The sequence below is a fragment of the Haliscomenobacter sp. genome (assembly GCF_041740695.1).
Lineage (GTDB): Bacteria > Bacteroidota > Bacteroidia > Chitinophagales > Saprospiraceae > Haliscomenobacter.
The window spans coordinates 57,672-115,342 of sequence record NZ_JBGSLK010000018.1 but is presented as its reverse complement, the minus strand read 5'-3'; the positions used below and the strand labels follow the sequence as shown (position 1 = coordinate 115,342).

General features: G+C 48.7%; 35 protein-coding genes (1 of these 35 only partly in view). 14 read left to right on the top strand and 21 right to left on the bottom strand.

What is annotated here, in order from left to right:
• On the top strand, window positions 1-5,673 hold the 3' portion of the coding sequence (gene sprA / locus ACEW9O_RS03420) for a cell surface protein SprA (RefSeq protein WP_373548720.1). The gene continues 1,701 nt to the left of window position 1, outside the view; only the last 5,673 of its 7,374 coding nucleotides appear in the window; the start codon falls outside the window, past its left edge; it ends in the stop codon at window positions 5,671-5,673.
• A 132-nt stretch (window positions 5,674-5,805) separates the two neighbouring features.
• Here the strand turns inward: sprA and cysM are convergent, their stop codons facing one another.
• On the bottom strand, window positions 5,806-6,690 hold the full coding sequence (gene cysM / locus ACEW9O_RS03415) for a cysteine synthase CysM (RefSeq protein ID WP_373548719.1): 885 nt from the start codon (window positions 6,688-6,690) through the stop codon (window positions 5,806-5,808).
• 2 nt (window positions 6,691-6,692) lie between these two features.
• Window positions 6,693-7,502, bottom strand: coding sequence for a serine O-acetyltransferase EpsC (gene epsC / locus ACEW9O_RS03410; RefSeq protein WP_373548718.1), 810 nt, complete (start codon window positions 7,500-7,502; stop codon window positions 6,693-6,695).
• A gap of 169 nt (window positions 7,503-7,671) precedes the next feature.
• Here epsC and ACEW9O_RS03405 point away from each other — a divergent pair, with 169 nt between their 5' ends.
• The 6 genes from ACEW9O_RS03405 to ACEW9O_RS03380 all read left to right on the top strand — a co-directional run bounded on the left by ACEW9O_RS03405 (window position 7,672) and on the right by ACEW9O_RS03380 (window position 13,017).
• Window positions 7,672-8,448 (top strand): enoyl-CoA hydratase-related protein, encoded by a 777-nt coding sequence (locus ACEW9O_RS03405; protein ID WP_373548717.1) that lies wholly within the window; start codon window positions 7,672-7,674, stop codon window positions 8,446-8,448.
• A gap of 10 nt (window positions 8,449-8,458) precedes the next feature.
• Complete coding sequence (gene meaB / locus ACEW9O_RS03400) at window positions 8,459-9,541, top strand: methylmalonyl Co-A mutase-associated GTPase MeaB (protein WP_373548716.1); 1,083 nt, start codon at window positions 8,459-8,461, stop codon at window positions 9,539-9,541.
• A gap of 138 nt (window positions 9,542-9,679) precedes the next feature.
• Window positions 9,680-10,270 carry a LemA family protein gene (locus ACEW9O_RS03395; RefSeq protein WP_373548715.1) on the top strand — a complete coding sequence of 197 codons (591 nt, stop codon included), beginning with the start codon at window positions 9,680-9,682 and terminating at the stop codon, window positions 10,268-10,270.
• 123 nt (window positions 10,271-10,393) lie between these two features.
• Entirely contained in the window at window positions 10,394-10,834 is a 441-nt protein-coding gene (locus ACEW9O_RS03390; RefSeq protein ID WP_373548714.1) for a TPM domain-containing protein, read from the top strand.
• A 37-nt stretch (window positions 10,835-10,871) separates the two neighbouring features.
• Window positions 10,872-11,675, top strand: a complete 804-nt coding sequence (locus tag ACEW9O_RS03385; protein ID WP_373548713.1) for a YgcG family protein — start codon at window positions 10,872-10,874, stop codon at window positions 11,673-11,675.
• Between the two features lie 103 nt (window positions 11,676-11,778).
• Entirely contained in the window at window positions 11,779-13,017 is a 1,239-nt protein-coding gene (locus tag ACEW9O_RS03380) for a M43 family zinc metalloprotease (RefSeq protein WP_373548712.1), read from the top strand.
• 185 nt (window positions 13,018-13,202) lie between these two features.
• On the opposite strand, the gene ACEW9O_RS03375 is transcribed toward ACEW9O_RS03380, so the two are convergent.
• The 11 genes from ACEW9O_RS03375 to ACEW9O_RS03325 form a co-directional block, all read right to left on the bottom strand.
• A complete protein-coding gene (locus ACEW9O_RS03375; protein ID WP_373548711.1) occupies window positions 13,203-14,108 on the bottom strand; it encodes a DUF5777 family beta-barrel protein in 906 nt (301 codons plus the stop codon).
• 5 nt (window positions 14,109-14,113) lie between these two features.
• Window positions 14,114-14,689, bottom strand: a complete 576-nt coding sequence (locus tag ACEW9O_RS03370) for a YceI family protein (protein WP_373548710.1) — start codon at window positions 14,687-14,689, stop codon at window positions 14,114-14,116.
• Window positions 14,690-14,890: 201 nt separating this feature from the next.
• Window positions 14,891-15,553, bottom strand: a complete 663-nt coding sequence (locus tag ACEW9O_RS03365) for a hypothetical protein (RefSeq protein ID WP_373548709.1) — start codon at window positions 15,551-15,553, stop codon at window positions 14,891-14,893.
• A gap of 232 nt (window positions 15,554-15,785) precedes the next feature.
• On the bottom strand, window positions 15,786-16,289 hold the full coding sequence (locus ACEW9O_RS03360; protein WP_373548708.1) for a heme-binding domain-containing protein: 504 nt from the start codon (window positions 16,287-16,289) through the stop codon (window positions 15,786-15,788).
• Between the two features lie 58 nt (window positions 16,290-16,347).
• A complete protein-coding gene (locus tag ACEW9O_RS03355; RefSeq protein WP_373548707.1) occupies window positions 16,348-17,532 on the bottom strand; it encodes an efflux RND transporter periplasmic adaptor subunit in 1,185 nt (394 codons plus the stop codon).
• A 27-nt stretch (window positions 17,533-17,559) separates the two neighbouring features.
• Complete coding sequence (locus ACEW9O_RS03350) at window positions 17,560-21,903, bottom strand: CusA/CzcA family heavy metal efflux RND transporter (RefSeq protein ID WP_373548706.1); 4,344 nt, start codon at window positions 21,901-21,903, stop codon at window positions 17,560-17,562.
• Window positions 21,904-21,995: 92 nt separating this feature from the next.
• Entirely contained in the window at window positions 21,996-22,403 is a 408-nt protein-coding gene (locus tag ACEW9O_RS03345; RefSeq protein WP_373548705.1) for a hypothetical protein, read from the bottom strand.
• A gap of 119 nt (window positions 22,404-22,522) precedes the next feature.
• Window positions 22,523-23,170, bottom strand: a complete 648-nt coding sequence (locus ACEW9O_RS03340; RefSeq protein ID WP_373548704.1) for a DUF2202 domain-containing protein — start codon at window positions 23,168-23,170, stop codon at window positions 22,523-22,525.
• A 102-nt stretch (window positions 23,171-23,272) separates the two neighbouring features.
• Window positions 23,273-23,764 (bottom strand): DUF6702 family protein, encoded by a 492-nt coding sequence (locus ACEW9O_RS03335; protein WP_373548703.1) that lies wholly within the window; start codon window positions 23,762-23,764, stop codon window positions 23,273-23,275.
• Window positions 23,765-23,913: 149 nt separating this feature from the next.
• Entirely contained in the window at window positions 23,914-24,516 is a 603-nt protein-coding gene (locus ACEW9O_RS03330) for a glutathione peroxidase (RefSeq protein ID WP_373548702.1), read from the bottom strand.
• 141 nt (window positions 24,517-24,657) lie between these two features.
• Window positions 24,658-26,784: an elongation factor G gene (locus ACEW9O_RS03325; RefSeq protein WP_373548701.1), complete on the bottom strand. Its 2,127-nt coding sequence runs from the start codon at window positions 26,782-26,784 to the stop codon at window positions 24,658-24,660.
• Between the two features lie 271 nt (window positions 26,785-27,055).
• Here ACEW9O_RS03325 and ACEW9O_RS03320 point away from each other — a divergent pair, with 271 nt between their 5' ends.
• Entirely contained in the window at window positions 27,056-27,907 is an 852-nt protein-coding gene (locus tag ACEW9O_RS03320) for an aminotransferase class IV (protein ID WP_373548700.1), read from the top strand.
• A 1-nt stretch (window position 27,908) separates the two neighbouring features.
• On the opposite strand, the gene ACEW9O_RS03315 is transcribed toward ACEW9O_RS03320, so the two are convergent.
• The 5 genes from ACEW9O_RS03315 to ACEW9O_RS03295 all read right to left on the bottom strand — a co-directional run bounded on the left by ACEW9O_RS03315 (window position 27,909) and on the right by ACEW9O_RS03295 (window position 32,413).
• On the bottom strand, window positions 27,909-28,298 hold the full coding sequence (locus tag ACEW9O_RS03315) for a type II toxin-antitoxin system VapC family toxin (protein WP_373548699.1): 390 nt from the start codon (window positions 28,296-28,298) through the stop codon (window positions 27,909-27,911).
• Window positions 28,288-28,512 carry a hypothetical protein gene (locus ACEW9O_RS03310; RefSeq protein ID WP_373548698.1) on the bottom strand — a complete coding sequence of 75 codons (225 nt, stop codon included), beginning with the start codon at window positions 28,510-28,512 and terminating at the stop codon, window positions 28,288-28,290. The genes ACEW9O_RS03315 and ACEW9O_RS03310 overlap by 11 nt, the downstream gene beginning before the upstream one ends.
• Window positions 28,513-28,621: 109 nt before the next feature.
• Entirely contained in the window at window positions 28,622-29,338 is a 717-nt protein-coding gene (locus ACEW9O_RS03305) for a hypothetical protein (RefSeq protein ID WP_373548697.1), read from the bottom strand.
• 160 nt (window positions 29,339-29,498) lie between these two features.
• Window positions 29,499-31,373, bottom strand: coding sequence for a CocE/NonD family hydrolase (locus tag ACEW9O_RS03300; RefSeq protein ID WP_373548725.1), 1,875 nt, complete (start codon window positions 31,371-31,373; stop codon window positions 29,499-29,501).
• A 224-nt stretch (window positions 31,374-31,597) separates the two neighbouring features.
• Window positions 31,598-32,413, bottom strand: a complete 816-nt coding sequence (locus tag ACEW9O_RS03295) for a hypothetical protein (protein WP_373548696.1) — start codon at window positions 32,411-32,413, stop codon at window positions 31,598-31,600.
• Window positions 32,414-32,560: 147 nt separating this feature from the next.
• On the opposite strand from ACEW9O_RS03295, the gene ACEW9O_RS03290 reads away from it, so the two are divergent.
• Window positions 32,561-33,883: a polysaccharide deacetylase family protein gene (locus ACEW9O_RS03290; RefSeq protein WP_373548695.1), complete on the top strand. Its 1,323-nt coding sequence runs from the start codon at window positions 32,561-32,563 to the stop codon at window positions 33,881-33,883.
• Window positions 33,884-34,013: 130 nt separating this feature from the next.
• On the opposite strand, the gene ACEW9O_RS03285 is transcribed toward ACEW9O_RS03290, so the two are convergent.
• The 3 genes from ACEW9O_RS03285 to ACEW9O_RS03275 form a co-directional block, all read right to left on the bottom strand.
• Complete coding sequence (locus ACEW9O_RS03285) at window positions 34,014-34,343, bottom strand: L-rhamnose mutarotase (protein WP_373548694.1); 330 nt, start codon at window positions 34,341-34,343, stop codon at window positions 34,014-34,016.
• A 13-nt stretch (window positions 34,344-34,356) separates the two neighbouring features.
• Entirely contained in the window at window positions 34,357-37,086 is a 2,730-nt protein-coding gene (locus tag ACEW9O_RS03280) for a glycosyl hydrolase (RefSeq protein WP_373548693.1), read from the bottom strand.
• Window positions 37,087-37,319: 233 nt separating this feature from the next.
• Entirely contained in the window at window positions 37,320-38,732 is a 1,413-nt protein-coding gene (locus ACEW9O_RS03275) for a Gfo/Idh/MocA family oxidoreductase (RefSeq protein ID WP_373548692.1), read from the bottom strand.
• A 438-nt stretch (window positions 38,733-39,170) separates the two neighbouring features.
• On the opposite strand from ACEW9O_RS03275, the gene ACEW9O_RS03270 reads away from it, so the two are divergent.
• The 5 genes from ACEW9O_RS03270 (at window position 39,171) to ACEW9O_RS03250 (ending at window position 57,516) form a co-directional block, all read left to right on the top strand.
• Window positions 39,171-41,429 carry a TonB-dependent receptor domain-containing protein gene (locus ACEW9O_RS03270; protein WP_373548691.1) on the top strand — a complete coding sequence of 753 codons (2,259 nt, stop codon included), beginning with the start codon at window positions 39,171-39,173 and terminating at the stop codon, window positions 41,427-41,429.
• 54 nt (window positions 41,430-41,483) lie between these two features.
• Complete coding sequence (locus ACEW9O_RS03265) at window positions 41,484-43,076, top strand: amidohydrolase family protein (protein ID WP_373548690.1); 1,593 nt, start codon at window positions 41,484-41,486, stop codon at window positions 43,074-43,076.
• A gap of 80 nt (window positions 43,077-43,156) precedes the next feature.
• The gene (locus tag ACEW9O_RS03260) at window positions 43,157-45,136 is read left to right on the top strand and encodes an OmpA family protein (RefSeq protein ID WP_373548689.1); all 1,980 of its coding nucleotides are present in this window, start codon (window positions 43,157-43,159) and stop codon (window positions 45,134-45,136) included.
• Window positions 45,137-45,262: 126 nt separating this feature from the next.
• Entirely contained in the window at window positions 45,263-48,064 is a 2,802-nt protein-coding gene (locus ACEW9O_RS03255) for a M16 family metallopeptidase (protein WP_373548688.1), read from the top strand.
• 548 nt (window positions 48,065-48,612) lie between these two features.
• A complete protein-coding gene (locus ACEW9O_RS03250; RefSeq protein WP_373548687.1) occupies window positions 48,613-57,516 on the top strand; it encodes a hypothetical protein in 8,904 nt (2,967 codons plus the stop codon).
• The last annotated feature ends 155 nt before the right edge of the window (window positions 57,517-57,671 follow it).

Below are 57,671 nucleotides of genomic sequence, written 5' to 3'. Positions count from 1 at the left end.
CTGCAAGGTGTGCCGCTTTTGCGCGTGTTCAACGTGGATGTGCTGAACATTCAAGGCGACCCGCAGCCCGATGGGGTCTTTGACTTTGTGCCCGATCTGACCATTAATACCAATACCGGACGGATCATGTTCCCAGTTTTGGAACCCTTTGGGTCATCCCTGCTCAAAAAAATCAAGGACACCCCAACGGATATTGCCAATAAGTACATCTATCAGGAATTGTATGACTCGACTTTGTTCCGGGCGCAGGAATTCCAGGAGAAAAACCGCTACGTGATAAAAGGGACCTATAAATCGAGTGTTTCCTCTGAGATTTCCTTGGGTGCATTTAACATTCCCCAAGGCTCGGTCAAAGTGAGTGGTGGTGGACAACAATTGATTGAGGGCCGCGACTACGAAATCGACTATAACCTGGGCCGTTTGCGCATCCTCAATGACGCCATCCTGGCTTCGGGTGCCCAAATCAACGTTTCCCTGGAAGACAATACCCTCTTTGGTTTCCAAAACCGCAGCATGATGGGTTTGCGTGCCGATTACGAAATCGACAAAAACTTCAACATCGGGGCAACCCTCATGAAGCTCTGGGAGCGGCCCTTTACCCAAAAAGTAAACATTGGGGAAGATCCCATCAACAACAACGTGTATGGCCTCGATGTCAACTTCAAACGGGAAGCACCCTGGTTGACCAAAGCCCTGGATGCCATCCCCGGCCTATCGACAAAAGCACCTTCCAGCATCAGCTTTACGGGGGAATTGGCCGCGATCCGCCCTGGTCACGCCAAAGCCATCAACCAAAACCGCAAGGACAAAGGTGGGGTGGTATACGTAGACGACTTTGAAGGAGCCAACAATACCTTCGATTTGCGCCAGCCGGTGATCAACTGGTATCTGGCCAGTGCACCAGCTGATCAAAACTCCGGCAACCCCGCCGCACGCCCGGAGGCCCTTTTCCGCGACGATGTGACCTATGGTTACAACCGCGCCAAATTGAGCTGGTACCGCATCGACAACTTTGGCATCCGTACCGGTCAGCAGGACAACGTGAACCCCTATACCCGGGTTATTCCCCAAAACGAAGTATTCCCCAACCGCCAATTGCAGTTGACGGAATTGCCCAATATTCAGACCCTCGACATCGTCTTCAACCCTCGGGAACGGGGACCCTACAACTTTGAACAACCCAACGGTAGTGCATTTTCCAAGGGTTTGGAGTTTGTGGGTGGAGAAACTTTTTTACGCGATCCCAAGTCTCGTTGGGGTGGTATGATGCGGGCACTGACCACCAATGACTTTCAAACAGCCAACATTGAGTTCCTTGAATTCTGGATGCTCAGCCCCTTCCTCAACGAAGATGGAAGTGGTAGTGCCTCACCGGATGCCGATAAAAAACAGGGTTATTTGACCTTCCAATTGGGGAACATTTCCGAGGACATTCTCAAAGATGGTTTGCGCTTCTTTGAAAATGGTCTACCCAGTAGTTTCAACAAAGACCGTCGAACCAGAGAGACTTCCTGGTCAAAAGTACCCCTCACCCAGCAGGTTACTGCTGCTTTTGACAACGATACCACTTCGCGGCGTTTGCAGGACGTTGGTTTGGATGGTCTAAGTGATGCTGGTGAACGGACAAAATTTGCACCCTGGTTGAACGCCATCCGCGCCGTGAACACCAATGCTGCGGCACGTTTGGAGCAAGACCCTTCGGGTGACAACTTCCGCTTTTGGAACGACCCCAGCTTCCCAGACAACGTTGATGTAGTCACCCGTTACCGCGACTTCAACAACCCTGAAGGCAACTCAGAGACGAACACCAGCCGCCAAAGCCAAAGTTCTTCCACCAACAACCCCGATGCGGAAGACTTAAACTTCGACAATACCCTCAACGAAACGGAAGCCTACTTTCAATACCGCATTCCGATTTTTCACGATAAAAATGGAGAAATCAATCTCGATTCGGCCAGATTGCGCGATGGTGGGGTGAAACTCGTCACCGACCGCATTGAAAAAGATGGCCGCATCTGGTACCGTTTCCGCATGCCATTGAGCCAGTTCGATCGGGCAGTAGGTGGGATTCGCGACTTCCGGTCTATTCGTTTTATGCGTATCTTAATGGATGGTTTTGAAAAACAGGTCAACTTCCGTTTTGCTACCATGGAATTTGTACGCAACCAATGGCGAAAATACACCCAGGATTTGTCGCCGGATGTGAACACCCCCTGTACCATTGACGCACCAACAGTATTTGAAGTGGACGCGGTGAACATCGAAGAAAACACCGATCCCAGTGAAGCACGTCCATTTGGTTATGTATTGCCCATTGGCATTCAACGGGAACAATCCATCGGAGGGGTCATCAATACGCTGCAAAACGAACAGTCGCTTTCTCTGACCCTGCAAGAACTTTGTGATGGGGATGAAAGAGCGGTTTTTAAAAACATTGGTTTGGACATGCGGGTATACGAGCGGTTTAAGATGTTTGTACACGCCGAAGATTTTGACCAAACCATTGCCCCTCGGGACACTTCCGGCTTGCGCATCTTTGTGCGTTTGGGTAGTGACTTCAAAAACAACTACTACGAATACGAAATGCCGCTGAGGCTGTCACGGATCGATCGTTTGCCGGATACTCAAACACCCAGTACTTCACCGGCGTATAAAGAAGAAGTATGGAAACTGGAAAATGAGTTTGACTTCCCCTTGGCTTTGCTGCGCGAAGTTAAAGAAGAGCGAAATGCTACCAGCGGTGCCAATCTGGATCAGGAATTCGTCAGACAAATTTCGGTGACGCTGGAAAACGAACAAACCGTAACCCGCTGGGTCAAAGTACGAGGCAACCCCAACCTGGGTAATGCCAAAATTGTGATGATTGGTATTCGTAACCCTCTAGGAGGAGAAACCTCTACTGCTGGTGCGGTAGTTTGGGCCAATGAAATGCGCCTCACTGGCCTTGACGAGCGGGGTGGGGTAGCTGGGATCGCCCGGATGGACATCCAAATGGCCGACTTGGGCAACGTGACCATCGCTGGTAATTTTGGCAGCATTGGTTATGGTGCCATCGACCAAAAAGTGCAACAACGCAGTCGTTTTGACAATTCCGGATTCGACATTGCAGGCAATCTTGAATTGAACAAGTTTTTGCCCCAAGACTGGAACTTGCGCCTGCCTTTTTACGCCCAATACTCTCGTAATGTTGAAACGCCTGAATTCGATCCTTACGACTTGGACATCATTTTGAAGGAAAAAATCCGCAAAACGGACAATGCCACCGTGCGTGACTCCATCGAACGGACTACCCGTGAAATCAGCACTGTAAAAAGTTACAACTTCACCAATGTGCGCAAGGAACGTAGTGGCCAAAACCAGAGCAAACCCATGCCTTGGGATATTTCCAACTTCTCAGTAAGTTATGGCTATACGGCTACCGAACGCAGTGACCCCTTTATCGAAAGCGATCAGATTGAGAAATACAATGGTGGGATCAATTACCAGTTCAGTACCCAAGCCAAGTACATTCAGCCTTTGAAAAAACTCAAGGGCAGTGCGCTCAAACTGATTTCAGAACTGAATTTTAACCCGATCCCCAGCTCTTTCACCTTTAGTTCCTTGATGGATCGGCAGTTCCAGACCACCAAATACCGCTTTACCGACCTGGATCCCAAGTTCAGCACCTTCTTCAACAAACGATTCCTCTGGGCGCGTGACTACAACCTCCAATGGGATTTCACCAAAGGGCTGAAATTCAACTTTAACGCAGCCAATGATGCGGTGATCGATGAACCCGATGAAGCAGAATTGCGTGAACGGGGTTTGCCATTGGGGGAGCAAAACCGTTACCGCCGGGATAGCATCTGGAGCAACATCAAAAACCTCGGGCGGACCAAAAACTATCAACACGAGTTCACCCTCAACTATACCGTACCTACCAAGCTGATTCCCTACATGGAGTGGGTAGGCATCAAAGGCCAATACCGGGGCAACTACGGCTGGACCGCAGCTGCCTTGAACACCGACTCCCTGGGCAATGTGCTCCAAAACGGTCAGAACATCCAGGCCAACGCCGACTTCAACTTTGACCAGTTGTACAATAAAATCCCCTTCCTACGCAAAATTGAACAAGTGTCGCGTCAAGGAGGGTCCAATCAGGAAAACCGCCGGAGTAGCCAGGGCGATGACAAGGACAAGGAGAAAAAAGCCAGCGCCGAATTGTCGCCTGCTTTGAAATTGATCTTGCGGCCCCTGTTGTCTCTCCGCAAAGCACGTTTTAACTACTCCGAACAACACAATACCGTAGTGCCAGGTTATACGCCTGCTTCTCGCTTATTGGGGATGAACCAGTTCAATTCCCCGGGTTGGGACTTTGTAGCGGGGATTCAGCCGCGCATCAGCAAATTGCGCGAGGATGAATACGGTACAAGTAAGGACTGGTTGGCCCAGTCGGCGAATCAGGGCTGGATGTCGAGCAGCGTATTCCAAAACCGCGAAGTGACCCAGTTGTCAACCCAAAACTGGGATGCCCGCGTCACCATCGAACCTTTCCGCGACATGCGCCTCGACCTGGACATCAGCCGTAGTTATACCCAAAACCATTCGCAGTACTTCAAGGATACCCTGCTGGACAACAATGCGCGCTTTGTACACGCCATTCCGCAGGATGTGGGTACTTTGACCATGTCATACTCGGCGCTCAAAACCTTGTTCAGAGGGGATACCGCCGATTTGCGCACCCTTTTCAAAACTTTTGAGGACAACCGGGTGATCATTTCCCAACGCTTGGGCAATGGGGAGCACGTGGATACCACGCTGGCGCAACAAGGCTATACCTTTGGTTACGGGCGTACCCAGCAAGAGGTATTGATTCCGGCGTTTTTGGCAGCGTACACTGGTCAGGACCCCCGGGGTATCAACTTGAACCTGTTTGAATTGTTGCCACAAGTCAACTGGCGCTTTACCTACAATGGTTTGAGCCGTTTGCCTTTCTTTAAGGAGTATTTCCAGAGTTTCAGTTTGACGCATGGTTACAAATCTGCTTTGACCATCAATACCTTCAACACGGGGCTGGACTTCCTGCGCACTCGCGATCAGGGCTTCCTCAACGAGTTGAACAACAACTTTTACCCACGTCTGGAAGTACCTGAACTGGTAATCCAGGAAGGATTCAACCCGCTGATCGCAGTGAGTGCTGCCATGAAAAATGGCATGACCTTCAACTTCGACTACAAGTTGACCCGCAACCTGGCCATGAGCTTTGTGAGCAACCAGTTGGCGGAAACGCGGCGCAAGGAGATCGTCTTTGGGTTTGGCCACAAAATCAATGATTTTGACATCAGCTCCCTTTTCGGCGGGACCAAAAAGAAGAAACGTCCAGCTCCGAAACCAAGTACTACCCCGGGTTCAACGCCTGGTAGCACCGCCATTGCCCCCCGAGGTCTGGATTTACAGTTCAACTTCTCACTCAGCGATGACGTGACCTTCAACCACTTGCTCGATCAAGGGGTACGGGAACCAACACGTGGTAGTTATAACCTGAGCATTTCTCCTTCGGCTGAATACAAATTGAACCAGCGCCTGTCGCTGCGCTTCTTTGTGGATTATCGTCGGAGTGAACCGAAGACCTCAGCGGGGTATCCAAGAACGGATTCTTCGGGTGGGGTAATAGTGAGATTTGCGTTGCAATAATTTTTTTTAGTGAAAAGCGAAAAGTGAAAAGCAGGTACACCAGCAGCCTTTCAACTTTTTTGTGTAATTTTTTGCATAAAAATTTGGAATGAAGTGGGAAGTGCATTTTTTTCACTTTTCACTTTTCACTTTTCACTTTTGAAACACCCCGGACGACAAATACCGATCCCCCCGATCACAAATGATACACACGATCACCGCCTCGTCCAACTCCTCTGCCAATTTTGCGGCAGCAGCCACCGCACCTCCACTACTTACTCCGCCAAAAATGGCATCCTCCTGGGCCAGTCGGCGCATCATGATGATTGCTTCATCCTGAGATACATCAATGATGCGATCCACCCGTTCGGCTTCGTAGATTTCAGGCAAAAACTCCTTAGACCAACGGCGGATTCCCGGGATGTTCGATCCATCCGTAGGTTGCACCCCCACTATTTGTACTGCTTCACTTTGTTCTTTCAGGTAGCGCGAAGTTCCCATGATGGTGCCCGTGGTACCCATTGAAGAGACAAAATGGGTGACTTTGCCCGCAGTATCGCGCCAGATTTCGGGGCCAGTGCTGCGGTAGTGCGCGCCCCAGTTGTCAGGGTTGGCAAATTGATTGAGCATGAGGTAACCACCTTGAGCCACCATTTCTTCGGCCAATTCGCGGGAGTACTCGATGGTGCGCTCAGCTGGAGTCAACAATACCTCGGCACCGAATGCTTCCATGGTTTGTACCCGCTCTGCGGTGGAGTTGTCGGGCATGATCAAGGTAATCTCTACATCAAACAAACGGGCAATCATGGCCAGTGCGATGCCGGTGTTGCCACTGGTCGCTTCGACCAGTCGGATGCCGGGTTTGAGCTCACCCCGATCCAGGGCACCTTTGATCATGCCGTAGGCGGCGCGGTCTTTGACACTGCCACCTGGATTTTGACCTTCCAATTTTGCGTATACCTTGATGCCAGGTTTCTGGATGACATGGCGTATCTCTACCAAAGGAGTATTCCCGATCAAATCTGCTACTGAAGCCATAATTAAACGTTGGATTTTTGCTGGTGACTGTCGTTGGAGCTGTAATACACCCGACTGAAGGGCGGCACACTTTTGGTGACCCATACGTTGCCGCCGATGACGCTGCTGTGGCCAATCACAGTTTCGCCTCCCAAAATGGTAGCACCGGAATAAATCACCACATTGTCTTCAATGGTCGGATGCCGTTTGACGGCCGCCAGTTCTTTTTTGACACTTAAGGCACCGAGCGTAACGCCCTGGTAAATTTTTACATTGTTGCCAATGTTTGAGGTGCCCCCGATGACGATTCCCGTACCGTGGTCGATGCAGAAGTTTTCCCCAATCTCTGCGGAGGGGTGAATGTCTACTCCGGTACGACTGTGCGCATATTCGGTCAAAATCCGGGGAATGAGTGGAATCCGCATTTCGTACAACTCGTGCGACAGGCGATAGACTGCTATGGCATAAAAGCCAGGGTAGGTGCGGATCACTTCGGGTAGATCGGTTGCGGCAGGGTCACCCTTGAGGATGGCTTCGGCATCTTTGATCAGCAAATCGCGTACCTTGGGTAAGCAGGACATAAATTCGCCCTCTAATTCTGGCGCTTTGGTATGCAAGGAACCATCGGCAGTATCCAGGATTTTGTTCAATTCCAACTTGAGCATATGGAAATGTTGCTCAAATTCGCGTGGATTGGCAAAGCGATGGTCCGAAAATTCAGGAAACAAAAGCCCCAAAATACCATTGACCCAAGTAGAAATGGTGGAAGGGGAAGGCATTTGTTGGGCTTGCCGATGTGACTCGTAGAGTTTTTGAATAAACTGCTTCTCCATGGGAAGAATTTTGTAGCATTAGTCAAGAGCATGTTTCGAAGGTACAGATAGAACAAGATAAAGCGGTAGAAAGTGAAATGAGAAATTCATTTTTTTTCAAAAAATCCTTTTTCCTATAGTACATTTGAAAGGAGCCTTTTTGGAAACCATCGTAAACCAATAAAAGCAAATGGAAAGTATTCTTTTTGAAAAAATTGGCCAGGTTGCTCGAGTGACCATGAATCGACCTGCTGTGTACAATAGTTTGAATCGACCTATGGGCAAAGCCCTTCAGGAAGCGTTAAATAGTTGTGCAAGTGACGATGACATTCGGGCTGTTTACCTCAGTGGTACGGGCAAAGCTTTTTGTGCTGGACAAGATCTCAATGAACTACAGGAACCGAATCCACCAACTTTTGATGAATTGTTGGGGGAATATTACCACCCCATCATTTTACAAATCAATAATTTACCCAAACCTGTAGTAGCGGCGGTAAATGGTGTTGCAGCGGGGGCCGGGGCCAATTTGGCCTTGATTTGTGACCTAGTGGTAGCCACTCAATCGGCCAGCTTTATTCAGGCTTTCAGCAAAATAGGGCTGGTGCCGGACAGTGGCGGTACCTTCACCTTGCCACGTTTGGTTGGCAAACAACGGGCAACTGCCTTAATGATGTTAGGCGAAAAAATCAGCGCTACTGAGGCGCGAAATATGGGGATGATTTACGAAGTTTATGCCGATGTAGATTTTGCAACTGCTTCCTGGGCACTAGCTGAAAAATTGTCCGCCATGCCCACTTACGCATTGGGTTTGATCAAACAAGCCATTCGGCAATCGGATGGGCATTCCCTGGCGCAACAATTGCAACTGGAAATGGACTTGCAAGGCCAGGCAGGGGCAAGTGCTGATTTTGCTGAAGGCGTGCAGGCTTTTTTGGAAAAAAGGCAGCCACAATTTAAAGGTAAGTAGAAACAAATTCATGGCAGACCCAAAAGACGATACGACTCCTTCTGTTCAAAAAGGCATTCCACAACCTGCTTCGCTGAATCCCGACTGGACACCCAAAACCAGGCGCAAACGCAGTCAGGCGGGCGAATACATTGCGGGTATTTTGGGGGGTGATCGGGTCTTGTTGAGTCAAGCCATTACTCTAATTGAAAGCAAACAGGTCAAGCATCAGATCCTAGCCCATGAGATCATCGAAGCCTGTTTGCCCTACAGTGGAAACTCCATTCGCATCGGCATTACTGGAGTGCCTGGGGTAGGGAAAAGTACATTTATCGAAGCCTTGGGGCAAAACTTGAGCGCGAGTGGGCGCAAGTTAGCCGTGTTGGCCATCGATCCCAGCAGCCAAATCAGCAAAGGCAGCATCCTGGGCGATAAAACGCGGATGGCCAAACTCTCAGCTGACCCAAGTGTATACATCCGTCCTTCGGCGGCTGGAGAATCCCTCGGTGGGGTGGCCCGCAAAACGCGGGAAACGCTGATTTTGTGCGAAGCCGCCGGGTTTGACACCCTCATCATCGAAACCGTAGGCGTCGGGCAATCTGAGGTAGCGGTGCACTCTATGGTCGATTTTTTTCTTTTATTGCTACTTCCTGGCGCAGGTGATGAACTTCAGGGCATCAAAAGAGGTATAGTAGAAATGGCAGATCTGATTGCGGTGAATAAAGCCGATGGCGACAATCAGCCAAAAGCCAAACGCGCGGCCGCAGATTACCGCAATGCCCTCCACCTATTTCCACCCAAAGTCAGCCATTGGACTGTACAGGTGCTGACTTGCTCCGCTTTGAGTGGAATCGGGATAGCCGAGATCTGGGGGGTGATACAGGAATTTCGGAATTTTATCGAGTCGAATGGGTTTTTTCAACACCAACGCCAGTCCCAGTCCCGCTATTGGCTACATGAAACCATCCAGCAGTCTCTACGGGAGCAGTTTTATCATCATCCGCAGGTGGCGGCATTGCTGAACGAAAAGGAAGCTGAGGTGTTGATTCAGAAACAATCGCCCTTTCATGCGGCAGAAGATTTGGTTCGATTGTTTTTGGACTCAAATAAGTAAAACTTTTATTACCTTGGTCAAGCCAAAAAAGACCCAATTCGCCGAAAATTTGTAGCAATTGGGAGGAAATTTTTCGGAGACAGTTCTTTTCAGTCCAATATTGTTCCAGATTTTGAAAATTTCTAAAAAACCAATACAATGAAGAATTTAGTTAGTGCAGTAGTACTTATCCTCGTGGGGCTAATTGCACTCTTGGGAGGTTGCAGCACCTACAACGGAATGGTCAATGCAGATGAAGATGTAGACAATGCATGGTCCAAAGTCCAATCTGCCTATCAGCGGCGGGCTGATCTAATCCCCAATTTGGTCAATACCGTAAAAGGGGTGGCTAATTTTGAAAAAAGCACATTGACAGCAGTGATAGAAGCCCGTTCGAAAGCAACCAGTATCACCATTGATCCTGCCAATGCTACACCTGAACAATTGGCTGCTTTTCAACAAGCTCAAGGGGGGATTTCCCAGTCCTTGGGTCGCCTGATGGTGATTGCGGAGCAATATCCAGAGCTAAAAGCCAATCAATCGTTTTTGGAGCTCCAATCACAGTTGGAAGGCACTGAAAACCGCATCAAAGTGGCCCGGGACAATTACAACGATGTGTCCACAGCGTACAATAAAAAAGTCCGCCGTTTCCCGGCCAGTCTCGTTGCAGGTATGGCAGGCTTCAAACAAAAATCACAATTCCAGGCTGAGGAGAACGCTCAGGATGCTCCGGATGTAAAATTTGACTAAAGTTTAGGAGGTTGAGTGAAGTTGAGAAGGTTTAGGCTGCCGCGAGCGACACAAATGCTCACATCTAATTTAGCCGCTCAACCTTCTCAACCTTCTCAACCTTCCTCAACCCAACTCGCCATTATGATCAAATTTCTGTCATCCGACGAAGAAAAGCGTGTCATCGACTGCATCAAAGAAGCAGAAGTGGCAACGACTGGTGAAATTCGGATACATCTACAAGGCAAAGTACACAAAACGGCCTGGGAAGATGCCCTGGAGGTATTTGACCACCTCAAAATGGCCAATACCCAGGAACGGAATGGGGTACTGATTTTTATTGTACCCAAAGACCATCAGTTGGTCATTATTGGCGACAAAGGAATTCACGACCAAGTGATGAACGGTTTTTGGGTCAACGTCCGCGATGAAATGTTGAAGCATTTCCGCGACAAGGATTTTGCCGAAGGCCTCTGCGCTGGAGTGCGCCTCATTGGTGCCAAACTCCACAAATATTTTCCTGCTCTGGATGGAGGCGAAGAAAATCCGAACGAACTGCCAGATGATATTTCCTACGACATGTAGGTCTTGTGTTTAGAACCTGTTCTTAAACCATTAGTCGATGAAAATGAAATCCCTGCTGTTGTTGTTGAGTTCACTGTGGCTACTGAATGGGGTTTTTGCCAAAGAAATTCCCGCACGCCCACAAACGATGGTGAACGATTACGCGGGTGTATTGAGTCCGGCACAAGCCAATGCGCTGGAGCAAAAATTGCGGGCTTACGAAGATTCAACTTCTACTCAAATTGCGATAGTTATTGACCGATCCCTGGAAGGTGAAGATGCTTTTGAATATTCCTTCCGCTTGGCCCAAGCCTGGGGCATTGGCCAAAAAGACAAAGACAATGGGGTGCTGATTTATGTGGCGCAAGCCGAGCGCAAAATCCGCATCGTCACCAACGTAGGTGTACAGGGCTTCTTGACAGATGCCCTCTCGAAACGCATCATCGAAAACACCATCACACCAGCGTTTAAAAAAGGTGACTTTTATGCAGGCCTGGATGGGGCTGTAAATGACATCATCAAGGTTGCTGCGGGTGAATACAAAGCTGATAAGAGCAAAGATACAGGAAAAGGTGGGGCCATGTCTTTCTTTATCTTACTGCTCATCATTTTCTCCGTCATCACCATGTTCCGCTATCTTTCCCGGCGTTCTGCCCAGGCTGGCGGGGGATATTACGGCGGTGGGCGCTACAATGACCGTGGCAATGGCCCAGGTGGCGGCTGGATAATTTTCCCCGGCGGTGGCTTTGGTGGTGGTGGCTCGGATCGCAATAGCGACTGGGGCGGCAGTGGAGGCGACGACTGGGGAGGCTTTGGCGGTAGCGATGGCTTTGACGGTGGTGGTGCTGGTGGAGACTGGTAAATTGAGTTGTGAAAAGATTAGGAGTTCAGAAGTTGAGAGACTTTTATTCCTTCAATTATTTGTGATACTGATTCTGACAGTCTGTATATCTAAATCGTGAAATATGCATTGGGCAAAGGGATTTTTGGGGTTATGTATCTTCATCCTCCCTTTGCCCGTGCTGGCACAAAAATGGCTGCCCGCCAAAAAAATCATCCGGCGAGAAGCTAGTGCGAGCCCGGACCAACGCCCGCGCCGCCTCAACATCATTTACCGCAATCCAGAGCATTATGTGCCCGATACTGCGTACCTCAACCATAGCCCCATTCGCTACCTGCGCTTGAATGTGCATTTTATGAACACCCGCAGCCGTGCCTACAATTACGAAGGAGAAGAAGCCATCCGTTTGGCCAAAGACTTGATCTATTACGCCAATCTGGACCTCCAAAAGAACCACAAACTGTGGCAACCCTACCGCAATAACTTGCCGGTCATTCAGCCTCGGTATCAGTACGAGTTGACTGCTTCCTCCCCCGGAGCACCGGATCAGGGCGTCTATTTTCATTACGATGATACGCTGAGTTTTTACATCCATAAAGGCCCTGCTGCCAATTTGGATCGGATGGAAGTGATTAAAAAATACCGGGTACAAGGGGATTCGGTGCTCAATATTTTCATCATGCCTCACCATCCCGAACATCAGGGCGGTGGAGTAGGGGTGATGCTGGGCAATGCAATCAAAATGGCGGGCATGTTCGAGAGCAAACAACCCGCCTGGGTATATCGGGGCATCCTGAACCACGAAGTGGGGCACTTCCTGGGCCTGGCTCATGCCTTTTACAACGATGGTTGCGACGATACGCCAGCACATGGCAACCCCTGTTGGAATCAGACCCCCGACCCACCCTGCGATACCGCTGCCTCCAACAATATGATGGATTACAATGCGCTACAAAATGCCCTTTCGCCTTGCCAAATCGGCACCATGCAAGCCCGGATGGCCGATACCAGCAGTTTTGAACGCCGTTTTTTAATCCCCTACTGGTGCAAACGCTTGCCTGATTATGATTTGACAATTACAGATACAGTAGTTTGGAAGGGAGATAAAGACTTGTACGGGAACCTCACAATTGTTGCCGGGGCAGTGCTGCGCATTCAATCCCGAGTGTCTTTACCTGAAAATACCCGCATTACGATCGAACCGGGTGGACGTTTAGAATTGGGTAGTGGCGCGCTTTTGCACAATGCTTGTGGACTGAGCTGGGAGGGAATTGATGCCCCGCGTCGGTTTTTAGGGGCAAGAGGAAAAGTGGTAGCCGAGGATGGAGCGAGGATTCGAGGGGCGAAGATGATTAGTTTGTAGCAAAAAGAGGTGCTCCCAATACTTCAGGACCACCTCTTAAGGGCGATAAAAAAATAAGTGCTCATTTTGCCAAAGGATTAGATGAGTAAACGCTTAATTTCAAGTGTCTTATCTAATCCTTTGGCTCAAGAAAAATGAGCACTTATTTTTGCCCCACTACTTAGGATATAAAACGCATTGCTCTATTAAGACTTCTTATTCTTCTCCTTCAACTGGAACACCCGTGAAAGATTGAAACCAAATTGAATTTCGCCATTCAACCAACTGCCGTTGGCATCGGTCAGGAAGGCGCGCTCGTTCATACCCACTGCATTGGAAAAATGCAATTGAAAAACGTGGCCACCCGTATCGATGTCAAAACCAATGGAGGTAGGATTGTAAGTTGGATCATCTGGAAAACGATTGAAGGCATAGTAATAATCGACTACCAGTGCTACCCGTTTGACAAACTTGTAACGCAAGCCCATGCCTAGCGCAACCATGTCATTGGATTCCAATTCATTCTCCACAATGTTGCGGTGCAACCAGGTGGGAACCAACTGTGCTGAAAATTTTTCGCTGAACTTGCGCCCGACGATGGCCTGAGTGTAATAGGCCGTCCGGCGGGCAAAATTTGGCTCAATCTCCAGACTGGCAAAGGGCTCTTTTAAGCCATTGTGGGTAAGCCCTCCGACCAAAACCACCGAAACTGGAACACTTTTACTGCCCCTGCTTTGCCACAACAAGCGGTATTTCAAAAAACCATCCAGCTCTTTGCGGGAAGTACTGCGACCAATCCCAACCGTAAGATTGGGCGTGAGGCCATAATCAAAACCCATCCGCATGGAGGCATTGTCCAGACCAAACATGTCGTAGAAGCCTTGATTGATTTTGCCAAAACGGTGCAAAATCCGAAAATCAAGTGCACCTGCATCCAGCATTTCCATGCTGTGGGCATTAATGACCCGAGGTGACTTAAAGGCGTTGACCACTTTGTCGCCGGTTTCTTCTTCGCCTAGTAAACCCAGCAGGCTATCATCTTGAGCGAAGAGATTGCCGCTAATGTTGAGTAAAAGCGCCAATAGCGCTAATCGGTGCCAGAGTTTTTTCATCGTACTTATTTACCGTTTAGGATTTCCAGGGCTGCGCTTACGCTGACTTTGGCACTGTTCGCAATTTTAATAAATACCACAGTAGGAATATCAATTTTATAGTCCTTGAGTAGAATATCAAAACCCGAATTTACCAGAATTTTACCTTTTTCGACAGTGACGACTCCTTTGACGTCCACTTCTTTGGTAACGCCATGCAAGTTCATGGTTCCAATGACCCCTATTGGATAGGTTCCGTCTTTGTCAAAGTTGACTTTGCTGATGTCGTTGATTTTGCCTTTGAAGGTTGCTTTGGGGTATTTTTCACTTTCAACATAGTTTTCGTTGAAGTGTTTCTGCATCAGGGAGTTGGAAAAAGCAAATTTGCTCATGGTCACAGCCCATTCCATTTGCCCGGTAGCGGCGTCCAATACACAGGTAGCTGTAGTATTTTTGGCTTTGATTTCTTCGATGTCGTCCAGTTTGCCCTCGGCATCAAAGATGACGGTTCCGGTACGGGTAAAGTACTTGGATTGGGCATTTGTAGTTGTAGTGATGCTGGCAAGCAGCATCAGCAGAAAGAAAAAGCGGGTCGCGTTCATAGAATTAAAGTTTTTTTCTTTTTTCTCTTCGAGAATCCCACGAATAAATTCGTGGGTTGGTTTTTATGGTTGCCTCCCACGGATAAATCCGTGGGTTGGCGGGTATTTTTCGGGAATGGAAAGCCAACACACCCACACTTTCACACTTCACACCCACACCCATTCTTGCGGATAAATCCGTGGGTTGGCGACGGTTTAAGTTTAGTTGTTCAGGGCACCCAGGCGAATCCATTCCTTGATGGAACTGACTTCACAGGATGGAAGCTTCGCGGCCCCATCAGGCATACGAACAAAACCAGCGTCATGGTTTATACTTCCGAATAAACTTCCGTCCTGAACGTACCTTTTGACATTTGTATGCGTGGAAAGATCGATGTTGCCGGAGGGAGCACTACCCGCATGACACCCGTTACAAGAGCGGTCCAGGATGGGTTTTACCGTTTTGGCGAAAGTCACTTTGCTCACATCACAGGTCGAGCTGGCGCAAGCGGTATTTTTTGCGCCTTGTTCAATCCAGAGGGCGATGGTGCCAATCTGCTCCGAGGTAAGCCGATTGTAAGGTTTCTGAGGCATCAATTCTTCACCCACTGATACCAATACCCGATACAATTTGCTGCTTTTGTAGTCACCTGGGTTTACCCCATTGGAAACGATGGTCGCATATGAAGTCAACTCGATACCATTTTCCCGGTCAAGGCTATTGTGGCAGCCACTTTGAGTACAGTTGGAAATGAAAATGGGTAAAACGTCTTTTTCAAAACAAACTGGATTGACGTTTACAACTTTTTCCTGTGTACAAGCACTAAAAATGAACAAGACCCCTAATAAGCCGGGGACGAGGTAGCCAATAAATTGTTTTTTCACCGTCATGTTACATTTACATTATAAGGAAGGATTCAGTACATTGTACTCAAATAACTGAATCCTTCCTTTCTATACTGCAAAATTTCCAAGGGAGTTGCCTGAAGGGTATGGATTTCTCTCTCGAAAAATAGTTAAAGATTTTAACCTAAGTAGTGGGGCAAAAATAACACTTATTTTTTTATCGCCCCTAAGTGATGAGGCAACTTAAATTCTCCCAATACTTAACGAAAAATCAGTCGTCATCATCTTCTCCGCTGCGGTGACTTTTGTCACTACTAGGTTGATTTGCATTACCTCCCCCTGCATTAAACCAGTCGACAAGCGTCCGTTTTTCGGCATCGCTCAGTTTTGCTTCCGGATGCATCAAGTTGTAATCCCACAAGGGCATTTCCCCCTCGGCAATGGTTTCGGGTATTTCCTCCAATGCCTCAGACTGGTCGTGCGCAGAACTGCTGCCCCAGGTTGAAAAATTTACCTTGGAGCGCCCTTCCTGGATGTGGTTTTGTACTAAAAAGGAGACTGGCGCGACATAGGAATACCAGGGGTACTTCGATTCATTGGAGTGACAATCGTAGCAGGAGGCTTTCAGTATACGTGCAACTTCGGCAGGTGCAGCGCTTACTTTGAGGTAGTCCTGAGTGGGGTCAACAGCGGGATTGGTGCGGTTGACCGGAACAAACTGAATGGCGATTGCCAGCAAAAGCAGCAATAGGCCAATCCTTTTGAGCAGTTTCATGGCTTTGTGTTTAGTTTAAAAAATTTCCATAACAAGCATCATCAATACATGTCGTCACCTATTCTTCTGCGCTTACCCCTCCATTAGCGGAAACATAATAAGCGCCTTTCAGTACAATGGCCGCATCGCGTGGCAACGTTTCAAGCGGTTCAACGGCCACATAGCCATCACCTGCTGGTCCTCGTTTGACGGGAACCTTATGAAAAGTTACCCCTGCTGCGTCCTTTTTTTCCTGGTAAAAAATGAAATAGCCACCTTGTTCCTGAATGACAGCTTCTTCTGGCAATGCTGACAACATGCCAGTATCCGCCAGGGCAATCCGGGCATTGAGGAAACCACCTTTGGCCATTTGTTGATTGCTGGCCGCGCTTGCATTGTCAAAACGAGCATGTACCCGTACGGTTTTGCGTTCGGCATCAACGCTGCGCTCGAGGTAATCGATGTGGGCATTAAATACCTGTTCATTGCCTCCCGGAAATTTCAGCTGGACTTTTTGCCCCGCTTTAACCTGATTCAGGTTTTTTTCAAAAACATACAATACGGGGTGCAAATAGGCCAGGTTGCTTACCTCACAAATGGGCTCTCCCAGGTTCAGTGCCTGTCCCAAACTAGCATCTACTCGTGTTACAATGCCCGCAACTGGTGAGGTGATGAACAGCTCAGTGCGCAAATTATCGGGGGTGAGTTTGGCCGGATCGATCTGGTACTGGCGCAATTTGGCAGCCAGGAGTTTTCCTGAGGTTTGCGCGGCGCGCCAGTCCGATTCAGCTTTTTGAAAATTCTTGGTGGCGGTGGCATCATTTTCTTTTAATGCCTTGTAACGCTGGTATTCGGTTTCCAGGAATACCATGCGGTCCTTGTTCTCCAGGAATTGTTGTTGCAAGTCCAATAAGTCGGGTTTGCGCAAAACCGCTACTACGCCACCTTTGGCGACACTGCTGTTGTTGCGAATGCGCAGTTCGCTGATGATGCCCTCCGTGAAGGCGCTGACTTGAGCGGTATTCTCCTTACCCAAAACCAGCTCCGCATTGACGTCCAGGTAATCACTCAAGGGGCGGAGGGTAAAGGTTCCGGTTTGAATGGCGGCTTGTTGGGCCTGTCCTGCACTCAGTGTGACCGTGTTGCTGCTCATTTCAGGGCTTGCAGCGACTTCGGTGCTTTCACTGGTTGGTTCTGCTTTTTTGCCACAAGCCAAGGTAAATAAGGCCAGGGCGAGGATACTGCTATATTTGATGCGATTCATTTTTTCGAGATTTAAAAGGATTCAGGACTATTGCCCAGCAATAAATTTCAATTCCACCACAGTCAGGCTTAGCCCGTACAAATTTTCCAGGTAATTCATCTGAATGCCAATTGCTTGTTCCACTTGTTGCGACAAAGTGGTATAATCAATTTCACCTTCCTGATAATTCAGGCTGGCATTGCGGAGTAACTCGGTGGACAAGGCTTGGCCTTGCGCTTGAAAGTACTCAATCAAGGTGTTGTACTTCTCTTGCTCATGGAGCAAATGCGCCATTTTTGAGCGTTGTTGGAGCAAAACATCTTGGAAATTGGCTTCCGCAATTTGTACGTTCAGCCCTGCCGACTCTACTGCTTTGTGGCGAGCTTTATTGACCAAAGGCAAATTAACGCCCAATTGCCAACCGGGATAAACCAAACCATTGCCCAAAATTTGCCCGTACACACCCGTAGAAAAGCTGGGTGCAAACCGTGACTGCTCAATTTGTTGTTGGCTTTTGGCCACACTCACTTGGGCGAGACCAGCTTTGGCACTAGGTGCCTGGGCGATCAGCGCGGTATCAGCCATGCTGAAAATTTGTTTGCGCAAAGGTTCGGCAATCGCACTCACCGCCTGAGGTATCCCCAACAATTGGCCTAAAACCACCTGATCAAAATTCAACTCGTGATCTATGGTTTCCAGGATCAACCGAACCTGAGCGGCTTTGTCTTGCGCGGCCAATTTTTCGGCCAGAGCGGCATCGCCCGCTTTGTACCGTTGTTCGGCAATGGTGGAAAAACGGGTATACACAGAATCCAATGAGCGGTACAATCTGGACTTGGCATCCAAATATCCCAGGTGCTGGTAAATTTCGCGCACTTGCCGGATCAGGTCTTGTTGGGTATGGGCCAATACCGCGGAGGCTTGGCTTTGTTTTTGTTGATAAAAGTTTGTGGTTGCCCGCGTGGCCTTGCGGCTGGGAAAACTTTGGCTGATGCCAAAAGTGGTGGTACCCAATATGCCCAAATCGGGGTCAGCAGTGACGTTGTGAAACAAGTTCGCAGGGTCATACATCTTGGCCGTACCTTGTAAGACTTGTTGGTGCTGCACCTGGATACTGGCTGATCGCACTGCGGGGTGGTTCTTCAACGCCAGCGTGATGGCTTCGTTTTCGCGCAGTGCATTCTGCCCCTGGAGGGAAACTCCAGCCAGGAGCAGCGGAATCAACAAAATGCCAATCGATGTCGGTACTTTGATGAAACGTTCGCGCTCAAAAAACAGGGCATAAAGCACGGGTAGCACTATCAGGGTCAGCAAGGTTGAAGTAATCAATCCCCCAATAACTACTGTAGCCAGGGGGCGTTGAACTTCTGCACCAGCACCATGCGAAATCGCCATTGGCAAAAAGCCGAGAGAAGCTACCGCCGCAGTCATGAGTACTGGTCGCAAGCGGGCGATGGCCCCAGAACGAATCCGCTCGGGTATACTTTCGATGCCGTCTTTCTCCAACTGGTTGAAGTAGGTAATCAACACAATCCCGTTCAACACTGCAACCCCAAACAGCGCAATAAATCCAACCCCCGCAGAGATGGAAAAAGGCATGTCGCGGATCAGCAGGGCAAATACGCCCCCAATCGCCGACATGGGGATAGCGGTGAAAATCAGCAAACTTTCCTTCATGGAATTGAACGTGAAGAACAAGAGTAGGAAAATCAGCGCCAAGGCCACGGGTACAGCAATGGAAAGTCGGGCTTTGGCCGCTTGCAGGTTTTCAAATTGACCGCCAAAGGTGGTAAAGTAACCTGCGGGCAACTTGAGCTCGGCTCCCAGCTTGGACTGTACATCCAAAAATGCACTTTCTACGTCGCGGCCCCGCACGTTGGCACCCACTACAATCCGGCGTTGGGCGTTGTCCCGGCTGACTTGTGCCGCACCCAGGCGGTAATCTACGTCGGCCACTTCACTAAGCGGGATCAATTCGCCATTCGGCGTGGTGATGGGCAATTGGCGCACATCCGCCAAATCACTGCGGTTTTGATCGTCCAGGCGCAGCACCAGGTCAAAGCGCCTGGCTTCTTCATACACAACTCCCGCGGAAGTCCCTGCAAAGGCAGCACGCAAGGTGGCATTGACATCGCGAATGTGCAAGCCGTAACGGGCGATTTTATCGTAGTGGTAGTTGACCACGATTTGTGGCAAACCTTCTACTTGTTCTACTTTCAAGTCAGCCAAGCCGGGAATGTTCTTGAGGAGTTGTTCCACCCGGTGCCCCGCGTGGGCCAAGGAATCCATGTTTTCCCCAAAAATTTTGACAGCAATATCCGAACGTACCCCGGTCATCATTTCGTCGAAACGCATTTTGATGGGCTGGGTGAATTCAAAGGCCATGCCGGGAATTTCGTGTACTTTTTCTTCGATTTTGCTGACCAACTCATCTTTGGTTCCGGCTTTGGTCCATTCTTCAATGGGTTTGAGGAGGATGATGTTGTCGGCGGTTTCTATGGCCATAGGGTCGGTAGGGATTTCGGCGCTACCAATTTTGGAGATCACTTGTTCCACTTCATCAGGGAAGTTTTTCAGGATGATGTTTTGCGCCAGGCGGTGGCTTTCCAAGGTTTGATCCAAAGAAGTTCCCGGACGTAAAAAGCCGTGCATCATGATGTCGCCTTCATCCAAAGTGGGAATGAATTCGCCACCCATTCTGGAAAATAACAACAAGGAGAGTACCAACAAGCCCAGGCTAAGACCGATTACCGTTTTGCGCCAGCGTAAAGCCCACATCAAAACGGGGATGTAAATGCGCTGGATGGCCAAAATGATCCGATCCGCTAAATTGTGGTGGAGATGCAACTTCCGGCTCAACGTCAATGCGGAAACAGCGGGTACATAGGTCAAGGACAGCAACAAAGCACCTACCAATGCGAAAGATACCGTTTGAGCCATGGGTTTGAACATTTTGCCTTCGATGCCCACCAAAGACAAAATGGGCAAGTATACAATCAAAATGATCACGACCCCAAAAATGGAAGACCGCATGATCCGACTAGCTGCTTCGAGTACACTTTCATTCATTTGATCTTTGCTCAAATGCACAGTCGTGCCTGGTTCAACTCCCGGCTGGCTCAAAAAACGGACGTGTAAAAAGTGCAAAGTTGACTCTACAATAATGACCGCACCGTCTACAATCAAACCAAAATCCAAGGCACCCAACGACATCAGGTTGGCGCTCACGCCAAAGAGCTGCATCATGGAAATGGCAAAAAGCATGGACAGCGGGATCACCGAAGCGATGATCAGACCCGCCCGGAAATTACCGACCAAGAGCACCAGAACAAAAATGACGATGAGCGCTCCTTCGATCAGGTTTTTTTCCACGGTGGCAATGGTGCGATTGACCAGTTTTTCCCGGTCTAAGAAAGTACTGATGGTAATGCCTTCGGGAAGCCCTTTTTTGACTTCCTCCAAACGGGCTTTGACCCTTTGAATGACTTTCGCCGCGTTTTCGCCCTTGAGCATCATGACGATGCCCAGTACAATTTCGCCCTCGCCGTTGTGACTTACTGCCCCGTAGCGCAGGGCTTTGCCAAAGCGAACCTCTGCAACATCTGCTATACGTACAGGTAGGCCATTGACGTTTTTGATTACAATTTGACCGATGTCGTCCAGGCTTTTGACCAAGCCCTGTGCCCGAATGAAATAGACACTGCTGTGTTTTTCGACATAAGCCCCGCCCGTATTTTCATTAGCACCCTCCAGGGCTGTGAGTATTTCGGGTAGGCCAATTTGCAAGCTGCGCAAACGTTCGGGACGCACGGCCACTTCGTACTGTTTTAGGTCACCACCAAAACTGTTGATTTCTACAACTCCTTGCACCCCTGTCAACTGTTTTTTGACAATCCAATCCTGGATTTCGCGCAGATCGGCGGCAGAAAACTTGTTTTCATACCCTGGTTTGGGTTCGATGCGATAATGCAAAATTTCACCTAAACCAGTAGAGATTGGTGCCAATTCTGGGATGCCAAAACCAGGAGGGATGTTTTGCTCGGCCATTTTGAGCTTTTCATTCACCATTTGGCGGGCCAGGTAGATATTGATGTCTTCTTTAAAGACTACCGTAATTACACTAAGACCGAAACGGGAAATCGATCGTAACTCTAATACTCCAGGTACAGATTTCACCGCACTTTCGATGGTGGCGGTTACAAATTGTTCTACTTCCTGGGTCGCCAGGGTAGGGCATACGGTGAGTACCTGCACCTGGTTGTTGGTGATATCGGGAATGGCGTCGATGGGCAGTCGGGTAAAGGAATAAATCCCGGCAATGACCATTACCAATGTCCCTAGTCCCACCATAAACTTGTTATGGATGGAAAAATGGATGATTCGTGTCAACATGAACTGTTGATTTACAGAAAAAATAAAATAGATGGAAAACGAGCCCAACAAGATTGGGCAATGACTAGTAGGTAGTCATTTAGCAATGGAAATTAAGCTCGGGGTGGCTGCCAAATGCCGGAGAGGTGAGCGGCGCCTGGAGTTTGATCGTGTTGAAAAACAGAAGAATTTTTTGGTTCTTCCCAATTGTGCGGGGGAGCCAGTAAGTCTGCATGAAATGGAAGCACGGAGTCTCCGGTTACATTCATGTGCATGCAGGAATCATGGTGTTTGGCTTTGCCAGGTAACTTGGAGTGATCGTGTTGTTTGCAGTGCTTAGCGTAGTCCTTGCCGTAGTGTTGGCTCAGAAATGTGCCTAAAGAAATCGCCGGATTTTCCAGGCGATGGTCTTGATAATGAGCCATGAGCGCCGGGAATTTAGCAAACTCTTCTAACCACTGTGGCGCGAGCGCTAACAGCAGGTAAAAAGCAAGCATAAATCGACTCAGGTAAATTCTCATGGTTTTTCAAGTAAAAAATACTCCGCGCTAATAACCTTAACGCGGAGCAAAGATTGCACAAAAGTCAGTAAATTTATGTGGAAAGGCAATGATTTTTTTAAAACTTGTCCAAACAACCCTCAAAATAGGCCAATCCGATTTTGACTTTTGGCGTTGGAATTGAAACTTTGCCAAGCATCGTTGGCCAAAATATTTTTGGTTAAGGCTTCGAATTCACTAGGAGTCAACCAAACGGGAGCATAGCTGCTTTCCATTTCATTCAGGGCCCGAATGAAGGCTTTGAAATTGTCTTCACTGCCAATCAACAAGGCTTTGTAAGTGAGGTTTTCCAATTCAAAGTTGGGTTCTTTGAGGGCCATCTTCAGGTCGTACATTTTGCGCTCTTCCAGATTGGCACAGGTGCGATAGGCATCTTCCAATGAAAAATTAGCAGCGATCATCAACTCGGCGTACAGATGACGCAACTTGCTATCGATGAATTGCCCCGCAGGATATTCGTTAAAATGATTGGGTACACTAATCATCAGCTCGGCAGCTACTGCGCTCAATTTGCCAACGTGTTCAAATTCTTCATTGGCTAACCGGTTGAAAATGTCAGTCACCCACATGGTATCCAAGGAGCGATAAAAGTCATGGGCTAGTTTTTCTTGTTCAACGAGGTACATTATTACAGCCTCTTTGCTCTTGAGTTGATTGCCAATAAGAGACTGGGCTTGGAGTGCGAAAGCAGCACTGATGAGGATGGAGAGAACCAATGTCTTTTTCATGACTGCTGGTTTATTGCATTTAATCGGTTGTTTACGCCAACAAAATTGCAGTCATTTCGAGTGATTTGCCTTGTCAAAAGTCTCCAAATGGATTGACAATAATCAGTCTGCAGTTAAAGCCGCTACGGCACTTGTTTTTGATTTGTCGAGGCTGAGTGCGCCTTCTTTTTTCCCGGCAATGCGAATTTTGACCAGGTTGCGCTGATCACTGAACAATTCCAGCATGAGTTTACTGGCGATTTCAATTTTTTGAGTTTCAGCGGCTACGGCGTTGAGTTTTAGGTAACAGGTGATGGTTTCGTGGGTGTTCTCCGTTCTTTGCAAACTGAAGCTCCCATTTTTGCCATTGACTTTGAGTTGTAATTTGCTGCGGAGATATTTGATGATCAGGTCATCCGTTTTGAGTTTGCCACTCTGGATTTGAGGGGCATAGGTTTCGTATTGAATGGCCCTTGCAAAATCATCTGAAAACAGTGTGACCGAACATTCGAGATTTTTGCTTTTTTCAGCACTGTAAATTTCCATCACCGTGAGGTGGATAGGGTGGGGGGCAAATAAGGTTGCAGAGAACAGGAAAAAAAGGAATAGCTTCATCACAGTCCATTTCCTCAATAAACGATTGAGGGGATGGAAAAGTTATAGTTGAGGGGTTGAGGGGTTGAGAAGTTAAGAGGGTTAAGGCTACTGTTAGCGGTCACTGAGCGTAGCCGAAGTGCCGCTAACAGTAGCCTTAACCCTCTCAACTAATCCATTGCCTTCTTAAAATCAGCACTCTCCGGTGTTACCCCAGAAGCAAAGAAATGGGTGAGTTTGCCTTCTTCGTCAATCAGGTATTTGCAAAAATTCCAGGAGGGTACATCGCTATTCCACCCATTTTGGCTTGGGTCGGTTAGCCATTTGTACAATGGACTCTGGTCATTGCCTTTTACGTCCACTTTTTCGAACATTTGGAAGGTCACGCCATAATTTTTTTGACAAAACTGTTGAATCTGAGTGGCCGAACCAGACTCCTGCCCGCCAAACTGATTGCAAGGGAAGCCAAGTACAACTACTTTGTCTTTATTCTTTTCGTAGAATGCCTGCCAGTCGGCGTATTGCGGGGTATAGCCGCATTCAGAAGCGACATTCAAAACGATGATTTTTTTACCCTTGTATTGATCCATAGAGATCGTTTGCCCATCCAGCGTTTTGGCGCTCAGGGTATGGAAAGAACTGCTCATTGCGGTAAGTTTGGCGCTGCCTTCAGCATTGTTGCCCGGGGCGGAAGTGACCTTATTGGAATTGAAACAACTCATCACCCAAGTGGGCAAACTGAGTAGAATGGCAAAAATGACTCGAGGACGCATGGTTTAATCTGTTTTAATGTTATTTGGCAATGGAACAGTTGAGTTGGTAAAAAGTTGCTGGATTGTAAATGGCTTTACAAAAATGGGGCCGCCGAAGCAGCCCCACCTGATGGACAAAATCTTAAACAAAAAGCATCGGATTTACGCCTCCACTTCCTCATGTTTATGTGCTTCAATCAATTTCTGCTGAATGTCGGCAGGCACCGCCTGGAACTCGGCAAAACTTTGATGAAACTTCGCCCGACCTTGGGAGATCGAACGCAGCGTGCTTGAATACAGGTATAACTCCGCCTGTGGTGCCCGGGCCATTATCTTTTGGTAGTGGCCATCCGAGTCCATGCCCAGCACCATAGCGCGACGCGTTTGCAGGTCGCTCATGATGTCGCCCATAACCTCGTCGGGACAAAGGATCTCCAGGTCTGCCAATGGCTCCATGATTTGGGGCGCAGCATCGCGGAAGGCATCCTTGAAGGCATGGGTGGCGGCCAACATAAAGGCCATATCATTAGAGTCCACCGGGTGCATTTTGCCGTCGTATACACATACCCGGATGTCCTGGCAGTGTGAGCCCGTCAGTGGCCCTTCTTCCATTTTGGCCATGATGCCTTTTTTGATGGCGCTGGAGTACTTGGTATCGATGGAACCACCGACAACGCACCAGTAGAAGGCCAGTTTACCACCCCAGGGCAAATCCTCTATGTCCCGGCTGCGCACATTCAAATCGGAAGGATCAGGCATGCCCTCAAAATAGGGATCGATGCGCATGTGCACCTCTCCGAACTGCCCAGCGCCACCCGTTTGTTTTTTGTGGCGGTATTGCGCATTGGCGGGTTTTGTAATGGTTTCGCGGTAAGAAATGCGGGGTTTGACAAAATTCATGCTCACGCCCTGGGCCTGTTCCACCCGGTGTTTGATCAGGTCGAGGTGCAACTGACCCTGGCCATGCAGCAAGGTTTGTTTGAGCGAGGCGCTCAATTCCACGCTCGCCGTAAGGTCTTCCTCATGAATGGTGTGCAAGGCCTTCATGAGTTTTTCCATGTCGTTCTTATTGGCTTGCTCAACGGCAACGGTCACCCGTGGCTCGGGGAAAGAAATCGGAACGATTTCATGATCAGCGCCTTTGGCGTTGAGTGTATTGTTGGTGTGGGTATTTTTAAGTTTGACGGTTACTCCAATGTCACCCGCTTTCAGTTCGTTGACCGAGACCCGATCTTTGCCATTGGCGACAAAGAGCTGACCAAAACGTTCAATGGTGCGATTGGAGAAATTGGTGAGTTCATCTCCCGCTTTGAGCACGCCACTACAGACCTTGAAGTAAGACAGCAGCCCGACGCGGGGTTCAGAAATGGTTTTGTACACAAAAACGGTAGCGGGCAGACTGGAGTCACAGGCTAAGTTTTCCCCACTGGTCAGGGGCAGCGGCTTGCGATCTACGGGCGATGGACATACGTCGTTGATGAAACCCATCACCCGACCGGAGCCCATATCACGGCTGGCCGAGGTGCAAAATACCGGAATGATCTGGCCTTGGGCAATCGCAATGCGCAAACCCTGGGCCAATTCTTCTTCACTCAGGTTTCCTTCTTCAAAGTAGCGTTCCATCAGGGTTTCATCGTTTTCAGCGGCAGCTTCTACGATGATGCGGTGCATTTCATCTGCCCGCGCTTTTTCGGCATCGGGAATGGGATGTTTTTCGGGTTTTCCACCACCATCGGGAAAATAGTACATCACCATGCGCAGGGCATCGATAATGGAATTAAAACCTACTCCCGGGTTGAGGGGATATTGAAAGGGCATTACTTTATTGCCAAAACGGGCAATGGCTTGTTCCAAAGTAGCGTCGAAGTCGGCTTTTTCGTGGTCAACCTGGTTGATGACAAAAATGGCGGGTGCGTCAAAAGTTTCGATGTATTCCCAAAGCAGTTCTGCACCTACTTCTACGCCACTTTTGGCGTTGTGAATCAGGACTGCCGTTGTAGCCACCCGGAGTGAAGAAACCACCTCGCCGACGAAGTCATCCAGACCTGGTGTGTCGATGAGGTTGATTTTGGAATCTTTCCAGGAGACGTGTTCAAGCGAAGCGAAGAGTGAGCCGCCGCGTTCGTGTTCGAGGTCGGTATAGTCGGATACCGTGTTGCCCTCTTCCACGCTGCCGCGGCGGCTAATCTCGCCTCCCTCAAACAACATGGCTTCTGCCAGAGTGGTTTTCCCGACGCCGGAATGGCCAAGGAGCACCACGTTGCGAATGTGTTTACTGTCGAAGCTCATATGGTTAGTGTTTAGATGAAAAAAGAAAAACAAACCAAAAATTTTGCTTTCAGACCAAATTAGAGTGGAATATATTGATTTTTTGGTTTTTATCAAAAATAATCCCTGGAAATCGCTATGGAATTATCAGGATTATTCTGTGGTAAAAACGTACATCTTGCCATATTCTGCTCTTTTGCCAAAAAGTTCAACGAGATTACTGCAAGAATTGCGGGGTTTTGCAAAGAAAAATCAGGGGAAATGATGATTTTTGCCGTATAAATCCGTAGCCATGATCAAATATTACAACATCAACGGCCAACAAACGCCCGTTGAGAACGCTTACCTGCACGTATCCGACCTCAGCATCCTGCGGGGTTACGGCATTTTTGACTATTTTCTGGCGCGGGAGGGGCATCCACTTTTTCTGGATGATTACCTCAATCGTTTTTACCGCTCAGCGCAGGAGTTGTACCTGGAAATCCCCTTCGACAAGGCTACGTTGAGGCAGCAGATCTATGCCCTATTGGCTGCGAATGAAGTACAGCAAGCGGGCATTCGACTGGTACTCACAGGTGGTTATTCCCCCGATGGCTACACCCCAGTCAGCCCCAATTTGCTCATAATGATGTACGACCTTCCGGCAAGCGCCTGGGAGTTCTCAGCTCAGGGCATCAAAATCATCACCCATCCTTTTCAGCGTGAATTGCCGGAAGTTAAAACCATCAACTACTCGACAGGGATACGGATGCTCAAAACCATAAAAGAACGGGGAGCTACGGATCTGATTTATGTAGAACATGGCGAATGGATCCGGGAATCCGCCCGCTCCAATTTTTTCCTGGTGCTCAAAGATGATCGGATTGTCACCGCGGATGAAAAAATCCTCTGGGGCATTACGCGGCGGCAGGTGATCGATGCAGCCCGCGAGGCGGGATACGTGGTGGAAGAACGTCCCATCCACGTCAGCGAACTGGCTGAGGCCAAGGAGGCTTTTTTCACCAGTACCATCAAAGGGGTAATGGCGATCGGGCAAATTGATGAGTTGGTATTGGGAGATGGGAATATTGGAAAGGTGACGAAGGCGTTGCAGGACTTGTTTGTGGAGAAGGTGAAGGGGTATTTGGCGGGAATTGGAGACTAAGTCACCATTTGGATACAACAACGTTCTCGATGTTGGAAAAATGTGCGTCTCGGGTTGTTAACTCTAAATCATATTGCATTGCCATTGCTGCAATCCAAATGTCATTTTCGGGAATGGGCATACCTTTCCGTTTTGGTTCACTTTTAATCTGACCATAATAATTAGCTGTATACTCGTCACAATCTAGAATTGGTATTTCTAGTTTGAATGCTTCTATTCGTTCTATATTTGCCTGCTTTTTGCTAGAGTTGTATGCACCGTAATAAAGTTCTCCGATAACTATTGCTGGCAGGTAAATTTCGGATGCCAGAGCTACCTTTTCACTAACGGAAGCATCGCCACTGAATAATGCGATTACAATATTGGTATCCAGAAGAAATTTACCATTCATTATGATCAATTTGGGAAGAGTCTAATAAAGCTTCCTCAAATTCTTTAGTGTCATTTGAGTCAAATATCCCCGCAAACTTTAAAATGCCCCTACTTTGATGTGATGAAGATGGCAATTGCATCGCATTGATAAAATCTAACAACTTATACTGCTGCACTAACGACATTTTGCGAAGTGCATTGACAATTGATTCTTGAATTTCAATTTCTGGCATAGTTTGGTAATTGCATTGTGAGTAAATGTGACTTCAAGAACAAACTCCAATTTCTAAATTTAAAAAATAAAAAACAAGCTTAAAGTTAAGCTAAGCTTTAATGAGAGCCCTACTCTGCGATAGTATAGCGGATGATTTTTTTCAATTTCCCAAAGTCATCGAGATTATCATTAGTAATTTCAGTCATCTCGTATTGGTTTTTTTTAATCTTGCGGATGCGGCTAGAAAAATGTGGTTCTGGAAAATAGGTATCATAAGCGCAATATTCTACCTCTTTCCAGGTGCTTTTTTTATCACATCTTAACAAAATGAGTGTTTTGTATCTACTGGCACAGGAAGTATAATACAACCCAAACTCTATCCATCCATCTTCATCGATATCGCCAATTGAAAACAAACATTCTAGGTTTGCACACAAGGTATTAATTTTGATTCGAGGGATGAGTGGATCTGAAAATACAAACGCTATCCCATCCTCATACCCATAATCATGTGAGTACATCAATTCCGGCATCAACTGTACAGAGTCTATCCGACGGTCTCCATTGACGTCCCCTACAATTTTAACTTTTTTGAAGGTGTCCAAATTATCGGTTAAGTATTCAAGCAAGACGAGTACGTTCGAATCCTTGATATGCCGTTTGACAAGAGGATGTAACAAAGGAGAGTTCAATAACTTCGTCTTTAAATGCTGAGGAGTATATCTATCTTTTAATGAAAGGCTATCCTTGGTGCTGGCGGTCAGATTTATGGGCTTATCATTTTTTGAATTGTGGCAAAAGCACAATGCAAGGATCGAGAAAACACAGAATAAGACCCTTCTCATGATTCAACCTTTAGGTTCAATTTCTTCAATGGTTGTAAAGCCGGCTAAGGTGCTTCTATAGTGTCTGTGGTTTCTTAGGTGGTAAAAAATAAACACAAGAGCATATTTTTTACCACCTTAGAAACCACAGACACCTTAGGTTCACCTCAGGAAGCTTTGCTTACTTCTCCGACATCGACACCCCACTCTTCTTCACCATCGGCAACCTCACCTGCGAAGGATACTGCGCCGAATGATGCACATTGTTGTGCGCCACTAAACCTACCGCTTCATCATAATTGTTCCCACCCGTATTCATGTTCCGATCAAAACGGGGGAAGTTGCTGCTGGAAATTTCGATGCGGATGCGGTGCCCTTTTTGGAAAAAGTTACTGGTCGACATGGCGCTCAGTTCGAGTTTGTACACCTTGCCTTTTTCCATAAACACCTCCTTCTCGTAACCCTCGCGGTAGCGCACCCGTTGAATGGTTTCATCCAGGTTGTAGGCTTTGCCGTCGGGATACACATCGATCAATTTGATGGTAAAGTCGGTGTCTTTCACATCCGAAGAAATGTAGAGCGTCGTTTCAATAAAGCCACTCACCTCTACCCCTTCTGCCAAGGGTTCGGTAGTGTACACCAGAATATCGTTGCGGGTTTCCATTTTTTGCTGGTCAAAAGCGCCACCTTGCACGGCGGTGCCGGTACAGCACACGTTGCCGCCGTAGGATGGAACCGGATTCTGCGGGTCGTAAGCAAAGGCATCGGGTGCATCCTTGGCCGGAGCTGTTGTACCCAACTTGCCATCGCCGTACAAACTATTCGCTTTGCCTCCACTGTTGAGGAAATAGGTGGTCATCTGTGCAGTAGCAGGCGGCCAAACCTCGGAGGATTGCCACTTGTTCAAACCCATCGTGTAGTATTGCACCTTAGGTGTTTTGGTCAAAATCCCGTTTTGTTCCCCTTTCAACCAATAATCAAACCAGCCGTAGGTCAACTCATCGTAATTCAGGCGGGCGTCACCTACACTGCGCTCGCCTACGATGGTGTTTTCGGTGGCCCGCTTGTAGGAACAGTGCAGGACGGGGGCAATCACCAGGTACTGATTGTTGCGCACATTGGGGTCTTTGGCCGTGGCGCGGACGTGGTTGTACAAAGCAATGTTGGGGCTGCTCGATACATCATACCAGGATACAAACCAGAACCCCGGGCGCTCGATCGGCATATTGTCGTGGTAAAGCCCACCCTTGTACCAGTCGGGATCATTGGGCTTGCGGCGGATCATCTTTTCGTATACGCCCACTGGGCCATTGGCATTTTTGATGATGTCTTGCAGGGGCAGGTGCGCCAAACCTTTGCCCCAATCAATCTTTGCCCGTTCAGGATCGAGGTCGAAAGAGCGAGAGGCCCGAATCAATTGCTCCTGGGTGGCGTCTTTAGGGAACATGGGGCGAATCACGTCATTTTGTACCCCAAACAACCAGGCGGTAAACAACATTTGTCCAGCCCCTCCGCGGTACCAGTTGCCTTGTTCGTAAAATTTACCAACCCGACCAACGCCAGCACCAAAACTTTGAGGGATAAAGGTCGTCAAGGCCGGGTGATTCAATCCGACCACGGCCATTTGCCATTCGGCAGTTGAAGAGCAACCAATCGGCGCAATTTTACCATTGCACCAACTTTGTTTCGACAACCAATCAACCGCGTCATAGCCATCGGTAGTCGGCGGCCCGAGGATATCCCAGTCGCCTTCCGAGAAGTAGCGGCCACGTTCGTTTTGTACGACATAAGCATAGCCGCGTTTCACGGCCTCCAATGCGGATTGATAGGTGCCATTGCGTTGCTCGCCGTCACCCCAGGAGTTGAAGTTGTAGGGCGTTTTGGAAAAAATGACGGGTACTTTTTGGGTGCCTTTGGGGCGGAAGATATCGGTGGCGAGGCGGATGCCATCGCGCATCGGCATCATTACTTTTTGATCAACAACTGCAATTTCTTGTAATTGTTTGAGCACATCGGTCTGCACGGCTGCGGCCTGCGACCAAAGTTTTGGCGTCATGAGCACGAAGCCCAAGAGCACATACCATAGTTGATTTTTCATACTAAAGCTGTCAAAGGAACGGAAACCAAATAAAGTTACATGTTGACTGAGCTCTTTTTTGATTTCCGTTCCTGGTTTCACAAAGTTGAAAGCTAAGCAATAGCTTGCAAAAATGGATGACCATTTTGCAGCTCACTGAAAAATAGCTGACAAAATCGGAAACTTCAGCTCATCGCTGAAAGCTATGAACGTTTCCCCAATTGCACATTCAAAAACAAGTTCAGAAACAAAGGCTGATTCTTCACATTGGGTGCAGTCTCTGTCTCGATCATGATGGGTACTTTTTGGAAGTAAAAATCGGCCATGATGCCTACTTCAAAAGCTTTGACGAATTCATCAAAAGCGCCCCAGTCAAAATGAAGGGCAACTTTGGCGTGGCCGCCAGGTAGGAAACGCGTTTCTCCCAGTCCTTTCGAAAAACCATCGGCACCATAAATGCTGTTGATGTCGAGGAAGCGAGCTTCATTCTCAACGGAATATTTTTCACTGCGGAAATTGCGGTTGAAATCCTCAGGTACGTAGCGCAGCAACAAGTAATAAGGCTTTAGAATCCCTAAACTGGCTCCAGCGGAATAATCCAGACCCAGTGCCAAACCCTTACGGCGTGCTTTTTCCGAGAGGTAGCGCTTTTCACCAAAAGTAGCACGTAGTGCATAAAAGTTATTTTGTTTGCCGTATACAAAGCCCCGGAAAGCGCCTTCCAAGGCAGCGATTTGATTGCTTTTGTTTTGGCGGGTTTCGCGCACGTGTTTGAGTTCACCCAACTCAATGCCCCAATAGGAGGTACGGTTGTAAGCCCGGATATTGCCAAACTGGACACCCGCAGCAATGCCATTGGTGTGGGGTTTGAAGTTGAAGGCAAATTCCTTGTTGTAAACGACACCTTTGCGGCTTTGGTAGTTGTTTTGGTTCAGGGAAAGCGTCTGTTGAGCGCTTGCCAAGAGAGGCAAAATCAAGGCCAGGCCCAGGATTATGTAGCGTATGTTGATGTTTTTCATTTTCTTAAGGTTATATTCGCTGAGATGGTATTAACTTTAAAACAAATCAGGGGATAAATGTTTAGCTACCCTTGATTTAAATGTACGATTTTTTGGAAAAAAGTGTACATTCTATGCTGGATTTTTCCAAAAAAGACAAATTTCTGTATGCAAATCACCATTTTTAGCACCAATCCTTCACCTCGCCTGGATTATGTACTCAAGGTTTTTTTTGAGCACCTGTCTTCACATACTTACACGTTTAATTACGACAAAAATAGCTATCGCAGATCTGCTGGAGCCAAAATAAATTACAGCAAAGTTTCACTTGATCCCGATGAACTGTGGATCGTCCCGGAAACTTTGCTGTTTCAAACCTGTCTGCAACAATACCCCATACAGGTAAATTGGGTGGAGGGTTGCCCATGGTTGAGTTTTGAAGAAAAAAATGCGGGACATTTGCCCGCTGATCCTTTTGCCAGTAGTTTTTACCTGTTGAGTCGTTATGAAGAATACCTGCCTTTTGTGGCGGATCAGCATGGTCGTTTTAGTGCGGCACAAAGTTTGGCTCAACGAGAAGGCTTTTTGCAAATGGCGGTGGTACAGCACTGGTTGAATGCCCTACTGGAAGCTTTGCAGCAAAAACATCCTGGCTTTGTACATACGCCACTGCCTTATGAGTTCGCGCCTACTTATGATGTGGATATGCCCTGGGCTTTTTGTTACCGACCCTGGTGGAAACACTGGGGTGGAAGCCTGAAGGACTTGCTTTCAGGGGAAAAAAAACGTTGGCAAGACCGCAGGCAAGCCCTTGAAAATCCTGCGGATGACCCATTTTATACTTTCCCTCAATTGTACAAATGGCATGAAAAATATGGCCTAAGCCCCCGTTTTTTCCTGTTGGTGGGCGATGCTGCACGATACGATACCAATCCATCCCCCGATTTGCCTGCCCAACAGGCACTCATTCGGGATTTGGCTGCGCGTTATCCCCTGGGCATTCACCCTTCTTACCTGTCCAATATTGAGCCTGAGCGGCTGACAATGGAGAAACAACGTTTGGAAAAAATAGTGGCTCAAACCATCACCCATAGCCGCCAGCATTTCCTCAAATTGTACTTGCCGGAAACTTACCGCCGCTTGATCGCAGCGGGCATCCAGGCCGATTATTCGATGGGTTATGCCGATGATACGGGATTCCGTGCGGGCACTGGGGTACCTTTCCCTTGGTACGACCTTGAGCGTGAAGAATGTACAAATTTAATGATACATCCCTTTGTAGCAATGGATGTAACCTTGCAACAATACCTTGGGTTCAATGCGGATGAAGCCTACACCCGTCTTAAAGATTTGCACCGGGAAGTAAAGCAGGTAAGTGGGCCATTTTGCCTGCTTTGGCACAATAGCTCTTTTTATGCCGAAGATGGTTGGGGAGGATGGGGTGAAATGTATGAGCGTGTGGTCCAAATTGCAAAAACAGGCACAATCTAGAATTATTATACTTCTTTTCGAAGGTGACCACTAGGGTGTCTATGGTGTCTAAGGTGGTGAAAAAGAAAAAACCCTGCGGAGCAGGGCAAATGTATTCACCACCTTAGACACCCTAGTGGTCACTTCAGATTCATTCGGCCAAAAACTGAAAAACCCGCTCCAAGGGCTGCACCACTGGCGAATTATCTGCATTCACCTCCATGATGTCTGCCATGTAATCCCACCATTCGCGCATGACAGGCAAACCCGGCAACAGGTCTACACTGTGATCTACCCGGCGCTTCTGATAGGCAAAAAGCTGCCCAGTACGGGGTTCCAAAAAGATTTGGTAATCCAAAATCCCCGCCTCTTTGATTGCAGCGGATAATTCGGGCCAGATTTCGTCGTGGCGGCGTTGGTATTCTACCTCATTGCCTTTGATGAGGTAGAGTACAAATGCGATTTCTTCAGTTTTTGTCATGATGGTGAACGCTTTACAAACGTTGAAACATCAATTTTACTGGCCCTTTCAGCCCCGAAGGGACTGGCACCCAATTGGAAGCATCAAAAGGCTGGTAGCGGATGTCTACAATATTGATGTCGTAGAATTTTTTCCAGGGTGTTTTTTGCCGATCCAGGTAACGCACCCGATTGGCTGATAGGTTGGTCACCTCGATCTGGATGGTATTTTCTTTTTGCAAAACCCCTTCTGGTACGTTGAGCACAAAAGGCAAACACCACACTGGCCCCAGGTCGCGGCCATTGATGATTACTTTCGCCATTTCCCGTACATCGCCCAGGTCGAGCCGCGCAGGCTTCCCAACCTGGAATTCTGGCAATGAAAAACTCAGGCTGTAACGTCCGGTTCCGCTGAAGTACTGGGCCAGGGTATCAGGGGCCTGCGTCCAGGAAGCGAGCGTGTCGGCTTGGTAGCCTTTGGGTACAAAGGGTTTGCCACTCACAAATTCCACTTTCCATGGCCCCGTAAAATCCTTCACATCTGCCTCTTCAAAGGGGAGTGGCCAACGGGTTAGCGTACTGTCGGCCTGATCCAGGGTCTCGACGAAGATGCTGGCGCCGGGAGCCAGTTGCAAAAAGGTTTCAATGCTATTAGGGCCCATGGTTTTGAAGCCTTCCCAACCGCTTTGCTGGCTCAAAGGGTCGTATAATTTTACCATTTTGGCATTGCTTGCCAAACGGACTCTGCCTTCCTTGAAACGCCCAGACAAGTTGCTGATGAAGTACAAAGTGCCTTTGTCCGTTTTTTTACGGATAAAAGCCAATCCCTTTTCGGCCAATAATTCGCGGCGAACGCCAGCCTTGTTTAGGGCCGCCCCCAAATCCCGGACAAGGGTGATTTGAAAATTCGACATCAAAGTTTGCATGGTTTTTTGCCGCTCGGCGTAATTGTTCCAGCCATTCACCGTACGGGGTAATCTGGCTTCAAATAGAATCGAGGCACCAGCCTGCTTTAGACGCGCCAAGGCCTGGAGTGTAGCTAGCGGGATATACTCGGTTATGGGCAAAACCAAAGACTTGTAACGGGTACCGCCAGTAGAAACCAAGTCTCCATTTTCAAATTTTAAACCCTGAATTTGCCGATCGGAAACAAAATCAAAAGCCAAACCTTGTGCGCTCATCCAGGCAGAAGTTCGCCCAAAAGGACTGTCTTTTATGTCATGTACCATGGAGTGAACTTCCATTGGGTGGGTTTTGCCTTTGCGCCCAGCTGCATGCCAAACGTCGTAAATAGGGAAATAGAGCAACACATCGTTGTCTGGTTTGGCAGCCTGCAAGCGGCTTTGGCTGCGCTCGATGTAGGCGTTCAGTTGTGGCAAAAACGGCCAGAAATGGCTTTGTTGGTTAAAATTGGTCGAAGCGTAAAACAACCAACCCGGAAACTCGGCACCCGGTGGAGAATAAGGTACGCCGTGGTAAAAAATGTGATTAACCCCCGATACCAAACACTCGTCTACAATCGGTTTGACTTGGGAGAGAGCCACTTTGAAGTGGTTGCCCAGCCAGGTGGCGGTTTCACAGGACACCATTTTGCGCCCTGCAACATGCGCTGCCGAGGCTGCCCACTTGATCACAAAGGCATCGGGTTCGCCAAAACGTTTGACTTCATAATCGGGGTCTACACGGTAACCGGGAATGCCATAGGGTTTGCTGCCAAAAAACTCGGTTTCGGGTACGTCGGAAGCAGCGTAAAGGTCGAGTAGGTTGGCGGGAGCGCCGTGGGCTTCGTTGCGCACAATTTTGCCAAACTGCTTGCCCAGAGCCATCAGGGGTTTGGTGAAATCTTCCAGCAAGACGTCGGAAATGGTCTCGTGGTAGTCGGCCCAAATCCGTTTTTCGCGGTCAGACCGAGCAGTATCCTGTGCCAGTACATCCAGGTTGCTGAGCAGGTCATAGCCGCGCAATTGTTGGAATTTTTGCACAAAAGTGCTGGTCCAGTTGGCACCGTATACTTCATAGGAGTCGTTGTAAAAAGCGCGCACGCCATAGTTTTTGGCCACAAAAACCTGGGCAAAGGTTTGAAAGTAGGTTTTGATGGCTGTGGCGTTGAAGTGATCAAGTACCCAACCTTCGGCGCCAGGGGCTGCCCGTTTTACTTTTTGCCCGGTAGGCAATTGGTACAGGGCGTAGAGGTTACTTTCCTGTGGGTGTTCCCAGGTTATGCCTTTACTGATGTCGAGTTTTTGCAGGAAAGCCTTGCGGGAATAAGCCGAAACTGCAATGAGTTTGGCGTTTTTCCACTTTTCAGGAACGGCGGGCAACTGGGTGATTTTTTCATTGGCCTTTACATCGATGCTTTGCACTTGAAAGGCTTGAGCGGCATCTTGTGGCTTGACTTGTGCGCCCCCAAAAGGCCAGCCAGTACCCAGGGTCATGTCGATGCCCAAACCCAGTCTTTTGGCCTCCGTACAGGTGTAATCCAGCATGGCCAACCACTGCGGACTGAGGTAAGGGATAAAATTGGCTTCTTCCCCCTTGACGCCGTAAATGGGAATGATGTGCAAACCCCCAAAACCCGCCGCTGAAAAATCTTCGAGGTTTTTTTTGAGGTCGGCTTTGTTGACGGCACTGCCCATCCACCACCAGTAGGCCCAGGGCTTGGCGGAATTGACTTGGGCGCTGAGGAAAAAGGGAAGAATGAAGAGTAAGGATATCGTAGTGAAAAGCTTGGATAAGCTCTGCGAGCGAAAAAATGACTTGGACATGCGCTGTAGGTAATTTTGTTGAACAAGTTAGGGGGGTAAAGGTAAGATACTTTCCTGGGAAAATTGAAGCACAAAAGCGACATGATAGTAACGCAGATGAGGCGGATTGAGCAGATTTACGCGCTGCCATCATGTCGCTTTGGGAACGTATTATAGGTTAGACTTAAGCCAAAATCATCAGAATTGTATCAATTTCTTGATAACCAACCTACCTCGAGCCTAATGAAAAACAATTACGACACCTTCCCCCGCACCGCCAGCGGTTTCAAATCCGTCAACTCCGCAATGCTCACTTTCCGGTTTTGCTCAATGCTCTTCCGAGCGGCAATCCCGATCAGGCAAGACATCGCTCCATCCCGAGTCCCAGCCTTCAAACCGAACGGATCGGCCATATTTGGATCGCGGAAAATCATGTCGTGCATGCGTTTGTCGCCGCCGCCGTGGCCGCCTTTGAATTTAGGCACTTTGACCGATTCGTGCTTGCGCGAAAAATTGTCCATCACGATGATTTCCTCGTATTCGGTGGGCACTTCATTTTTGTTTTGGGTCATTTCCTGGGCGTGGCGATTGGCCTGATCCACACTTTCAAACACCCCGTGTTGGTAAGGAATGTCCTGCCAGGAATCCAGGCGGCCGTTGAAGCCGTTGAACGCAATGCGCCAACCTTCGTAGGGCGAATAGGTGGTAAGTGAATAATTCACGACCACCCCATTGGCGTATTGAATTTGTGCCGACATTTTATCGTAAATGTCAATTTCGGAGCGCCATACACAGCCGTCGCGGAAATAGCCGTCGTGCGCTTCGTTGTCGGTGTACAGGGCCGTGTAGTATTTGTCTTTGGTGACATCGTAGTAAAATTTACACTTGTCTTTGTGCTTACAGGAGCGGCACTTGATGCCCCGGAAGGAATTGTTGGCGCCGTAGTGATCCAGGCTACCAAAAGCGGTGACTGCAACTGGCTCGGAATTGATCCACCAGTTCAATAGGTCAAAATGGTGCGTTGCCTTGTGTACCCATAGCGAGCCACTACGCGATTTGATGCCATGCCAGCGGCGGAAATAATCCGAGCCGTGGTACACGTTGAGGAACCAGTTGAAATCCACCGAAACCAGTTTGCCCACCCGGTCCTGCATCAACAGCTCCTTGATTTTGGTCATGTGGGGGCCGTAGCGGTAGTTGAAACCGATGGTGACTTTCCGTCCCGTGCGGCGCTCGGCATCCAGAATGGCCTGGCATTTGATTTCGTCGGTAGTCATGGGTTTTTCAGAGATCACGTCCGAACCCATTTCCAAACCCTTGATGATGAACTCGTGGTGCGTGGCATCCACGGTGGTCACGATGAGCACATCCGGTTTTTGGGCGAGCATCATTTCTTCAAAATCGGTATAGGTCGGGCAAGTGGCACCGATGTGTTTTTTGGCGGCTTCTACCCGTCCGGGGTTGATGTCGCACAATCCCACAAACTCAACCATGTCACCATAGTTGTCCAGTACGGTTTTGCCCCAAAATCCGGTGCCTCTGCCCCCGGTACCCACCATGGCGAGGCGCTTTTTTGCCCCTAAATTCGACATCCCCGTCAAGTTGGGGGCTGCCAATACACCTCCGGCTGCTACCGAGGCTGCTTGGATAAATTCTCTTCTGTGCATAGTGCTTATAGTTTAAAGTTGAAGGGGTATCGTGTTGAAATGATATATGCCGATGGATGACTTGTGCGATACAAGTCAGCAACTGCCAGAGCCCATTGGGGCACCCTAGCGGTTATTTGGTAAGTAGTAGTAGAAAAAAACGTGTAGTAGTAAATGGAAGACGAATAACATTAAAAAATAGCAATGCAAGGTTACGAAATTTAGAGTAAAAAACTTTCCTGTGCTGTCCTGTAATAATGCCTGAAATCAAAATAATATTTTAAGTAATCAGGATAGCACAGGAGAGTCTCTCTTATTCGTTGCTTAATTTTTTATTCCTACAATAAATGCATTGTTGCTGCATAGGTAAAAAGACGAGGCGAAATTTTTATTTAGACTTGCCTAAATAAAAATTTATGCTTACCTTAGTGTCGTATTCCCTTAAAATCACTCAATCATATGCTAGCTCGCTATACATTCCTTTTTTTGCTGTTGTTTCCAGGACTTGTTATAAGCCAAACGGCTCGTTTGCAAGGTAAAATCCTGCATGAAAATAATCCATTGCCATATGCCCATGTACAAGTGAAGGGCACTGCCTGGGGCGCCATCAGCGCTGACGATGGTTCCTTTGTGATCGAAAACATGGCAAAGGGGCAGTATGAGCTCCATGTCTCTGCTCTGGGGTATCAGGCATTTTCTCGTTCGATTGAGCTGCAAGATGCCTCACTGGACCTGGGCAGCATCGAATTGCAAGAGGATGTGCTGGGTTTGCAGGAAGTAGTGGTGACTGGGGCAATGAAAGAAACCTTTATCAAAGATTCGCCAGTCAAAATAGACGTGATCACCCATCAGTTTTTGCTGCGCAATAGTGCCCCCACCAACCTCACCGAAAGCATCAAAATGATCAACGGCGTGCAGGAAACGGTGGCTTGTGGGGTCTGTTTTACCAATAGTTTTAGCATCAATGGTTTACCGGGAGCATATACGGCGGTGTTGATTGATGGAACTCCGCTGTATGGCAATTTATCCGCGGTTTACGGACTAAATGGCATCCCCTCCACCTTTATCGAACGCATCGAAGTGATCAAAGGGCCCAACTCCACCCTTTATGGCTCCGAAGCGGTGGCTGGGGTCATCAACGTCATCACCAAAGACCCGGCGCGCCAACCCAAATTCGGCCTGAGCACCATGCTGACTACGCACGGCGAGTCTTACGGGACCTTGAGTTTCGCTCCCAAAGTGGGCAAATGGAATACCTATTGGGGCCTCGATTGGGGATACAGCAATTCCTTCTCCGATGAAAATGGCGACGGCTTCAGCGACCGGATCCACCTGGATCGTTATACAGTGTTCAGCAAATGGTCGATGGAGCGCCCGGAGAAGCGGCGCTTCAATATTTTTGGTAAATTATATTACGAGGATCGCCGCAATGGAGTAGCCGAATTTTTAAAAAATCGGGCTTATCGCGACATTCGCGGCAGTGATTATTATTACGGTGAAAGCATTTACACCCAGCGTGCGGAAGTGTTTGGTACCTATGATTTGGCTACCTCTACCCGCATGTGGATCGACTTTGCCTTTAACAACCATGACCAAAACAGCTATTACGGTGCCGACCTGTACAAAGCAGAGCAACAAGTGGGTTTTACCAACTTCATCTGGAACCCCCAATTGAACAAACATGACCTATTGATAGGCCTGACCAATCGCCTGCAACGTTACGACGACAATACGGTAGCCACCCCCAATGGTGCCGACCTGCAATACATTCCAGGCGTATTTGTGCAGGATGAATGGACCATTCAACCCAAAATGACCCTACTCTTGGGTTCTCGACTGGATTTGTACCAAGGCAGCGGCCCGATTTTTTCTCCCCGCCTTAATTTCAAATACAAAACGGGCGATTGGACCACCTGGCGCTTGAATGCGGGCACGGGTTTCCGCTTGGTCAATTTATTCACCGAGGATCATGCCTTTGTCACCGGGCAGCGGGAAGTAGTGATCACCGAAAACCTGAACCCAGAGCGCTCTTACAATTTTTCCCTCAACTACAACCATATTTTCACCATGGGTGAAAGCCAGGGCTCAGTAGACATCGATGCCTTTTTTACCCATTTTATCAACAAAATTATTCCCAGCTACGACACTCCCGGTAAAATCATTTACGCCAATACCGAAGGGTATGCCCAAACCCGGGGTATCAATATTTCTTTACAACAGCAGTTCCGTTTCCCGCTGAGTTATACTTTGGGGGCCAGTTTTTTGCGCAGCACACAGTACGATGCAGTTGAAAATGGCAATTTTGAAACCCGGGCGATTCCCTTTGCACCAGCCTGGACTGGCTTGTCTGTGGTCAATTACCGCTTCAAAAAAGCGGGCATTACTTTGGCTTACACCGCCAATTGGACGGGAAGTATGGCCTTGCCAGAAGTATTTGATCTGGACCCAGCCGGGCAGCCACTATCTACCCCCCGACCTACCCGCTCGCCGATTTTTTCGGTGCACAATTTTCAGGTGATCAAAACCCTGGCGAAGGGAAAACTGGATGTATTCACAGGGGTTCAAAACCTATTTGACTACCGGCAAGTCTATTCCCCATTGGTAGGATTTAATGACCCACAAAGCCAGCCGGGTTTTAGCAATTACTTTGACACTGCGTATGCATTTAGCCCCATTCATGGACGAGAATTTTATTTGGGGGTACGTTGGTCACGCTGATTCCAAAAAAATCTGCTAAATTTCCAGTCTGAAAGTGTATTAGACTGGAACACTATGAAACAACTACTATACGTCCTTTCCAGCCTTATGCTGGGCAATGTACTCTCTGCACAGGTGAATTTTGATGTACTCATCAAAAATGGCCTGCTGGTAGATGGCACTGGTCAACCACGGATCAAGATTGACATTGGCATACGCGATGGTAAAATTGCGGCCATGGGTGGCTTGGGCGCTTCCAAGGCTACAACGGTCATCGACGCGACCGGTAAAATCGTCTGCCCGGGTTTCATCGATGTACACACTCATATCGAAGGCAGCATCCAAAGCAATCCGAGCGCGGCCAATTTTCTCTTCGATGGCGTGACATCGCTAGTTACGGGCAATTGTGGCAATTCCGCAAAAGACTTAAATGCCTTTTTTCAGGAACTCGAAAAATTGGGCATCGCTGCCAATGTAGGCGCATTGGTCGGGCACAATACCATCCGCAGCGAAGTGATGGGTTCGGTCAATCGGGCACCCAGCGCCAAGGAATTGACCCAAATGCAGGAACTGATGACCAAGGCCATGAAAGACGGTGCTTTAGGTCTGTCTACGGGGCTGATTTACATCCCCGGCACTTTTGCCAAAACCGATGAAATTGTCGCCCTGGCCAAAATTGCGGCCCAATACAAGGGCATTTACGCTTCCCACATTCGCCATGAAGACCACCGGGTGTTTGATGCAGTGGAAGAAGCGGTTACCATCGGGCGGGAAGCCAAAATTCCCGTCGAAATTTCTCACCTCAAAGTAGCTGGCAAAGCCTCCTGGGGGAAAAGTGAGGCCCTGATCAGCAAACTGTACGACTACCGCAGCGCGGGCATTGATGTGATGGTCGACCAATATCCCTATACCGCCAGCAGCACCACCCTGAGTACCCAAATCCCGGAATGGGCTTTGGGTGGCGGGAACGATTCGCTTAAAATCCGTCTGGCCAATCCCAAGACCAAAGCTCGAATCATAACCGAAATGAAAAAAATGTTGGCAGAAAGTGGCGCTGAAAACTACAGCTTTGCCGTGATCGCCAATTGCCCTTGGGATACAACCTTGAATGGAAAATCCATTCCTCAAGTTACTCAAAAGCAGAAAGGGGACACTTACAATTTGGATGATGAAATTGAAACCGTGCTCAAACTCTGCGCCCGTGGGCCCCGGGTACAAATGGTTTTTCACAAAATGGGGGAGGAGGATGTCAAAAAAATCATGCAATTTCCCTATTGTATGATCGCTTCGGATGCGGGGGTGGCCAGTTTTGGCCGCAGCATGTTGCACCCTCGCGCTTATGGCACCAACGCCCGGGTTTTGGGCACCTACGTACGTGAACAAAAAATCATGGCCCTGGAAGAAGCCATCCGCAAAATGACTGTACTGCCCGCTACCCGCTTCAATTTGGCCGACCGTGGCCAGTTACAACCCGGTAAAGCTGCTGATATTTTGATCTTTGACCCCAATAAAATCAACGCTCCTGCAACTTTTGATCAACCCCATGCCTATTCTACGGGTATGGAATACGTTTTTGTCAATGGAATTGCCGTTATAGCATCAGGACAACTGACTGGAAAAAAACCAGGAATCATCCTTAAAGGGTTCCAGGGTTCCAAGGTCCCATAGTTCCAAGGTTAACCCCAACTCTGGAACTTTGGAACCCTGGAACCACAGAACCTTGTTTGTCCCAAAAACCTATCCATATTATGAATAAACTTCTCCTCCTCCTCGGCTTTTGTTTTTTTGCCTGCATTGAACTTTCCGGGCAAAACCTGGTTATGGCCGCCCAATTCACCAAGGAAGGCGACATCGCTTTTACCGAAAAAAAATACAACAAGGCCATCAAGCTGTACAAGCAGGCGCTGATCATCAGTGACAGTTTACATCCAGCCCGACGTGGGATGGGTGCCGCATTTGAGCAGATGGGCAACTACAAAGAAGCGCTCAGTGCCTACCTCAAGGTGGTGGAACTAAGCCCCAAGTTTTCCCGGGCGGTCTATTATGAAATTGGCCAATTGTATTATAAACTGGGGCAAAAAATGCGGGCAGTAACCTATTTTCAGCAGTTTCAACGCCTGCAATTGCTCGAAGACCTTTCTTTCACCGTCAATGGGCTGCATGAACGAGAACTGGAAGCGGGCTACCTCGAAAAACTGCCCAACAACATTCGTGCCTGTACCGTTTCCCAAGACACCAACGTATTGCTCAAAGACGTGAGCATTTACAACCTGGGTTCCAACATCAACGACAAACACGACCAATATTTCCCGTGCCTCACCAATGACCAATCCCTGCTTTTTTACACCCGGATGAGTGCCACTGGCCGCGACGAAGATTTGTACTACAGCATCCATGAAGTCAATGGCTGGCGCAGAGGCGAGAACGTAGGAAGTACCTTCAATACCAAATTGGACGAGGGCATGAGCACCCTGGTGCGCGATGGGCGGCGGATGTTTTTTACCGCCTGCAAACGAGAAGACGTGATTGGGGTATGTGACATTTGGGAAGCCCAAATTGAGGGGCACGAAATCAAGGAAGTGAAACCTATTCAAGGCCACCCCAACTCCGAAAAATGGGAATCACAAGCCGCCATCAGCTGTGATGGCCGGACCCTGTATTTTTCGAGTATTCGTGAGGGTGGGCTTGGTGGTGCCGACATTTGGTACAGCAAAAAAATGCTGGATGGCAACTGGAGCCCTCCGATGAACATGGGGCCCAGCATCAATACCACCGAGGATGAAGAATCACCTTTTATTTCCAATGATGGCCGCACTCTGTTTTTTACCTCCACTGGTCACCTGAGCCTTGGCGACCAGGATATTTTTATGAGTTTTTTGAACGAAAAAGGGGTGTGGGAACTACCGACCAACCTGGGGCCAGAGATCAATTCGCCCTTCACCGAACGCTGCTTTTTCTTATCCGCAGATGGTCGTACTGGCTATTTTGCTTCCAACCGGCCCGAGGGTTTTGGGGGAATGGACATTTACCAGGTACAATTCAAAGACCCATTGTACAGTGAACCTATGACTTTTGTGGAGGGCTTTGTAAAAGATTCAATATCGGAAAAACCCGTGCAAACCATTGTCAAAATCACTGATCGGGAATCTATCCAAACCGATAAGGATGGGCGATTTTTTATTTGCCTGCCCTCGATCTCCCTTTTGCATACCGAAGCCAGCGTGAATGGATACCTGCCTTATAGTCGTAATTTCAATATTCCAGTTTGGGATAACAAACGGTTTTATTCCCTTGAACTCCGCCTGCAACCTGTGTATGTAAAACCTCCGGATGTTCCCAAAACCAAGACCAATATCAATGGGAGCAGCGATACTACGGTTACCGCTATGAAAGTCCGCAAGCCCCAACGCTACAACAAAAGTTTTTTGTTCAAATTTGACAGCGACGAAATGGAGATAAATGAACAAGATAAGTTGGATGCATTTATCGCGACCATTGCAGGTAAAGAAGTACAACGCATTGAAATAGATGGGTATGCCGACGACATTGGGAACAATGGCTACAACCTCGAATTGTCGGAAAAAAGGGCCAAAAGAATCGCCCTGTATTTGGTGGACAAAGGTTACCCAGTCACGCGAATCGCCCTCAAAGGGTATGGCGAAAATACCGACGAAGCCATCAAAAAACTCAATCGAAAAGTGGAGTTAAAAATCATTACTTTGGAATAAAGAAAAATCATTACTTGAATGTAGACAAAGCAATATTTATTTGTAGAAACGTTTTGTTATAGCAATGCGCGTGCGCCACTTGCATGTATAACTGCATCTATACACTGTAAAAAAACCTAGTACTATATGAAACGTTTATTCCTCCTTTGCTGGTTGCTGGCCTGTACCCTCAGCAACCAGGCTCAAACTGCACCAACCGATCGCATTCCGCTAGATCCCGCAGTACAGACCGGGAAGCTCAAAAACGGGCTAACCTACTACATCCGCAAAAACGCCAAACCTGAAAAAAAGGTCGAACTCCGTTTGGCCATCAATGCGGGTTCGCTCCAGGAAGATGACACCCAACGCGGTTTGGCCCACTTTTGTGAACACATGGCCTTCAACGGAACCAAAAATTTTCCCAAAAACGAATTGGTTGGTTTTTTGGAAAAAATGGGCATCCGTTTTGGTGCAGATTTGAATGCTTACACCTCCTTTGACGAAACAGTTTACATGTTGCCTGTACCTTTGGAAGATCCCGGTAACCTGGAAAAAGGCCTACAAGTGCTCGAAGACTGGGCCCACAATTGTACCTATGACCCTACTGAAATTGACAAAGAACGTGGCGTTGTACTGGAAGAATCCCGCCTGGGCAAAGGAGCTGGAGACCGGATGTTTACTCAATACCGCAACCAACTTTTTGCTGGTTCCAAGTACGCCAGTCGCCTGCCCATTGGCAAAGACGAAATCATCAAAAACGCCAAGGCTGAAACCATCAAACGCTTTTATACCACCTGGTATCGCCCCAATTTAATGGCGGTAATTGTGGTTGGAGATGTTGACCCGGCTGCCACACTGACTTTGATCAAAAAACATTTTGAGGCCATACCCAACCCTACAACCATCGTTCCTCGGGTTGCCACTCCAGTGCCTGCGCGGAGCAAAACCGAAGTTCGAGTGGTCAGCGACAAAGAAGCGACGAATTACAGTCTGCAAATTTATTATGACAACATTAAAAGCGCAGATGCCAATACCCTCGGCGCTTACCAACAATACATTCTGGGACGTTTGCTTACCAGCATGATGAGTGCGCGTTTCCGGGAAGCATCCCAAGGCGCCAATCCACCGTTTCTGGGTGCAGGAGCTTTTAATGGCGGGATGGCGCGGGGTTACAAAAGTTTCACGCTTTCTTGTGGTATTGGCAGAGTAGGTATTGATACTGCCCTGACGGCGGCATATGGGGTATTGGAACAAGCCCGCAAATATGGGTTTTTACCCGCCGAATTTGAACGTGCCAAAAAGAGCATGCTCAATTCAATGGAGAGTTTTGCCAAAGAAAAGGACAAAACCGAATCGGAAGACTACGTACAGGAATACATCAGCCATTTCCTGGAAAAAGAACCTTCCCCAGGTATTGAACTGGAGTTGAAATACCACCAGGAGTTTTTGCAAAAAGCAACGGTGCAGGACGTCAACAAACTATTCAGTGGCTTCAAAATGGATGGCCACAAGTTCATTTTGTTGACCGGACCAGAAAAAGGTACCCATACCTTGCCGACCGAGGCTCAGTTGTTGGCCATGTACACCAAAGCCAGCAAGCAAGTTGTCAAACCCTACGCAGAAAAAGTGCTCGCCAGTAGCCTGATGGCCACAGCGCCCAATGGTGGGAACATTGTCTATGAAAATCCCAATCCAGCCCTGGGCATTACTGAATTAACCCTGAGCAACGGTGTAAAAGTCACCTTAAAAACCACCGACTTTAAAAACGACGAAATCCAGTTTCGCTCGGCTCGCTTTGGGGGCATCAACAATTACCCGATTGAAGATTTGCGCAACGCTTCTCTAATCGCCGGGATTATTGGGGAGATGGGGCTAGCAAGTTTTACGCCAACCGACCTGCGCAAAATCAACGCCGGGAAAATCGCCAACGTTCGACCGGGGATTGGCAACCTGACCGCTGGTTTTTCGGGAAGTAGCAGTGTCAAAGACTTCGAGACCGCACTACAAATGGTATACCTGTATGCCACCGCTCCCCGGCGCGATGAGGCTCTTTTTGCTGGCTACAAAGCCAAACAAAAGTCGCAATGGGCTATGATGGGTTCCAACCCACAATTTGCCTTCATCGATACCATGAGCACCTGGATGTCGAACAACAGCCCCTGGCAATTGGGTCTCCCCAAGCCCGTGGATTATGATCAGGTCAACCTCGACCGGGCCATGGCCATTTACAAAGAAAGCCTCGGCGACGCCACGGGTCTACACTTCATTTTTGTAGGTAGCCTGGACGAAGCCAAGATGAAGCCCCTGATTGCCCAATACCTGGGGGCCTTACCCGTTAGTGGCAAAGAGCGTAACTGGAAAGACAATGGTTCGCGCAACATCACCGGGGTGCAGGAACTCAAGGTGTATCTCGGGGCGGACGCCAAAAGTCAGGTGCAAATCATCTGGCATGGCGAGTTAGCCTACTCGCCAGATTTGGACTTCCATGCCGATGCCTTGTCCGAAATCCTCAACATTCGGGTGATCGAAAAAATGCGGGAAGAAATGAGCGGCATTTATGGCGGCGGCTTCAATTGTTCGATCAACCAGCGGCCTTATGAGCATTTCAGTGCCTCCCTGTCCTTCCCCTGCGGCCCGGAAAACGTGGACAAACTCATCGCTGCGGCACTGGCAGAAATTGAACAAATCAAAACCAATGGCCCCAAAGAAGAAGACCTGGCCAAGATCAAAACGCAATGGACGGAGCAGCACCGGGAACAGGTCAAAAGCAACGCGTATTGGCTGAGCGAGTTGAACAACATCCAAATCTTCAAAGCCGATCCCCAACGGATGCTCAACTACGACAAACATCTGGAGGGACTTACAGTACAAGACATTCAAAACGTAGCCAAGATTATTTTTGGTGGGTCGAACCGGGCTACGGCGGTGTTGTATCCGGAGAAGAAGTGAATAGTGAAAAGTGAATAGTGAAAAGTGAAAAATTTGGAAGCACAGAAAAGTCTCCTAATTTTCCACTTTCCACTTTTCATTTTAACCGCTTGATTATTGTTTGTTTACATTTTTTATTAAAAAAACCTACCCAAAAACTTGGAAGAATCCTGTTTTTTTTTTTGATCTTACCTTCGCAAAATTACAACAGGTACTATTATGGTTTGTGGAAAAATGACCTATTCCATCTCGCAAGAGGTGTACTTCCATTCAGCTGTAGAAATTTTATTGCGTTCAAATTCTCATGTGGTACAACCATTTGATGCAATGCCAAACAGCACTGAGGCGTAATACCGAATCGTGTTTGGGATGAATCAGTTGGTATTGCCGACTCAAAAACTTGCTTTACAACCGTACAACAAGCTTCTAAACAGTCGTATAGGAACTTCCTGGCCTTTGCCCGAGGCTGGTTGGTGACCCTGTACGAACCTGGAATTGTTTTACCTCATGGCTGACTTGCGCAGTACTGGGGGTGGTAGAATATTGTGTCAATAACAAACCCTATTGGTATGAATAAGTCTTTTGCAACCTATTTCCTGTGCTTCTTCTTGTACACAATTTCTCTGTTTGGCCATTCAAGTGAATTGCCAAATCGGAATACTGAGGTAATACTGGATACTTTGCCGAGCCAGTACACGCCCAACTCGCTAAGCACAATACTGGTTAGTGAGCAGGTAAAACCACGTGTTTTGAACCAGAAAGAACTTAGGCAAGCTCAACGTTCATTAACTTGTGGAACAATAACCGATGGGGGCTCAATCCGGTTTTCTTCGCAAGCAGGGGATGTGATCTATGGCTGCGACGGATCATCTGGACTGACGCTTGGCGGTATTAGTTTGAAAGAACTGAGTGTCCCGAATGGTAGTATCGGAGCTACCCTGGTTTACGAATGGGAATCCTCACCCAATAACACAAGCTGGTCATCATTGGGGGCCCAAACCAAAGAATACACCCTGCCCAGTTTTTTTAGCAATACGATTTATTATCGCCGAAAAGTGCGCAATAGCAATTGTGCAGAGTGGCAAGTATCCAATGTGCTGAAAATTAGTATCCCCAAGTTTAAAACACAGGAAGGATCGTTAATCAACGTAAATCCAAACAGAGGGGGTTATGGTTTTGTATGTGATGCATCAGTGAATTGCAGCGCTATTATCAATATTCTTCCTGTTGAAGTATGGGGCGATCCAATCGATATTGAATACCGTTGGAAATCGTCTTTGAGTGCAGCCTACAAGTCCACAATTGCTGAGTTAGGTGCATTCTGTCCAAGCACAGTAGGGAGTAGTGTGACCATAACCCGTTGGGCAAGAGAACGAAACTCAGGATGTGGATATGGAGAGTCCGGGATCGACTTTACCTTTTATTACCCATATGACCCCACCCTAAACATTCAAGTGCTCAGCCAACCGCAGTGTTCGCAGAACAATGGATCAGTAAGCCTTAGCGATGGGAGCAGTAATGCAGCCTATTATAAACAATTCCATAAGTATCGAATCAAAAAAGACAATGGAACCTGGGTAGAGCAGTCAAGTGGCACTTTTTCTGGCTTGGCACCAGGAAATTATAGTGCAGAGTTGATTGCTGATTGTAAAACTGTAAGTGGTAGTTTTAGTTTAACAGCCCTCCAAGCCACCTACTCCCCGCCTTCCAGCGTGCCGTACTGCTCAGACGGATCCATCTCCCTGAACGTCAGCACCACCGGAGGCACCGCCCCCTACCAATACTACATTCACCGCCCTGGCGGAGGGGTATGGAGCGACAACGGCAACCTGACCCAACTGTACCCCTACGAAGGCGATCGTTACGACCTGATCATTCGGGACGCCAACGCATGTCAGTATACTTTCAGCTTTAACGTGCCCAAAACGAGTGCCCCGCAGATTGGAAACATCAACTCGACCGCCCCTACGGCCTGCAACAGTACCGATGGGAGCATTGAGGTCAGCGTCAATGCAGGGGTTAGCAACCAGGAATACAAACTCAATAACGGGGCCTGGAGCACCAATACCATATACGTAAACCTAGCTGCGGGCGACTACACCCTCAGCGTACGCAAGGTCGGGGACAACCAATGCCAGGAAAACCACCCTATAAAGTTGGCCAGTTCCTCCATCCACATTGATGGGGTAATCTTGGTGGCACCCACTGGCTGTGGCAACCAAAGTGGAAGCATCACGGCTATGGCCACCCTAAGGGGAAGCGGAACCTTACAATATGCCCTGCGGCCCTCTTCAAGTTCAGCCGCCCCAAGTTGGCAAGACGAAGGCCATTTTGGGTGCCTCAACACGGGTACTTACTTGCTGAGCATCAAAAGTTCGAGCAATTGCAGCAAGGATACCCTGATCAATCTGGTTGGCCCGATCAGCCCAAGTATCAGTGCTGTAGCCATTCCCGCCTCCACTTGTACCAGCAATGATGGACGGATTACCGTATCGGCACGCCCTGCGGGCTATTGGGAATACAGCATTGACGGGGTACATTATCAAACGGATTCTATCTTTCACAATCTCCCTGCCAACACATACCGCATCAAAGTCATCGGGCTGGACAGCACTTGTTTTGCCGAACGATTTGTGACCGTGAACAGCCTGACTACCTGCCAAACCCTGTGCAGTGGCGATTCGATCCAAATCGGTAACCCCATTTTTGGCCCCGCGCCTTTTTGTCTGCTCTGGGAGCCCAGTGTAGGTTTGGCCAACCCCACGGCAGCGGTGACCAAAGCCAGCCCCTGGCGTTCCACCCGCTACCTCCGTTACAGCATGGACAACAATGGCAACATCACCGATAGTTTGGTGGTGGATGTAAAGGTGAATGTGGCCCCCGATTTGGAATTGAGCCCCCGCCAACTCAATCTTTGTAGCGCTCAGGGGCAATCCTTACAGGCCCTGGAGGGTTTGTACAGCTACCAATGGTACCTGCCCAATGGGCAAGTTGTAGCGGGTGGGCACAGCTTTCAACCCAGCCAGGCTGGTGTTCATTTCCTGCGGGCTCGGGCGGATAGCCTGGCCTGTTGGGGGCTAGATAGTGCGGTGGTTACCAAACAAAAACTCACGCCAGCCTTGGCTTTTCAGGGCCTGGACAGTGTGCTGTGTGGAGACAGTTTGCGGTTGATCGCTCCCAATTATTACCATACCTACCGCTGGACTTTGGCCAATGGCCAATCCCAATTGGGCAGCGCGGAACTGACCGTGACCCAGCCCGGGGAGTATACCTTGATGGCTACTTATGCTGAAGGCTGTGTAGATACGGCCAGTGCCCAGATTATTCCACCGCCCTTTGGCATCAGCTTGGAGCAATCCCAGGATATTCTTGACATTGCCGACTACCATCCCACACCGAATTACTACTTGAGTCTCTCCGGCACGGGCCGCCAAAGCCTCGGCTTGAACAACCCCGAAGGCAAAACGGTCATCGTCAACATCGACAAAGGCTGTTATGACTGCGGAGCCGTGACCATCGAAGTGCGCGATACCCTGCTGCCCGATTCTACCCGCTGCCAAAAGACCGTGCGGCGAGCCTGGATTGCGCGGAATGAATGTGGAAGAAGGGCCGTGGCGGTGCAAACGCTCAGCATTGTGGATCAAAAACCACCACATTTCATCGACTTCCCCGTCGATTCCCTGATCGTAACGTGTGGATTGCCCCTGCCCGACGAAACCCCACGCGCTGCCGACAACGGTGGCCGTAAAGTTCAAGTCAACCTCCACAACGTAGAAAAAATAGCCCGGGGAGCATGCGATACCCTGCTGATCCGCCATTGGCGAGCCTTGGATTCTTGTGGCAATGACAGCATCCGCAAACAGTACCTACTGATCAAAGCCAGTCCCGAGGGGCTTTTGGGAGTGGGCAATCCCCATGCTTGTGGTACGCCTTACCAACAACCCCAATTGAATCAGGACTTGCGTCAAACCCTCCAGGCTGAGGACGTCATCTGGATGTATGGCTTCCCGGTCAAAATCTGGAATGTCACCGGTGGTGCGGGTACGTTCAGTGGCAATGGCTTGTTGACTTTGCCTTTCCAGGAACAGGCCGTCAAAGTAACTTTTGCTAACATCCAAGTCAACGAAGACGGCAAAGTGTTGGCAGGTTCCATGCAGGCGGTACGGGCACCCAATCAGGTCACTTACCGCTGTGCTGACCCCGAAGAAGTCGACTTTTGCCCCACCTATACTACCCGTAAAGACAGCATCGCGGCAATTGTGCGCCAGGAAGCCAATGGGTTTAAAAACTGCCTCTGGGATGGGGCCTCGCCAGTAGCAGGGCTGGAAATCGATAATCGCTTTGATCCCTACGGGTTCGACTGCAAAGGTATACACCGGAGGGGGGAAACCACCAATGAAATCGGCTGCACCCAATCCGAAATGAACGATTCCAAAAACGATAAATGTTATGGCAAAATTGAGCCCTGGGCTTGGCTGACCCCTAAAGACACCCTGGGGGTTATAACCGATGAAGGTGGCAAATTGGCTGAACAAATCAAAGACAGCCTCGGGTTGATTGTTACCGATATTTTGGCCGATTTGATCCTTGAATGGGAAGCCGAGCACCGCATTCAACAGATAAAATGTGCGGGCATTCGCACCGAAACCCGCAATGCTTTTGCCGTCCTGGGCCTACCCGATTCCAGTTATGTCTTCGGCAGCGAAGGGCAGTACGTCAAAGAAGGCATGTGGCGGCAATTCGCTGGTGCTCCCTCGGTACTAAGCCTGAATGTAAGCCGGGAGGATGGAATGGAAACCTTAGAGAAAAAGCACGTTGAACTCTATCCTTGCGACAAAAAACAGGAGGAACTTAAAACGCACCTCACCGAGGCGGGTGGTTTACAAAACGAAGAAGCCAAGGGCAAACTCATTCAATGGTTGACCGATATGATTCGCCGCCTGCCCAAAGATTCGGTAGTGGCTTTTCAACAAAACCGCGAACTTTTTAAAGCCTGGATAAAAAGACAAATTGCTGCCCGCGCCACGCAAAATGCCCAGGCTGCTTTTACGAGTACAGATTCTCCCGGGAGTACCTCGGGTGGGTTTCACCAACTGCCAGCCCCTTCTCGTGGTGCTATGCGTGAGGAGAAAGAAAATATTGACGCTGCAATAGCGGAGTGGCAACAAAGCCTTCGGGCCCAGGCCAAGGCGCGTCAGGTACGCATTAATCAGGCACTGGTCAGCGGCGAGGAATTCATCGAAGGAACCCACCGGGCCTTTTATTTGCAGGACATTGCACGTCAAAAATCGGCCAGCTTTTTTCCACCAGATGGCAATGCCAAAGATACTGGCGCGGTATTGTTGCCGATTGCCATCACCAAACCAGTAGGAGGACGGAATTACACCATTTTACTCGACAACATCAGCATCAATGCAAACACTGGTGGGACGCTAAATGCGTACCTGATCTTACCCGCACCAAGTGGAGTTGGTAAAGATTCAGTGGTTTTTCAGGCGCTAAATATACCCTTTACTCCTGGTGGCGCGGACTACAACAACGCCAAACTGACCCTCAAATGTGAAGCACCCATGCGTTTGAGCGACATCGCTCAGCTCAAACTTCTGGCCGGAAACCAAACCTACATCGAATGGGATTGTAATGGTTTTTCCAAGCTCAATTTGGCGGCAGAAATCGAGTTTTGTCGCAACGTACTGGTGCCTTATGATGGTGAAAGCCTTCAACCTGCGCCAGATTCGGTTCGACTTAAGGCAACTTTATCCACATACATCACTGCTTGGGATGACTTCACCATGGGCGTGAACTTTTCCCATCCCTTTGGCTTAAGTGAAGAGGGTGGCTTCTTGTTCCGGGTCAACGACGCCTACATTGACATGAGTAGTACCAAAACTCCTGCTGATTTAAACTTCCCGGAAAACTATCCCTTTGCCAGTGCTGGCGACCGCAACCTTTGGAAAGGTTTTTACATGAAGCAATTTTCCATTTATCTCCCCCAGGAACTGGACGAGTCCCGTGCACCACGGGGGATTTCTTTGACCGACATGATTATCGATGATGCCGGGGTAAGTGTTGTGGCCTCGATACCTGGCCCCGTAGTTCCGCTACAAGACGGCAACCTGGACGGTTGGGCCTTCTCCATCGACTCAGTGCTGATCAAAGTATTGAGGAACAAATTTTCGGGAGCTGGCTTTGGTGGATTGGTCAATATCCCCATTCTGAGTAGTGCCACAGGGGGCGCGATCAGCCCCGAAGACTGTGTACGGTATACCGCAATGATCGAAGACCAGGGGCGCTATACCTTCAGTGTACAACCTGCAACGAGCAAAAAAATCGGCATGTGGTTTGCTGATGTCAATATTGAAAAGAGCTCCAAGATATCGGTAACCTATGCCAATCGGCGTTTTGAGGCCAAAGCCGTACTCAATGGTATCATCAAAGTAAATGCAGAGCAGAGTGCCAAAATAAAAATTCCAGAGCTACGCTTTCAGGGGCTTACGGTGTCCAATACCGCCCCGTATTTTGACCCTGGAACCTGGAGTCGGCCTACCAGCTCGGCAGGGGTGAAAGCGGACTTCGATGGTTTTAGCTTCGGGGTAGATAGTGTAAATGTTGAAGGTGGTGCCAAACCAGGCTTAGGATTTAGAGTTCGTTTGAGCATTGGACCTGATAATGGGGGCTTCGCCGTCGAGGGTGGCTTCAAAATGAAAGGCCGCCTGGATGTGAGTACAGGTCGACAACGCTGGCTACCGGATGGCCTGGAAGTAAAGCGCTTTAGTGTCAAAGGGGCGATTAAAAAGTTTATCTCTGTTGATGGATTTGTAGAACATTTTACGAATAATGGAAAATTTGGCAATGGTTTTTGGGGTGGCCTAGATGCAAAAATGGAGTTCGAATTGTTAAAAGGAACTCGACTCCAGGCCGTAGCATTGTTTGGCACCACCAACACCCCCGACAGTACCAAATACTTTATGGTAGATGTAATGGGCCTACTTCCCGACGCTTCTCCGGGCTTCATCAAAGGTTTTGGGGGCGGGGTATGGAACCGAATGTCGGCCCGAGATACTTCTATTGTATTGAGCGCATTTGATGGCGATGTAACGACCTTTCCCATTGGGCAATCATTGTCTGGGCTGAAATATGAACCTGATGTTTCGGCTGGTCTGGGCTTAAAAGCGGCCATGTTGCTCTCCCTGTCTGAGGGCAAATTTAAGGCGTTGGTTTCGCTCAATGCTCAATTTAACAGCGGAGGAGGCCTGGATGAACTGTCTTTAAATGGCGTAGGAACCATGCTGAAAAAAACTACGCTTGACGGAAATGTTGACACCACCGATGCGGCAATTCGAGCGGGGGTTAGACTCAAATACAGCTTTTCAGAAAAGGCATTTGACGGCCATTTGAACGTCAGTATAACGGTACCCAATGCGCTAACTGGCGGTGGCGAAGCCAAAATTCACTTCAGCGACAAAAAATGGTTCATCCATGTAGGTACACCCCAAAACCCCGTTCGTGCCAACTTCCAAATCCCCCTGGTTGGCAATATTGGTGCAGCCCGACTGTACCTGGATATGGGCTCTGAATTGCCACCTCCGGCTGCCCTTCCTTCGTATTTCCGAGACATGGGGATTGCTTCCGCCATCATGGATAGCCGTTCCGGCAGTGGTGGCGGCGGTGGAGTGATGTTTGGGGTAGGACTTGATCTCAAAGCCAATTTTGACAAACTCAAACCCCTCTATGCCAGCATGAACATCAATCTGGGGGCCGATTTGGCCCTGATTGACTATGGCAACGCCATTTGTTCTACTACTGGCCAGCCGATTGGCATCAATGGTTGGTACGCCACCGGGCAAGTGTATGCCTACCTGCGCGCTTCCGTAGGTTTGAAATTCAAGAACAAACAATTCCCAATCGCGGAATTAGCGGTAGGTGCGGCCTTACAAGGCAAATTGCCCAATCCTACCTTTGCCCGTGGCGCAGTAGGTGGTAGTTATCGGATTTTGGGCGGTTTGGTCAAAGGGAAATTCAACCTACAGTTTACCCTGGGCCAGGATTGTGGCGAGCTAGAAGATGGTGATGGTACGGAGCAATCCCTAGAGCAAAATTACCAGATCATCGCGGCTTTGCGTCCCGACGAAGGCGCGGTAGGCGTGGTAACTACCTCGGTACCCGCCGCTGACTTCCGCTTTCCTATCAATAGTACCCTGGAAAGTTTCGACGACAATGGCAATCCTATCAGTTATTTGGTAGAACTGGATGGTACACCCCAGTTGATCGAAACTGTCACCCAGGCAGCAGTGCCCGCGCGGACCATCCTGAGTGCCGACGGCCGTAGCCTGAAGTTTCAACCTTACGATGCCTTGAAAGACAGTACCCGCTTCAGCTTCATCGTCAAGGTGAAATACTCCAAAAATGGCACTGTAATTGGCAGCCAGGAAAAACAAGTGAGCTTTACGACCGGGGCTGCGGCAGTCAACATTAGCGCGGTCAACATCAGTGCCAGTTACCCGATTAGTGGGATGCAGCATTTTTATCCGGGAGAATACGCTAGTGAAGAAGAGTTCATTGAACTCAGCCAAGGGCAAGCTGATTTGTTCAAAGGCAGCAATGCACCCAAGGCTATTCTACTGGGCGCTACTGGTGGTGAACTCTGGCAAGGTGCCGTACAATACAACCTGGCCAGCAGACGCCTCAGCTTTAACTTTCCCAACGAAATCCTGCGTCCCGGGCAGTGTTACACCCTCGAAATTCGTCGCCTGTCGCAACCCGAAACCCGCGCCAACGACAACAACGGCGGCACCAGTTTGCCACCGGGCTTGTTGACTACGCTCAATTTCTGCACCAGCAACTACCAAACCTTGCGTGAAAAAGCTACAGCTTTTTTACAAGGAGCTACCCGTACAGTCGTGGGCAATCAAATTGTCTTGACGGGCAGCACCGAGGAATTTGATGAACTGGAAACAGGTGCTGCTGGCGGCACAGGTTTTGTGAGCCTGGAAACCAGTTTGTACAACAACCAGTGGTACCAAACCCAAAAGGAGCTGCTCTACAAAGCGTATCGCTCCAAGTGGGGCGATGGTGCCTTTCAGTTTGTTCCCCTGGCGCGCAATGGGGCGGCACCGGATCAGGCACTTGCCTGGGAAGGAGGTAAAGTACTCAATTTTAATGTCTTGGTGGAATTACTGGCTGATTTTCAAGACTTCCGCAATCAGGTACGCGATTATGATGCGGAACTGCGCAGCAAATGCAGCGCAGGGCAAGCGATTGGCTATGCTTCCGCCAGCCCTTGTAGCAACTGCTGCGTACTACCCGAATTTTTACCCGCTTTGTTGGAGCTGAACGCCCCCACACCACCAGCTGGTACGTACCCCGTACGCTTGAGCTACAGTATACCGGGTATGGCCGCAGGCAGCAGCACAACCTTGAGTGTGAATTACGGTACAATCAACCCAGAATTGTGGAACAAAGGGCTGAAATGAGGGGAGGAGTGGAAGAGTGGAAAAGTTGAAGGGTTGAAAAGAAGGCTGCCGCAGCAGCTTTGACAAGGATTCTGTCTAAGTCACTGCGGCAGCCTTCACTTCAACTCTTTAACCCTTCAACTTTTTAACTAAATAAACGCGCAATAAAATTCTAC

What these genes read in the sequence shown, in the direction of transcription:
- ACEW9O_RS03395 (WP_373548715.1), top strand. Translation starts at nt 9,680, where the DNA reads ATGAAGAATTTAGTTAGTGCAGTAGTACTTATCCTCGTGGGGCTAATT.
- meaB (WP_373548716.1), top strand. Translation starts at nt 8,459, where the DNA reads ATGGCAGACCCAAAAGACGATACGACTCCTTCTGTTCAAAAAGGCATT.
- ACEW9O_RS03370 (WP_373548710.1), bottom strand. Translation starts at nt 14,689, where the DNA reads ATGAACGCGACCCGCTTTTTCTTTCTGCTGATGCTGCTTGCCAGCATC.
- ACEW9O_RS03320 (WP_373548700.1), top strand. Translation starts at nt 27,056, where the DNA reads ATGATCAAATATTACAACATCAACGGCCAACAAACGCCCGTTGAGAAC.
- ACEW9O_RS03325 (WP_373548701.1), bottom strand. Translation starts at nt 26,784, where the DNA reads ATGAGCTTCGACAGTAAACACATTCGCAACGTGGTGCTCCTTGGCCAT.
- ACEW9O_RS03340 (WP_373548704.1), bottom strand. Translation starts at nt 23,170, where the DNA reads ATGAAAAAGACATTGGTTCTCTCCATCCTCATCAGTGCTGCTTTCGCA.
- ACEW9O_RS03360 (WP_373548708.1), bottom strand. Translation starts at nt 16,289, where the DNA reads ATGAAACTGCTCAAAAGGATTGGCCTATTGCTGCTTTTGCTGGCAATC.
- ACEW9O_RS03255 (WP_373548688.1), top strand. Translation starts at nt 45,263, where the DNA reads ATGAAACGTTTATTCCTCCTTTGCTGGTTGCTGGCCTGTACCCTCAGC.
- ACEW9O_RS03285 (WP_373548694.1), bottom strand. Translation starts at nt 34,343, where the DNA reads ATGACAAAAACTGAAGAAATCGCATTTGTACTCTACCTCATCAAAGGC.
- ACEW9O_RS03335 (WP_373548703.1), bottom strand. Translation starts at nt 23,764, where the DNA reads ATGAAGCTATTCCTTTTTTTCCTGTTCTCTGCAACCTTATTTGCCCCC.
- ACEW9O_RS03295 (WP_373548696.1), bottom strand. Translation starts at nt 32,413, where the DNA reads ATGAAAAACATCAACATACGCTACATAATCCTGGGCCTGGCCTTGATT.
- ACEW9O_RS03310 (WP_373548698.1), bottom strand. Translation starts at nt 28,512, where the DNA reads ATGCCAGAAATTGAAATTCAAGAATCAATTGTCAATGCACTTCGCAAA.
- ACEW9O_RS03405 (WP_373548717.1), top strand. Translation starts at nt 7,672, where the DNA reads ATGGAAAGTATTCTTTTTGAAAAAATTGGCCAGGTTGCTCGAGTGACC.
- ACEW9O_RS03275 (WP_373548692.1), bottom strand. Translation starts at nt 38,732, where the DNA reads ATGCACAGAAGAGAATTTATCCAAGCAGCCTCGGTAGCAGCCGGAGGT.
- ACEW9O_RS03265 (WP_373548690.1), top strand. Translation starts at nt 41,484, where the DNA reads ATGAAACAACTACTATACGTCCTTTCCAGCCTTATGCTGGGCAATGTA.
- cysM (WP_373548719.1), bottom strand. Translation starts at nt 6,690, where the DNA reads ATGGCTTCAGTAGCAGATTTGATCGGGAATACTCCTTTGGTAGAGATA.
- ACEW9O_RS03385 (WP_373548713.1), top strand. Translation starts at nt 10,872, where the DNA reads ATGAAAATGAAATCCCTGCTGTTGTTGTTGAGTTCACTGTGGCTACTG.
- ACEW9O_RS03305 (WP_373548697.1), bottom strand. Translation starts at nt 29,338, where the DNA reads ATGAGAAGGGTCTTATTCTGTGTTTTCTCGATCCTTGCATTGTGCTTT.
- ACEW9O_RS03375 (WP_373548711.1), bottom strand. Translation starts at nt 14,108, where the DNA reads ATGAAAAAACTCTGGCACCGATTAGCGCTATTGGCGCTTTTACTCAAC.
- ACEW9O_RS03260 (WP_373548689.1), top strand. Translation starts at nt 43,157, where the DNA reads ATGAATAAACTTCTCCTCCTCCTCGGCTTTTGTTTTTTTGCCTGCATT.
- ACEW9O_RS03250 (WP_373548687.1), top strand. Translation starts at nt 48,613, where the DNA reads ATGAATAAGTCTTTTGCAACCTATTTCCTGTGCTTCTTCTTGTACACA.
- ACEW9O_RS03380 (WP_373548712.1), top strand. Translation starts at nt 11,779, where the DNA reads ATGCATTGGGCAAAGGGATTTTTGGGGTTATGTATCTTCATCCTCCCT.
- ACEW9O_RS03280 (WP_373548693.1), bottom strand. Translation starts at nt 37,086, where the DNA reads ATGTCCAAGTCATTTTTTCGCTCGCAGAGCTTATCCAAGCTTTTCACT.
- epsC (WP_373548718.1), bottom strand. Translation starts at nt 7,502, where the DNA reads ATGGAGAAGCAGTTTATTCAAAAACTCTACGAGTCACATCGGCAAGCC.
- ACEW9O_RS03350 (WP_373548706.1), bottom strand. Translation starts at nt 21,903, where the DNA reads ATGTTGACACGAATCATCCATTTTTCCATCCATAACAAGTTTATGGTG.
- ACEW9O_RS03390 (WP_373548714.1), top strand. Translation starts at nt 10,394, where the DNA reads ATGATCAAATTTCTGTCATCCGACGAAGAAAAGCGTGTCATCGACTGC.
- ACEW9O_RS03270 (WP_373548691.1), top strand. Translation starts at nt 39,171, where the DNA reads ATGCTAGCTCGCTATACATTCCTTTTTTTGCTGTTGTTTCCAGGACTT.
- ACEW9O_RS03290 (WP_373548695.1), top strand. Translation starts at nt 32,561, where the DNA reads ATGCAAATCACCATTTTTAGCACCAATCCTTCACCTCGCCTGGATTAT.
- ACEW9O_RS03355 (WP_373548707.1), bottom strand. Translation starts at nt 17,532, where the DNA reads ATGAATCGCATCAAATATAGCAGTATCCTCGCCCTGGCCTTATTTACC.
- ACEW9O_RS03345 (WP_373548705.1), bottom strand. Translation starts at nt 22,403, where the DNA reads ATGAGAATTTACCTGAGTCGATTTATGCTTGCTTTTTACCTGCTGTTA.
- ACEW9O_RS03300 (WP_373548725.1), bottom strand. Translation starts at nt 31,373, where the DNA reads ATGACGCCAAAACTTTGGTCGCAGGCCGCAGCCGTGCAGACCGATGTG.
- ACEW9O_RS03315 (WP_373548699.1), bottom strand. Translation starts at nt 28,298, where the DNA reads ATGAATGGTAAATTTCTTCTGGATACCAATATTGTAATCGCATTATTC.
- ACEW9O_RS03330 (WP_373548702.1), bottom strand. Translation starts at nt 24,516, where the DNA reads ATGCGTCCTCGAGTCATTTTTGCCATTCTACTCAGTTTGCCCACTTGG.